We start from the raw sequence: 56258 nt of genomic DNA, 5'->3' as shown, positions 1-56258 counted from the left end.
GATAAGCTTAATGTTTTGCCGATATTGGACAGACCAATCAGTGTTACCAATCAAATACTGGAATACTGCCATCCGTAAAAAATCATCCTTGACAACTGATTCGGGTTTGACCAAATCCTTATCCAGAGAGGCCATTTTAACTCGTTGAGCCATTTGTTCTTCCTCTTCAATGAGGAATCCCAAAAACGGCTCATAACTTTTACCAGAATCAGTTTCATTCAAAACTGTTAGCCTAACCAATCGAACTTTGAAACTATTTGGCGTCAATTGATTGTAAATTTTATAGGTGAGATACTCACGCATCACATATTTTTCACCCCTACATGGCATTACAAGCTTGACTTTGTCCTGGCTTGAAAAAATGGTATTGGCCACGTTTTCTTTTGCAAAATTCAAAAGCAAGGGTGGGTAATCACAGATATTCATTTCCCTCCTGAAATGCCCACGAGTTTTCACCCGCAATGGAATAGAATTCGGATTCCTATAATTATCCGAGTATCCAAGTGTAAAACCAAAATATTCGGCCTCACCTTTAGTATTAGCAAAAAGTGCCCGGACGTCTCCTTTCAAAGTAATTTCCAGAATTTCTTCACTATCAAAAAGTCCTTCTTTTTGGGCAAAGCAATAATTGCCTACCGTGAAGATGACGGCAATTGAAAAAATCACTTTCTTCCAAGTTTTTCCTGGGATCATTTATATAGAAACTTTGTTTTGTCGGAGTAAAGAGCGTTTTTAAAATGGTTTGATAGAAATAAACAGATTAAGAACTGACACATGTCCCTGATAACAATTTAAAGTAATTTAAATTTTTATCTTTAAAAGTCAGTTAGATTAGCCAATTCAAACCTATCTAAACCAAGTAAAAGTTAAATTTGTCATGACTACTCGAAGAAAAGTTATTCAAACCTTAGGCCTGGCGAGTGCTTCGGCCATTTTACCTATACATACAATCGCTTCCATTATGCCAGCACAAAAAATGATTCACCAAGTTTACTTCTGGTTGCACAAAGATTCCGATCTCAATGAATTCAAGAAAGATGCCGCCCCGATGCTAGGACGCTGCAAAGATGTGGCGAATTTTATTTTGGGAGTCCCAGCACCTACTGAAAAGCGCGAGGTGGTAGATCACAGCTTTCACGTGTCCTGTACCTTGTTTTTTGATTCCCTCGAAGCACAAGCTGCATATCAAACTGATCCCCTTCATTTAGAGTTTATATCAAAGTATTCTCATATGTGGAAAACCGTAAAGGTTTACGACATAGCGATTTAATTTAAACCCCAGTAGCAGTTTATTTCGTAAGTGATTAAAGTTAAATTTCAGGTGATTATGAAAAAGTTAAATTGGATTATTGGATTGGTGATTTTGGTAATGTGGGGTTGTAATCCTAAGGACGACCCGGCACCTGTAGTTCCCGGACAGGAAGTCAAAAAAGCGATTTTTGACAGCATGACAGAGTGGTACTTCTGGAATCAGGAATTACCAGCTACAGTAGATTTCTCCAAATTTGATACAAACGAAGCTTTGTTGGATGGAATTATCTTCAAGCCACGAGATCGATTTTCATATTTGACCACACAGCAAGCTTTCAATAATGCTTTCGTGGGGAGAAATGCAGGACACGGATTTGGCTTTGCTTTCACAGCTGATGAAAAACTCTTCATCTCCTTTGTTTTTGATGAAGCACCAGCGGGAAAAGATGGTTGGAAGCGTGGTTGGGAAATCACTCAAATCAACGGAAAACCAATCGCTGATTACAAAACTTCTTCTGGAGGTTATGATTTCAAGCTTGGTGCATCAGACCCTGGGATTTCTAATTCATTTACCTTCAAACTTCCTGACGGAACTACCACTACACGCACTAATATTAAAGCAGAATACCAATCAAACTCAGTTTTGGAACAGAAGGTGTTTGAAGTAGGAGGTAAAAAAGTTGGGTATTGGGCATACCAAAGTTTCAAAGCTACAGCCGGACTTTCCCCCACTAGAAGTGCCGAAGTTACCTCGTCCATGGAGTTCTTTCAAGGTCAGGGGATTCAAGATTTGATAATTGATTTACGATACAATGGTGGAGGTTCGGTAGCTGTAGCAGAGCAAATATCCAATTACCTCATCCAGACCTCAAACTCTGGAAAGTTAATGTACACCAACAAGCTGAATCCATCCAAAACCAGTCAAAATTCTTCTAGAAACTTCTCCAAAATCGGAAGTCTTGCGCTAACACGTGTGATTTTCATCACTTCAAGGAGTTCTGCATCGGCTTCAGAACTTGTGATCAATAACCTTGACCCCTACATGGATGTGGTTTTGATTGGTGATAACACATTTGGCAAACCGGTGGGATCATTTCCCCTTTCTCAGTTTAACAGAGTGCTCAAGGACAACGATGTGGAAGTAGTACCCATCACATTTGCGACTGCAAATTCTGCCGGGAAAGCTGAATTTTTTGACGGATTTCCTGCAAGATTTAAGGTCGGCGATTCTCCTCAGTTTGGTTGGGGGGATCCTAAAGACCTTCGTTTGGCGGCAGCATTGCAGTTTGCGCAAAATGGAAATGTCTCAGGTAGAATGGTTGACACCTACTTCAAACCGAAATGGGAACTAATCGATGCCTTTAAGGGATTGCAGCAGGAATTTCCAGCCTACTAAAACAACAAAGCCCGGTCATTTGATCGGGCTTTGTTATTCTATATAAAATTGAGAGTCCAATCCCATTTCCAATAAAAAAGTTGGTTTTGAATCAAGGGCTTTGATAGGAGATATGTACGTCACACAAAAATTTCATGAAGCTAACTCACTCAAAGGGGTACCAGAAAGTGAAAGCTTAGCGAATTGAAGTGAGGCCAAAATATCCTCTCGCTCTAATTCAGGATGATCTTCCAATATTTCTTCTGTTGTCATACCGGATCCTAGCATATCCAGAATAACTTCGACCGGCCATCTCATTCCTCGGACGCAAGGTTTACCATGGCAAATTTCAGCTTCAATAGTAATTCTTGAGATTAGATCCATAGTTTTTTTATTTTAAAGTTAACCGATCGCCTCAAAAAACAAGTATATCGTCAAATTGATTTCTCGGTAAGTATTATGAAATAGTTCATTTTCTATGCCGCTCAATCAACACTTCCATCACCTCATCCAATTCGTAACCTTTAGCTTCCAGCAGGATCAAGTAGTGAAAAAGTAAATCTGCTGCCTCACCAAGGAAAAGATCTTTGTTGTCATCCTTTGCTTCGATGACTATTTCGACTGCCTCCTCTCCTACTTTCTGAGCGATTTTATTGATTCCTTTGGCAAAAAGGGAAGCAGTGTAGGACTTATCCGTGGGATTTTTTTTACGGTCTTTGATGATAGCCCGTAGATGATCGATGAAAGCTGTTTTAGAAGAATTCTCCTCTGCAAAACAAGTATCTGCACCTGTATGACAAACGGGGCCTCGAGGATTTGCTTTGACCAAAATCGAATCTCCATCACAGTCCACGGACATCGAAACCAACTCCATGAAATTCCCTGAAGTTTCACCCTTAGTCCACAGTCTGTTCTTGCTTCGACTGAAAAAAGTTACCATTCCAGTTTCCTTAGTTTTCACCAACGCCTCTTCGTTCATATAGCCTTGCATCAAGATCTTTCCACTTAAGGCATCTTGGACGATAGCTGGTACGAGGCCGTTCATTTTGTTGAAGTCGATATTCATGTTTATTCTTATTTTCTTTAGGTGAAATACTGTGGAAATACATTTGAAATAGACCCTGACAAGTCAGTGTGAAATATTCTCCAATAACCAATTATCCATTAATTTCAGCCCGATTTATCGGGCTCTATTTCAACAGTATTTCACAAAGTGTATTTCAATCTTATTTCGGGAAGCGTATATCAATTTTATTTCACGAAGTGTATTTCAACAGTATTTCCCGGAGCGTATTTCAATTGTATTTCCTAATTACTTTCTAATACTAATATCTTCCTTAATCAAATATTCTTTCAACTCCGGAATCGGAATCTCTTTGAAGTGGAAAATACTGGCGGCTAATGCTGCATCGGCCTTACCAAAGTTAAACACATCTTTGAAATGCGACATCGTACCTGCCCCCCCTGATGCGATGACAGGAATTGATAAAGCTGATGAAATCTCAGCCAAAATCTCATTGGCAAATCCTGCCTTCGTTCCATCATGATCCATTGAAGTGAGCAAAATCTCACCTGCACCTCGATCAGCTACTTCCTTGGCCCAAGCTTGAGTTCGAAGCAATGTTGCTTTCCGACCACCATGGGTATGGACAAAATCCAATCCGTCCACATTTCGTGTATCGATGGCTACCACGATGCATTGAGAACCAAACTCTCGAGCCATTTCATCCACTATTTTAGGATTGTGAACAGCTGATGAATTAATAGAAATCTTGTCAGCACCAGCATTGAGAAGGACTTTCACGTCCTCTACGGTAGAAATACCTCCTCCCACGGTAAAAGGTATATTGATCGCCTTGGCAACTTTTGTGACCAATTCAGCAAGAGTTTTTCGCTTGTCCACAGTCGCAGTGATATCCAGAAATACCAGTTCGTCAGCTCCCTCGTCAGAGTAGATTTTCGCCAATTCTACCGGATCACCTGCATCCCGAAGTTGGACAAAGTTGACTCCCTTGACCGTGCGTCCGTCTTTGATATCAAGGCAGGGGATTATTCTCTTAGTCAGCATAATTGTTTCTCAAAACTTCTTTATTCATCATCCCAAATTCAGTATTTACGATTTTTGATTTACGACCTCAATTGAACCACAATTCAAAATCCAAAGGTTAAACTTGAGAAAGTTATGATTGAGGTTCTAAACCACATCGTAAATCGTCATTCGTAAATCGTACTTCAGAATATCTTACTTAAACATACCTTGCAAGTTCTTCCAGCGTCACTCTTCCCTCATAATACGCCTTGCCGACAATCGTACCATAAACACCAATTTTCTCTAAGTCTTCCAAATCCTTAACTGATGAAACTCCTCCACTGGCGATCAGCTTCAATTCAGGAATTTCCTGCAAAATCTCCTGATAGAGTTCGACAGAAGGACCTTGTAACAAACCGTCCTTGGCGACATCAGTACAAATCACGTAGCGAATTCCTTTCTCAAAATAGCTTTTGATAAATGGAATCAAATCTTCGGAAGTGGTTTCTTCCCAACCTCCAACAGCTATTTTTTTATTTTTGGCATCAGCACCAAGAATGATTTTTTCAGCTCCATATTTGGTAATCCATTCTTCAAACAAAGTGGGATTTTTCACCGCAATACTTCCTCCAGTTACCTGCTTCGCACCAAGAGCAAAGGCCTTTTCTATTTCTTCATCCGCCTGAATTCCGCCACCAAAATCAACTTGCAGACTCGTTCCCGAGCAAATTCGCTCCAAAACATCTCCATTTATGATCTTTTTGGCTTTCGCACCATCCAAGTCCACCAAGTGAAGGCGCTGAATTCCGACTCCTTCAAATCGCTTGGCCATTTCGAGTGGATCGTCGTGGTATTCTTTTTTGCTGCTGTAGTCGCCCTGACAGAGTCGGACGCATTTGCCTCCGATGAGGTCTATCGCGGGAATTATGTACATTGTAATATTGAAAGATTGGAAAATTGGAAGATTAGGTATGGAATTACGATTTGCGATTTACGATTTACGCCCTTTTCAAGAACCTCAATCCTGAATATTAATAATTTAACTTTTAGAAATAGGCCTGAGGTTCCAATTCACCTCGTAAATCGTACTTCGTAAATCGTAAATATCAGAGTCAAATACTTAGGAAGTTCGCTAATAACCTCTCTCCTACCTCACTACTTTTCTCCGGATGTGCCTGAATGGCCCAGTAATTATCCCGATGCAAGATCGCAGTGAAATCATGAATATAATGCGTAGTTGCAATCGTATAATCGCTTAACTCTGCATAAAAGCTATGGACATAATACACAAAAGGATTAGCGCTTAAATCAGTCAATAACGGGTTTTGAGCCAAGTTTTCGAGTTCATTCCAACCCACATGTGGTACTTTGAATTCCTGAGAATTTCCAGGAATAAAGCGCTTCACTTTCACTGGAAAGATCCCCAGACACTCCGTATCGTTTTCCTCTGAGTGCTCGCAAAGCAGCTGCAAACCCAGACAAACACCCAAAAACGGCTGCTTTAATTCCTTGATCAATTGATCCAGCTTTCTTGCTTTGAGATAAGCCATGGCCGTACTTGCCTCGCCCTGACCGGGAAAAATCACCTTGTCAGCAGCGCGGATTTTCTCCACATCATCCGTGAGTTCAGCTTCCACTCCGAGACGCTCCAAAGCATAAAGGACCGATTGGACGTTTCCGGAGTTGTATTTGATTATTGTGATTTTCATTAATTTATGTCAGATGTTGGATGACCGATGACCGATGCCTTCATCCGACATCGGTCATCTGACACCCGACCCTAGTTTCTTCTCTTGTATCTTGTGTCTAATCTCTTGCTTCTTTTTCAGCCACCATCTCCTCCAACACTTTCTCAATCTCAGGCAAAGACTCAAAAAGCTGCTCGTAGCTTTCGATTACCCAATATTTATCCTGAAAACGATCTTTCCAGTATTCTGTGCTCATGATGTGACGGACGTTGTATGGGAAATGGGTGGGTTCGTCAGAAAGTGAAAACTTCGTTTCTCCAGCCGAACTCAAGATTCCCGCTCCATACACTCTCAACTCACCGTTTTCCCGAATTAAACCAAACTCAATAGTAAACCAGTAAATGCGGCTTAGCAACTGAATCGCCCAAGGATTCTCAATATGCTTCAATGCGATTCCAGAAAGGTTTTCGAGGAAATCAACGTAATGCTGATTTACTAAAAGCGGCATGTGAGCAAAGGCATCGTGGAACATATCCGGCTCCTCGAGGTAATCGAGTTGTTCCATTTTGCGCAGCCAGGTAGAAGATGGGAAACGCTTATTATTCATCAATCCGAAAAACAAATCGTCATCAATCAATCCCGGTACAACCTCTACCTGCCAACCTGTTGTTTTTGCAAGCACCTCGTTTAGTTCCTCAAAATTGGCTATCCGGTCAGCGGTAAACTTCACAGCATCCACTCCCTCCAAATAGGCCTGCGAGGCAGCTTTAGGGAGATTCGGCATCTGCCGCTCGAATAGTATTCTCCAAACCGTAAAATCCTCCTCCGTGTAAGCAGCATAATCCTGCTTCAACTTTTTTAATCTCGGGTCGTCAAAGACCCAGTCTTTAGCTTTATCACTCATATTCTATTTGGGTTTAATACTCACTACTGTTGACTTGCTTCTCCTGAAGCAGGACTTTTTACACGGTTTAGTTGTCCTGCTTCTCCAGAAGCTGGACTATTTTCTGTAGTTCTGCTTCTCCAGAAGCCGAACTGTAATCTATTTGGCAGGTAAATGCTGCTTCTGGAGACACAGCATAACCATAATCGTTGTCCAGCTTCTCCAGAAGCTGGACATTTTAATCGAGCTTCAAAATGCTGCTTCTGGAGAAGCAGCATAACCACTTCATTTATTAAACTAAAAAAGGCCTACACCAGCAATGGAATAGGCCTTTTAATTTCATCTGATTACAATCGACCTTTTATGGCCAGATGGAATCTCGCTTGAGAGATGATAATTCCAAAGGGAATCTCTTTCTTCAAGCTCGATTTCTTCAGCAAAAACCAAAGCATTCCTATTCCCTCAATGAAGGAGACGATAAGAATGATGCACGTAGGTTCTTGGTGTTGGATTCATGGTGTGAATTTACACAGGGTTTTGGCTTAGCACAAACAAATTTTACAGGAGGTCGAAAGATTTCCTATTTAGAAAATATCAAATTCTATTCAGTGGATTCGAATTTGGTTTTGAGAAATCAAAATAATATTTGAATTGTCCGTCTTTATGGTTTCCAAAAACAGTTCTAATTGTGCCATAGGGAATTTCATCATTAGCCAAATACGCTGAACCAACAATTTCCCAATCAACCCCTTCATTTCCATGTCTTTGTGAGATAAAATCCTTCATTAACTTATTCGCCACTGATAAACTATGGCAATCTAACATATAAGGGACCTCAGAGGTCAATCCTAATTGAGGATTAGGTCTGTAGACAATCTTAATGAAATTGCCAATAAACTTCTTTGTTGAGTATAAGTTTTTGCCGCTAAAATGCATCGCAAGACCAATTATGTGGTGTTTTTTATAGCAGTAAGTTTTTATTTCAGAAAGATTTAACCCAAAATCTTGGTACAGCCAAACAAAATATTGTTTTGGGAAAATTTTACAATATTCGAATGGATCAAAATCGTTTGAAATTTGAGTGTCTTTCTCCCATAAGTCATAAAAGAATTTTTCTTCTTTTTTCAAGAAAAGCTTTTGGAAAAAACTTTTTTTCGTAAGTGAATCAAGAAAATGATTTTTAAACTGTGCGTCTAAATGAACATTGAAAGCAAGATTAAGTACTACCAAATTGAAAAAATTAACTAGATCATCTTCCGAAATTGAATACTCTTGTCCCACATACTCTTGAAAAGAATCGTTTATTTGTTTAAAAATCTTGCCACAATCTCCTCTAAATAAAACCTTATTTTTCGAAGCATCATGCCAAATATTTAAGAGAGGTAAAAAGTCAATTGTTTGAAACCTATTTACAAGTTCACTATTGATTTGACTAAATGCCGCTAAAATCTCGTTTTTGTCTTGACTCTTATAATGCTCTTGGATTAATTCTCCAAACTGTGCTCCAGCGAATTGACCAATTAAACTTTCTACCATAAAAATTATAAAACTAATAGTTAGTATAACGAATAAAGCTATTTATTACCAATCGTTTTTTAAAACCTAAAATCTCAAAGAGTAAAAATCTGTATTGAAAACACCTAATAATGGTATCTACAAGCAATAATCAACTGTTCGGAATTCTGAAAGTAATAAACCAGCCGATGTTCCCCGTCCATCCTTCTTGACCAAAAGCCTTGCAAATCATGTTTTAAGGTCTCGGGATTTCCGATTCCCCCTTATTGTCCTGCTTTTCCATAAGCAGGACATTAACCCAAATTTGTTTCGATTTTTTTGAACAACTCGAAAGTTTTTCTTTTTGCGAAAATCTCTTTGATCCAAACGGCTAGTCTCGCACTTTGAGCAAAGTCCAAAGTCTTCTGTCAATTTGAATAAGCTTTTTCCCGAATCTCATGAGATTCATAGATGATTCCTTCCGCACCTGACATCACGGATATAAGGCTTGATTTTGATTCGTTTTTGGTGTATTATTGCATCAAACCAGTCAATTATGGCAAGACAAAGCATCTCTCTCACCCAGCCCAATGACGAATGGCTAAAAGCCCAAGTGGACAACTTGGAATATTCCAGCAAAAGTGAATTGGTAAATGATCTGATCAGGCAAGCCAGAAAACAAGAGGCTGAAATTGATTGGATTAGGACCAAACTCGAAAAGGCTGAGAAAAGCGGGTTTACCTCCCATACCAAAGAACAGATTTTGGCTGAAGCTAAGTCCTTGGTAAATGGCTAACTATAGATTAAGCGAAGAAGCTAAAGAGGACTTGATCCGAATCTACCATTATGGGGTAAAAAGATTTGGAATGACCCAAGCTGACAACTATTTCGATAATTTTTTCAATTACTTTGAGATGATTGCAGAAAGACCATTTTCATTCGAATCTGTGAATCATATCAAGGATGGATATAGGCGTTGTATCTGTGGATCCGACAGCATTTATTTTAGAATTAATCAAGAAAGAGTGGAAATAATGGCGATTGTCGGGAGACAGGATTTGTCTAAAATCTTATGATCTTCAGATTATTTTGCTTCTCCTAAAGCCAAACCTATTTTTCAATCTGATAAAAAGCAGCTATCAGAAAAGCAGCATAACAAAAAAATCGGTTGCCACTGATGCAGCAACCGATACATCTATGTTATTAAAGCAACTCAAAGGATTTCCGCATCGCAAAGCTTTCCCGAATCCAAGCTGTAAGTCTCGCGCTTTGCGCAAAGTCCAAAGTCTGCTGTCCATCAGAATAGGCTTTCTCCGGAATCTCATGAGATTCATAGATAATTCCGTCCGCACCGGACATCACTCCTGCTAAGGCCATCTGAGGCACATACGATCTGATTCCAATACCGTGTGAAGGATCGACGATCACAGGAAGATGAGATTTGGCTTTCAGAATTGGAATAGCATTCAGATCCAGGGTGTTTCTGGAAGCACTTTCATAAGTTCGGATGCCTCGTTCGCAAAGGATCAGTTTTTCATTTCCTCCGGAAAAAACATATTCCGCTGACTGAAGCAATTCCTCAATTGTACCGGAAATCCCCCGCTTAATCATCACGGCTTTATCGACTTTTCCTAGTTCGTCTAAGAGATTGAAGTTCTGGGAATTTCGTGCGCCAACTTGATAAACATCCACATACGGATACATTTCCTCGATTTGTGAGGTTTGCATCACTTCAGTCACGATTTTGATTCCTGCTTTGCTTGCGATATCGTGCCACAATTTCAAGCCTTCCAAACCCAAACCACGAAACGCATAGGGACTACTTCTTGGTTTAAATACTCCTCCACGCATCATTTTGATACCGTTCTCCACGCAGTGGTTCACCACTTTTCGGATTTGCTCCTCTGATTCAATCGAGCAAGGTCCGGTGATCACTGCCATTTCACCGTCTTTGATGAATACTCCGTCACCCAGATCGACTGAAGTTGGCTTGGCTTTCCATTTCTTGGACACCAGTTTATATTCGTCGGAAACAATATGGATGTCTTTGATTCCATCCATTTGACCGATTTTTCGAATGTCAAATTCATTTTTACCAATGCCAATTAGGTAGTCTCCCAATTGGGTTTTGACCTCGGTAGTTTTATAGCCGATTCCTTTGACCTGATCGATCAATTTGTCCTTTTGGACATCGGAAATATCGGGTTGAAGTTGGATAATCATTTTTATTTACGATTTACGATTTTTGATTTACGCCATGGTGAGTAGAGTCAAATCTTTTCCAAAGTATGAAACTTTGGAAAAGTTCTTAACGAATCACAGACTGAATATATTCCTGAATATCAGCACTCAGGTTCTTTGCTTCTTTGACTTTCTTAATAAAAGCCGAACCAATTATTGCTCCATGACTATAATTCGAAGCGGTGGTGAATGTTTCGGAATCTGATATTCCAAAGCCAATTAACCTAGGATTCTTCAAGTTCATCGCCTTGACCCGCTCGAAATAAGCGATTTGTTCTTCGCTGATTCCGATTCGCGCTCCTGTGATACTGTGGGCCGAAACCATATAAATAAAGCCATTGGAGTTTTGATCGATCTCACGGATTCGCTTTTCAGAAGTCTGAGGAGAAATCAGGAAGGTATTGAACAAGCCATACTCTTCAAACAGCTCCTTAAACTCATCCTGATATTGCTGCATAGGAAGGTCAGGAAGGATCAATCCGTCGATGCCAACCTCTTTACATTTCTTACAAAACTCCTCCATTCCATATTGCATAATCGGATTCAAATAACCCATCAAAACGACTGGAATATGGATTTTTGCTCGAAAACCTTTCAACTGATCGAAGAGCTTCTTCAAACTCATCCCATTTTCCAAAGCAATCAAATTACTGTCCTGAATCGTCGGCCCGTCTGCGATCGGATCGGAATAGGGAACTCCAATCTCGATGATGTCCGCTCCTCCAGTTTGTATAGCCTCCATAATCGGAAGCGTATCCTCCAACTCCGGAAAACCAGCCGTGAAGTAGATCGAGAGAACGCGTTCTTTTTTGGTGTTAAATAGGTAGTTTATTCGATTCATTTTAAGTACGAGTTAAGAAATACGATTTACGAGGTGGTGAGAAAAGTTGCAGCCATTTTGAATATCCAAGTCTTAAGAATTTAATTTTAGAAGTACGATTTACGAAATACGATTTACGACGATTATTTGTACCTCAATCCTTCATTCCAAAGAGTAAAGCCTTGGCAAATTCTTTTGAGGTTCTTTTAGGCTTCGTAAATCGTAAATCAAAATTCTGAAATCCGAAATCAGAAATCAGAAATCAATATCCACCCCATTTGATATATGTCTCCAAATCCTTGTCTCCTCTTCCTGACAGGTTGATTACGATCACGTCATCCTTCTTGTATTCAATCATATTCAAAGCGTGAATTGCATGAGCAGTTTCGATAGCTGGAATGATTCCCTCTGTTCTGCTGAGCAAAATTCCGGCTTTCATCGCATCTTCATCTTCCACAGCGACAAACTCCGCTCTTCCGATATCGAACAAATGCGCATGCACAGGGCCGATTCCCGGATAATCCAATCCAGCCGAGATAGAATGCGGTTCTACTACTTGACCATCTTCGGTTTGCATCAAAATGGTCTTAGATCCGTGCAAAATCCCCGGCGTGCCTAGTGCTGTAGTGGCGGCGGACTTTCCTGAATAAACTCCCAATCCTGCCGCTTCGGCAGCAATCAAACGAACCTCTGGTGTATTATAATAATGGTAGAAAGCTCCCGCAGCATTGGATCCACCACCCACACAGGCGATTACCAAATCAGGATTTTCTCTACCTTCTTTTTCTACTAACTGCCACTTGATTTCCTCAGAAATCACCGACTGGAATCTGGCAACCATCTCAGGATAAGGATGCGGACCCACCACCGAACCGATGATGTAATGCGTATCCACAGGATTGTTGATCCATTGACGCATGGCTTCATTCGTGGCATCTTTGAGCGTCTGAGAACCGGAAGTAGCGGGAACTACTTTGGCTCCAAGAATTTTCATCCGTTCCACATTTGGCTTTTGGCGTTCGATGTCTAATGATCCCATGTAAACGGTGCATTCCATGCCCATCAAGGCACAAACTGTGGCAGTTGCGACACCGTGTTGACCTGCCCCAGTTTCAGCAATGATTCGCTTTTTGCCAAGCTTTTTTGCCAAGATGATTTGTCCAACCGTATTGTTTACTTTATGTGCACCAGTATGGCAAAGGTCTTCCCGCTTAAGATAGATTTTGGCTCCAAATTTCTCCGAAAGTCTTGAAGCGAAATACAAGGGTGTTGGGCGCCCTACGAAGTCACGCAGGAGCATCTGAAATTCTTTTTGGTATTCCTCAGTTGCAATGATCGATTGCCAATTCTCCCTCAGCTCTTCAATATTTGGATGAAGCATCTCGGGGATATATGCCCCGCCAAACTTTCCATAAAAGCCCTTTTCATCTACACGTATCATGGGGTATTCGTTAATGGTTAATAGTTTTCAGAGTCTAGCTCCGAAGTCAAATTGAATCTTTATACTTAAGCTAGTCGCTCCTTGAAGCGAATTAACTTTTCAATATTCTTTAGTCCTGGAGCGTCCTCAAATTTCGAGTTCAGATCCACGCCTTGGAGTTGTGGGATTCGCTTGCGCAAAGCCAAAGCTTCATCTGCACTTTTGTCATCCAAACCCCCACTTATTAGAAAGCCTTTGTCGAAAGGATAAGTTTCCAAAATCTTCCAGTCAAATTTTTTACCCGAGCCTCCATGAACCGGTGTCGCTGTATCGAAAAGGAATTTGCTCACAAAAGGCAAGTATCCTTCAAGACTTTTCCAATCGATCTTCTCCCCTACTGAAATCACTTTCCAAAGCTCGAATTCTGTCTTTTCTGAAAGATTTTTAACGAATTCTGATGACTCATTTCCATGAAGCTGAATGGCTGAAAGCCCAAATTTTTCAACTATTCGAAGGATTTCCTCTTCAGTTTCATTTACAAAAACCCCAACTTTTTTTACTGGAATTTCTTTCAGTTCTTCAGCTTTTTCATCCGAGACAAAGCGTGGTGATTTGGGATAAAAGATCAAACCCATCCAGTCGGGTGTCACTTCTGAAACCAGACGATGGATATTCTCCAAATCCCGCATTCCACAGACTTTGATTTCCATTAGGCCTTGGACAATTCTTCTTTTTGTAAGAGATTCCGATATTCTTTGATGAAATTATATGCTGCCTGCTCCGGCCGTGCAGATTTCATGAAGTTTTCCCCGATCAAAAATCCATCGAATCCAACTTTTTTAAGCTGAATGAGTGTTTGAGGATCAGAAATTCCACTTTCAGAGATCTTCACAAATGAGGAAGGAATCTGTTTCACCAATTCCATTGAAGTCTCTAAAGACACTTCAAATGTTTTCAGATTTCTATTGTTTACACCTACCAGGTCAACGTGATCATTCAGGCTTTTTTCCAATTCATCGCCATCGTGAACTTCCAGCAAAACTTCCAGGCCTAGACTCTTTGCAAAAGCTGCCAATGATTTCAGCTTTACAGGTTCCAAAGCTGCTGCAATCAATAAAATGCAATCCGCTCCAATGGATTTGGCTTCGATGATTTGATATTCTTCAACCACAAAATCTTTTCTGAGGATCGGGCAGAAATTGAATTTTCGGACAGTTTTGAGGTCATCATTTGAGCCTCCAAAGTATTCCTTATCTGTGAGGATTGACAAAGCCGAAGCTCCAGCCTGCATGTATCCAATGCTGACTTTCTCTACCGAGGCAGATCCGTTGATCATGCCTTTGGATGGTGACTTTCGCTTGAATTCAGCGATAATGCCAGACTTCTCCGGATTGGTCACGTATTTTTTCATCGAGACCACTTTTCCTTCGAAATAGATGCTTTGCTCTAACAATTTAATCGGCAGCACGCTGCTTTTATCGGCTACTTCTCTAACCTTATCTGCAATGATTTTTTCTAAAATATTCATGTGTTTATAATTATTCTTCACTTGCCACACCTGCCTGTCGGCAGGCAGGTGGAATCTCGCATTTTTTTTAATCATCACAGGGTGAGACTTTTTAATCATGCTTGATTTCATTTGGAATGTTTAAGCTAATGAAACAAGGGTTTTAGGATTGACTAGGCCATTGAAGACTCTGAGTGCTTTACCGCTAAGCAAAACTTCCTCTGCCAAAGCAACTGCATCCGGAAAATTCATGCCTTCTCTTGCTGTCACTAATGCTGCGGCAGCATTGGCTGTAACTACTGCATTTTGACTCTTTGTCCCTTCGCCCTTGAGGATTTTTTCAAATATTTTTGCAGACTCCTGAACTGTGTCTCCTCCAGCAATGCTTTCCGCGGAAATCTTAGTGAGGCCTAAATTTTCAGGATGGAGTAATCTTTCGCCCGAATTGGAAATCATCTTGAATGGTCCAGTCAGGGAAATTTCATCGTATCCATCAATGGCATGGAGAATTGAGAATCTTCCTTCCATTTCTTGATAGAGATAGCCGTACAATCGGGCTAGTTCCATACTAAATACCCCAACCAATTGTTTCTTAGGAAAGCTGGGATTAACCATGGGTCCGAGCATGTTGAAGAAGGTTTTCACGCCAAGTTCTTTTCGGATTGGAGCTACATTTTTCATTGCAGGATGAAAAAGCGGGGCATGCAGAAAGCATAACCCTGCTTCATCCAAAGAACGACGAATTTCACTGATGTCATTGGTGAATTCGTAGCCAAAATAGCTCAACAAATTCGACGAACCACAGATCGATGAAACTCCCGTATTTCCGTGTTTAGCTACATTTTGACCGGCACCAGCTACAATGAAAGAAGACAAAGTCGAGATATTAAAGGTGTCTTTGCCGTCACCACCAGTCCCACAGAGATCCATGGCATCATATTCTTCAATTTCTACCGGAATACATAACTCCAGCATCGCCTCTCGAAAACCTCGCAACTCTTCCACTGTAATGCTCCGCATCAAGTAAACTGTCATAAATGCAGCAATTTGGCTCGAGTTGTACGAACCAGTCGCTAAGTTTTTCAGCACTTCTCTCGCTTGAACCTGTGAGAGCGTTTTATGCTCGATTAGTTGATTAAGAATTTCCTTCATTTGGGTGGGTGATTACTGTTCAAGGTTAGGATTCTAACCAATTTTGCATAATTCTGACTCCGTTTTCAGTTAAGATACTTTCCGGGTGAAACTGAACACCTCTTACGTTGTACTTTTTGTGTCGCACAGCCATAATTTGCTCATCGGGAGTTCGGGCAATAACTTCGAGATCAGGCGAAAGGGTGGATTCATCAATGACCCAGGAGTGATACCTTCCAATACTAAATGTATCGGGGATTTGCTCAAAAAGCAAGTCCTTCTGCACGGTAACCTTGGAGGCCACCCCGTGTAGGACCTCAGAAAGGTTGATTAGACTACCACCAAATGCTTCCCCTATAGCTTGATGTCCGAGACAAACTCCTAAAATAGACTTCGCAGCGGAGTATTTTTTCAGCAATTCAGGCATAATCCCAGCTTCTGAAGGGACACCTGGCCCTGGAGAAAGGATTATTTTGTCGTATTTGTCGACTTCCTCCAAATTGATTTTGTCATTTCGGATAACATCCATTTGCGCACCATATCCCAACTGGCGCACGATGTACACCAAGTTGTATGTGAAGGAGTCGTAATTATCGAGGACGAGGATTTTCATTTTTTTGGATTGTAAAATTGAAATATTTGAAATTTGAAAGATTAGTCAGAGTTTATCGCTCTTCTTCTTTCTGTCTTCAAAGTCATTTAGGTACTTAACAAAACCCTTTAGCTCACTAGAAAAGTCAACCAAATCCAGATAGTTTTCTTGATATATTTCTTCATCTATTTTCCCCCTGAAAGCAAAAGAAAAAGCTGACTTCGCAGTTCACCAGCAGATCCTTTAGCTATTTCCAAATAGCGAATGAATTGTCGATTTCTGTTGTATTCAAATCCTTCCGCAATGTTATTAGAGATCGATATTGCCGAGCCAACCAATTGATCATTTGCTCGATAATCTTTCGCCAGTTTTTCAGATTCGACTAGTTTGTAGATTTTCACTCCAATCCTTATCGCATGCTGCCAGATTGGCAAATCCTCAAACCGCTCATACTTTGCCATAATATTTCAATTCTAAATAGTTCAATAATTCAAACCTAAGGTTTCAAAGAGACGCTAATGTTGAGAAATTTAAATTGAACAAACATGAGCTAGATTCAATGCTATCCCTCTGTGTCCCCAATTTTTCAATTTTTGAATCTTACAATTTTTAAATTAACTCCGCCGCTCTCAGCGCCACCCTCAACGCCTCCAGTTTATTAGCAACTTCCTGCAGTTCTGACGGAATTGAGCTTTTCGCCACCACCCCAGCACCTGCCTGGAATCTGAGTTGATTGTCTTCTGAGACAAAGGATCGAATCAATATGGCATGATTGAAATCTCCATTAAAGCCGAGATAACCGATCGCTCCGCCGTAAAATTGCCGACTGATATTTTCCAATTCATCGATCAATTCCATCGCTCGATATTTTGGGGCGCCGCTGAGAGTTCCAGCAGGGAAAGTGTCCCCTACCAGTTGAAGAGGATTTGCCCCTTCCGGTAAATGGCCTGTGACTTTGGAAACCAAGTGAATCACATGGGAATAGTATTGGATTTCTTTGAATACATCTACTTCGACTCGATCAGAAGATCGTGAAAGGTCATTTCTAGCCAAATCGACCAACATCACGTGTTCCGAGTTTTCCTTTGGATCATCGTATAATTTTACGGCCAACTCCGCATCTTCAGCGTCATTACCTGTTCGGCGGAAAGTCCCGGCAATCGGGAAAATCGTTGCTTTCTGATTTTTGACAACGATCTGAGCTTCCGGTGAACTCCCGAAAACTTTGAATGATCCATAATCAAAGTAGAAGAGGTATGGCGAAGGATTAACAGACCTCAATGCGCGATAAACATTGAATTCATCCCCTTTGAAATCTGTGGTGAATCTGCGGGACAAGACGATTTGAAAGACATCTCCACGAAAGCAGTGCTCGCGACCTTGATTCAGGATTTTGAGGAATTCCTCATCAGTATAGTTGGAAACTTCCTCACCAAGCTTCTTAAATGAATAGGCTGGGATGTTTTTATTGTTGAGCAACGTTTCAATTTCATCGATGTATTCCGGGTTTTCTGCGCCAGCTACCCGGTGTTCAAAAAGGTGAAGCTCATTTTTATAATGATCCACCACGATGATGTTTTGATACATGGAATACTGCATCATCGGAGTTTCGTTTGGCGCAGTATTATGAAGTTTGATATCTTCAAAATAGGCTAATGTATCGTATTGAATATATCCAAAAAGCCCGTTGGTGCTGAATTTGAATTTGTCGGGAGTTGGGTCGAATTTATTTCCAAAAGCTCTTAAACAATCCATCAATCGCTTTTTTTCAGAAACCTCATATTCCAAAACCTCCCTAATTGGAAGTGATTCTTTGACTTTTCCCGCATTGAAACTGAAGGTTGCTAGGGGATTGAAGCAGATGAATGAATAGCTGTTTTCCTGCCCATGGTAATCGGAACTTTCCAGCAAAATTGGATTTGCAAACCGGTCTCTGATCTGCAGATAAATGCTGACAGGAGTTATGGTGTCCGCAAGTCGCTTGCGGTAAGTTGTCAGAATCGGAAATTTAATTTGGCTCATTCGGGGTTGATTTTTTTGCATAAAAAAAGACTTACCGGGAAAATCCAGTAAGCCTTTTACTATAGAGTTGCGCAAATTTTAAGCAACGGCTTTCTGAGCTTTCCCTTGGAAAGATATAGAATGCCACCACCAGTATTTGTTTGCGATTGTCTTCATAACACAGTCGCAAATTTAGAAAGGGATCGGAATAAGCAAAGCATCATTTCAATTATTTCAAAAAAATATTTTAAGATGACAGATTCATAAAAAATGAATCTGATTATCTGCCTCTTTGCCAGTAGATCAAAATGGACTCGTCCCGATAGCCATGGGACGGCCACCGGATTTCAGTTTAATAAAGGGAGAGGATTCGAAGTGAAACTTACTAAAATATGGCTACTTACAGAATTGCGGATATACATTAATATGAAAATCAAATAGATAACCAATGCGCCGAAAAGTACGTTGAAAAAACTAAATTTAACCCAGATAACAATGAAGAAGTTCGCCCTGCTTTTCTCCTTAGTTTTGATTTTAGCAACTGCTAAAGCCCAGGAAAACCAAACTTGGAAGACTCCCATGCATGAGGTAAAATTTATTTCAGGTGAGTCAGAAGAGGCAATATTAAGTATTGATCCAGGCCTTCGTTTTGCAGATTTGCGTCAGAATGAGAGGGTTTTTCGATTATTTTATGACAACAACAACGCAGTAATCAAAAAAGCCCGGATAGTTGACCAGCATTCCAACTTAATGGTGGCTAAAGGCAGAGGAAGTTATTTTTGGGGAACAGCAAGATTTGAGTTTATAGGTGGGGATGTATTTCGAGTAAAATTGAATAGAAACCGAAATGGATACGAAATAATAGGGCCGTATGGAAGGCTATTCGTTGTTGAAAATTTTGGGATATCTCCTGTAAAAACCTTGAATGAGCTGGACTTTCTTGCACAGGCATTCTACGTATTTGATCGCATAAAAACCACACAGAAGCCACCAACTGATGTTATTATCATTACCTCATCGATAAACACTTTAAATCAAAAGAAGTGATTCCTTAAATTTGAATCAAAAAACTATGGTTAAGGCTATTTCACAGTATTTCAAGCGGATTTTCGATGATTATCAAGTATTGGTCATGGTAAATACTACAGACTTTTCAGGAATCGAACTGATTGTTCATCCTGACGGAAAGATCGAGAAAACCGAAATGGAATTTGATGAGGAGATTTTTGAGGACTTGGAAGCTGATGAATTCCAGGCTTGTAGTCCACTAGAGTTTCAACTGAAGCTCGCCGAATCCTGAAATAGTAATCTGGCTTTTTGAGGCAATAAAAATTCCAGCTGATGCCTAGAGCAAAAGCTGGAATTTTAAGCTTAATTTTTAAATGTGGGTTTCGACTACTCCTTTTCCAATTTTCTATTCACAAAGAAGCTCACTACTAACCCAAGGCCTCCGAATATTAAAAATACTGGCCGGGAATGAAACATCTTCATCCATTCCGCTTTGCTTTATCGAATAGTGTACAATGAGTGCTTAGGTCGACTGAAAAAAACTAAACGACAATTTACTTTGGTAAAGGAAATTTTGAATTAATCTGAAGAACCGTCAGACTTTATAGATGGTTTTGAAATCTTGCAGCAGGAGGAGCGGGCGGAATTAGTTAAAAAAGGAATTCTACTATTGAATCCGAATGAAGCTGTTGTTTTGACTTTATTTTATCTGGAAGATCAATCGATAAAAGAAATCTGTAAAATTACCGGAAGTTCTGAATCCAATGTAAAAGTACAACTCTTTAGGGGCAGGAAGAATCTAGCACATGCGTTAAAAAAGTTATCCAACAAGGAATTAATCGGACTCACATGAACAAAGAAGAGCAAAATTCTATAGACTCATTGAAAAATTGGATCAAAGAAGCGGGCACGGACAGTCTCGGATCCGAATTTCATCTATCTGTCTTAAATAAGATCGAGGCACTCCCAAAGACTAGTTCAACTTACGAACCTGTGATTTCACCTTTTGCGTGGAAATTAATTTTCATTTTCATCGCAGGAATTTTTGGAGGATCAATAATATTCTTTCCTTCCTCTGAAAATAACCCCTCGCTATTTGACAAAATCCCTCCAATCAAGTTGCCATCATTCAGCTTAGAGTTGTATAATTTCAGCTTTCCGACAATCAATTTTGCTCCCCCATTTATTATGGGAATAGCAGCCTTTTTCATTTTAGGCTTTATAATGATCGCAGGAACAATCCGAGATAAACAAACTGGTGTATAAACAAAAAAAGACAGCAATTAGCTGTCTTTTTTTGATGGTCTGAATTCAATTAACTTTTCAACCAATTGATAAACGTCTGGTAACCAACACCAATTTCCCTTGCAAAAGCTGCTTTGGTTTTCTTTCCTGCAGCTTCTACTTTTTTCCATTCTTCGACAATTTTGTTTTTTTCTGAATCCGAGAATGATCTTCGCTTACCTCCACCTTTGGATGATCCGCTTCCACTCAAAACATTGATTAGATCAATTAATTCATTCACAAATTTACTGTCAGTCAAAAACAAGCCTGCAGCCTCAAGTTTCTTTATTACCTCGTCCTTAGGGTTCACAGGAGTTACAGCAAGACCTCTAGCTGCGGCCTCGTGAAGGTCTATCTTTTTACCTTCTGCGGTCACGTAGATAAATCCGTCAGTCTTCTTAAGATCGACAATAGCCTCTTTTATTAATTCTCTCATTTTTTTGAAATTTATATGTGTAAGTAAAAATCCCTGCAATATATAAATAGCATTTTAATCCTTAAATACATTTTATAATTATTTACAAAAATAAATTCAAAAAAATATTTTCTCCTTTAATTCATAGAATAAGTACTTATCCAGTTTTCAATCAAATTTTTAGTCTTAAACTCCTTTGCCAAAATACTAAAATATGCTTTTTCAAGTCTTCCATCAACAAATTTGGATTCATAAATACTCAAATCATTTTCTTTTAACAAGTTCATGAGTAATTCATTGAAAGTACTGAAAGTCTGAATGGAATTATCGGTTCCTGATGGCCCGAGTCCCTGATCCGGAGCCAGCTCGAGAAAATCTGAATCAAAAGCATAAGAATAACTCACAATACCTTCTCGATCTAGTTTAAATAAAATAATGGTTTCCTTGTCATTTTTCAATGTTGCTATTTCATCAAATTGTTCATTCAACTGAATATCTTCCAAAATGGATTCAATCAGAAAATGTACAAACCCTTTCCATGATTGAAGATTTTCTTCACTCAATTCGGATTTTTCTTCATCTGGAAGGAAACATTTATATAACTCAAGTTCAAACGAATTTGCCTTACATAATGAAGCAAGTTCAAACCATTCGCTACCAAATTTCTGCTTATGTGGCCAAAAGCAAACCAATCTTTTTTCATTCATTACCATATCTTCAAAAAGTCTTGAATAAATAGTATTGATCACACTGACATCTTCCTCATAACGAGTCCAATCTAACTCAGAAAATAAATTTACCGGATCCAAAAACACAAAATTCTCTTCGTGAAAATTCATTTTCCGAAACCATTCCGAATTAGCATCGATTAGATGGTCTACTAGAATAATACTTCTGTTTCTTGCTTTCATGATTTCAACTGTTTGATGTTAATTATATTTTCCCCCGAGTAAGTCTCCAGATTTATGGTTTTAACTAATAGTCTTTTAGACTTTCACTTTTCTATTTTTAATCCGCTTATTTATCAGCTTTGATAATGCTAAGGTACCTTAAAGAAATATATTGAAATAGTTTTTGACACATATTGTCGCTATTTACTTTTCATTCCTAGTTCTCCGGGAATGGCTAAAATTCCAGAATTGAGAAATTCACCGCCAACATCAGAAGCCAAGTCAGGAAATTTACCTAATTTTGAATCCCATAAGATTCCTAACAAAATCACCGCTATACCATTCTTATGGGCTCATCCACTAAGTACGTTTTCATCACAGGAGGAGTCACCTCATCCCTTGGAAAAGGCATTATAGCCGCATCACTGGGCAAATTGCTTCAATCCAGAGGGTTTAGTGTGACTATTCAAAAATTTGACCCTTACCTCAATATTGACCCGGGGACACTCAATCCCTACGAGCACGGGGAATGCTATGTGACCGATGACGGTGCAGAAACTGACCTGGATCTCGGGCACTACGAGCGATTCCTCAATGTCACTACGTCCCAAAGTAACAACATCACAACCGGGCGTATCTATAATAATGTCATTACCAGAGAACGAAAGGGTGAATTTTTGGGTAAAACAGTTCAGGTAATTCCCCACATCACGGATGAGATCAAAAGCAATTTTTACAAACTGGGTCAAGAGGGAAAGTATGATGTAGTCATAACCGAAATCGGTGGCTGTGTCGGGGATATTGAATCTTTGCCTTTTATCGAGGCGGTTCGTCAAGCAAAGTGGGATCTTGGTCCAAATAATTTTTTAGTAATTCATTTAACATTAATTCCTTTTCTAAAAGCAGCAAAGGAATTAAAAACAAAACCGACTCAACACTCGGTAAAGCAACTATTGGAAGCCGGTATTCAGCCAGACATATTGGTGTGTAGAACAGAATATCACCTTCCCCCGGATGTGAAGAAAAAATTGGCACTATTCTGCAACGTAGAGATTAATAGTGTCATCGAAGCAATGGATGCAGAATCCATTTATGATGTGCCTCTTTTGATGAAAAAAGAAAAGCTTGATGAGCGAGTAATGAGTAAATTAAAACTCTCATCCAAGACTTCTTCAAATCTTGATACGTGGAAAGACTTCCTTGGCAAATTGAAAAACCCAACTCAGGAAGTGACAATTGGATTGATTGGAAAATACGTTTCACTTCCTGATTCATACAAGTCAATTATTGAATCTTTTACGCATGCAGGTGCTTCTGTCGAGTGTAAAGTAAACCTTAAGCTTATCTCATCAGAGGAAATTCAATTGGATAATTTTGAGGCAAGACTAGAGGAACTTGATGGGATCCTTGTTGCTCCAGGCTTTGGAGAAAGAGGTTTTGAAGGTAAAATAGAAACAGTTCGGTATGCCAGAGAAAATAAAATTCCATTTTTCGGAATATGCCTTGGGATGCAAGTGGCAGTTATAGAATTTGGAAGAAATGTATTAGGACTACATGAGGCCAATTCCACAGAAATGGATCCCAACACACCCCATCCAATGATCGCATTAATGGAGGAGCAAAAGAAAATTGATCAAATGGGTGGAACTATGCGATTGGGTTCGTATGCTTGCGACCTCAAAAAAGGAAGCAAGTCAACTATTGCTTATGGCAAGACAAAAATTCATGAACGGCATCGCCACAGATATGAATTTAACAATGCTTACTTAGAACAGGTAGAAAGTAAAGGGATGATAGCAACTGGAAAAAATCCTGAAACAGGACTAGTTGAAATCGTAGAACTTAAAAACCATCCATGGTTTGTAGGTGTTCAATTTCATCCTGAATATAAAAGTACGGTCTTAAATCCACAGCCTCTGTTTGTCAGGTTTATTCAGGCCGCCATCGAAAACAAAAAAGTAAAATAAAAGCAGCTCACCGGTAAATAGGTGGGGAAATAAATAATTATGGATAAAAATCAAGCAACAGGTTTGATCCTTTTTGCAGCGGTAATTTTGATCTACTCCTTATTTTTTGCGAGTGGGCCAGAACTTCCGCCAATCGAAGTAACACCTGAGCAAACTGAAACTCAGATCGCGCCTATTACTCAGGAAACTCCATTTGAAGCACTTCCTGACAGTTTGGTCGATGCGCAACGATTTGCCAAATATGGTTCTTTGGCAATGCTTACAATTGGAGAAGAAGAGGATGTAATCCTTGAAAATGACTTGGTGGTCATCAACATTTCCACAAAGGGAGCTCAAATCAAAGAAGTGATTCTGAAGGAGTACAAAAGCTATAACATGGAGCCCTTAGCGCTTCTTGATGAGCAAAGTTCTACCATGAATTTCTCTCTAGAGACCTCAAAAGGGCCTTTCAACTTATCAGACTTTTTCTTTTCACCAAGTCTCACCGAAGAGGTCGTAGATGGAGTGAGAACACAGATTCTAACTTTCACTGCGAGCACAGAATCAGGACAACTCATTCAGAAGTTTACGCTTTCGGATTTGAGTTATATAGTAAAAAAATCGCTTCAAATCGATCGATACCCAGGTGTTTTCTCTGGAAACGTGGTAAATCTCAACTGGGAAGATCAAGTAAAAGCCCACGAAAAGGATCTGGCAGAATCCAGAAGGCAAACACAGCTTAATTATTTTCTTGCATCTGAATCCTACGACAATCTTGGAGTGGGAAATGATGCGGAAGAGGAGCAAATTGCAGAATCTGTCAAATGGATTGGTTTTAGTCAACGATTTTTCACAGCAGGAATTATAGCAGATTCCATCTTTCAGAACGTAAAAGTCGCACAGTCAACTCCGGCTGATTCTTCTATTGTTCGGATTATGTCGACTTCATTGTCTATTCCTTTTCAAAATGGAAAAGCAGATTTAAGCTTCTATTTTGGTCCGGATAAGTACAAAACTCTCAAGAGAGTAACTGAAGGGTTTGAGAAAAATGTGGACATGGGCTACTTTTTCGTCAGCTGGGTAAACAAATATATTGTCGTTCATTTATTTGAATTCCTAGAAAAGTACTTCGACAATTATGGGATCATCATCATCCTTATTGTACTGATTATTAAACTTGCGCTTTCGCCATTGACCTACAAGTCATATATCGGTATGGCTAAGATGCGGGTGATCAAACCGGAAATCGATGAACTGAAGGAGAAATACGGGGATGATGCCACTAAAATGCAGCAAGAGCAAATGAAGCTCTTCTCTCAATTAGGTGTAAGCCCCATATCAGGTTGTTTGCCACTTATACTGCAAATGCCCTTTTTGTTTGCCATGTTCTTCTTTTTCCCGAATGCGGTTGAACTTCGACAGGAATCCTTTCTTTGGGCAAACGACTTATCGACTTACGATGAATTTATTAAGCTGCCGTTTACGATTCCTTTCTATGGATCTCACGTAAGTTTGTTCACCTTATTGATGACTGTGTCTCAGATCGTCTACACGCATTTTAACAATCAGCTAACGACTGCCACGGGGCCTATGAAAAACTTGGGCTACATCATGCCAGTCATGTTTATGTTTATCCTAAACTCCTACCCTGCCGGGCTTAGTTTCTATTACTTTGTGTCAAATATGGTGACATTTGGACAGCAAGCATTGATTAAACTCTCCGTAGATGACTCCAAAATCCGAGCTAAAGTAGAGGAAAGCAAAGCCAAGAACGTCAATAAAAAGAAATCCAAATTCGCTCAGAGATTGGAAGACGCAATGAAAGCAGCGGATAATAGCCGAAAGAAGTAAAACTAAAAAGGAGCTCTAATCAGCTCCTTTTTTTGTTCAAGTTTTTTCAGGATAAAATGAAAATATTTCTATCTCGATTGAAAATGAGAACATTAACCTTTTTTTGCAAACAACCCAGTTACAAAAAGAGCGTTCATCCACAAGATTCGCTCTTAATTTGATTAATATTGAGTGAAAATACCCTTCAACTAAACTATGGGAAAAATAATTGCTATAGCCAATCAAAAAGGCGGAGTGGGAAAAACCACCACTGCAATGAACCTTGCAGCAAGCTTGGCCGTGTTGGAGTTTAAAACCCTGGTCATTGATGCTGACCCACAGGCAAATACTACTTCAGGCCTAGGCCATGATCCTAAGTCCATTGAAGCCAGTATTTACGAATGCATGGTAGATGGGGTCAACGTTCAAGAAATCATTCGCAAAACTTCCCTTGAAAACCTTGATCTAGTCCCTTCACACATCGACCTAGTCGGTGCAGAAGTAGAAATGATCAATCTGGAAAATAGGGAGGAAAAAATGAAAGAGGTAATCTCTTCACTACGAGAACTCTATGACTTCATTATCATCGACTGCTCCCCTTCCTTGGGTTTAATCACAATTAATGCTCTCACCGCAGCCAATTCGGTTATCATTCCTGTTCAGTGCGAATATTTCGCATTGGAAGGCCTAGGTAAACTTCTCAATACCATTAAAATTATTCAAACCCGACTCAATCCGGATCTTGAAATAGAAGGTATTCTTCTTACGATGTATGATGTTCGTCTTCGACTTTCTAACCAAGTGGTGGAAGAAGTTAGGTTGCATTTCAAAAACATGGTTTTTGATACAATAATCCCGAGAAACGTTCGTCTTTCAGAGTCGCCAAGTTTTGGTTTGCCGGTAATTTCATTTGATGCTGATGGGAAAGGTTCCATTGCATACCTCAATCTTGCCGGGGAAATCGCTAAAAAAAATGGTCACCATAAAGTGGCTGAATAATTATGTCTGAAAATAAGCCCAATCGAAAAAACGCATTAGGAAGAGGCCTTGGGGCACTTTTGGAAGACAGCCCTGCGAAGCACAAACCGACGGAGATTCTTCCCGAATTAGTCAAAACGGGGATTTTTGAAATTCCTCTGACTGAAATTCAGGTAAATCCCTATCAGCCACGTGTTCATTTTGACAAAAACGCACTTCAAGAACTTGCAGAATCCATTCTGGTTCAGGGCATAATTCAACCCATAACTGTACGGAAACTCGCTTCTAACGAATATCAATTAATCTCCGGGGAACGTCGCTTTCAAGCCTCAAAAATAGCTGGATTGACTCAAATCCCGGCCTACGTAAGGACTGCCAATGATCAGCAAATGCTGGAAATGGCTCTGATTGAAAACATTCAGCGTGAAAACTTAAATGCACTCGAAATTGCCAATTCTTACCAAAGACTCTTGGCAGAGTGCAATTTGAAGCAAGAGGAACTCGGCGACCGAGTTGGGAAAAATCGAACCACCGTAAATAATTACCTCAGACTTTTAAAACTGCCTCCTACTATTCAAGCTGCTATTCGCGATCAACAGCTTTCCATGGGTCATGCTAGAGCTTTGATCAACGTTGAAGATGTGGATAAACAATTGGCTATATTCAAAAAGGCTGTTGAGGAAGAACTGAGTGTACGAAATGTAGAAGCCCTCGTCAAATCACTCAATGAGGGAAAGGCTGACAAAACAAATTCTCAAAAAGGCCTCGACCCAGTTCGAAAATATGAGATAAATAAAATCCAACAGCGATTAGCATCACACTTCGGAACCAAGGTTGCCTTGAAATCGGATGAGAAAAATAAGGGCGAAATCAAAATACCTTTCAACTCAGCCACAGATCTTAACAGAATCCTCGAAATCCTCGAAATCATCTGAAATTTGAAGACGATTCACTTTCTTTTTAAAGACAAAAACAAGACCCCATGGATTTCCTTGGGGATTTTGCTTTTTTTATTCCTAGTACCAGTTTCCTCCTATTCACAAACAGAGGCAGAGTCGAAAGAAGTGGAAATTTCGGTAGAGGAAATCAAAGAAAAGCCCGACTACTCGTCTTTGCCAAAAAATCCAAGAAAAGCGACAATTCTTTCAGCGATTCTGCCTGGTGCCGGCCAAGTGTACAATAATAAAGCATGGAAGGCCCCTTTGATTTATGCAGGATTCATGGCTGATATTTATTTTATCAACTTCAATAACAAACGATATCAGACCTTTCGCACAGCACTTTTTGCATTTGACGATGGAGACAGAAGTCAATTTCCATCACTCAATCGAGAAGCCTTAGTCCGCAATGTGGATTATTGGAGACAAAACAGGGATTCTACTATCCTCCTTTTACTTGCTATCTATGCACTGAATCTAGTCGATGCCAATGTGGATGCTCATCTATCAGGCTTTGATATTTCCGATGACATCGCCATGAAAATTGAACCAAATGTCGGTACTTTCGCAGCTTCTGGAACTTCAATGGGGTTAACCCTCAAATTTCAATTCAAATAATGAACATTTTAATTCTCGGATATGGCAAAATGGGAAAAATTATCGGTGAGATCGCCGAATCCCGAGGTCATAGCATTGCCGTAAAAATTAACATCGAGAATCGCAAGGATCTGAATTCCTTGGACCCTTCAAAAATTGATGTGGCAATCGAATTCAGTCAACCTGAAGCAGCAGTAGAAAATATCACTTGGGCAATGACGAGAGGAATTCCGGTGGTTTCCGGGACTACTGGCTGGCTTTCAAGAAAAAAAGAAATAGAGGACCTTACCACAGGTCAAAACGGAGCCTTTTTTTACGCATCCAATTACAGCATAGGTGTTAATATTTTCTTTAAGGTTAATGAATATCTAGCCAAGTTGATGAACGAAACAAGCGGCTATCAGGCATCCTTGGAAGAGATTCATCATACGGAGAAAAAAGACGCTCCATCAGGAACAGCGATCACATTAGCTGAAGGAATTCTCCGAAATATGGACAATTTGAATAAATGGCATCTGAGCGGACAATCGCCCGAAAATGAACAATCTTTACCGATAGCTGCCAAGCGAATTGACCCAGCTCCAGGTACACATATTATTCGCTATAGTTCTGATATAGACCAAATTGAAATCTCCCATACTGCACACAGCAGACAGGGTTTTGCCCTTGGCGCAATTTTGGTTGCTGAGTGGATCAAAGACAAAAAAGGAGTACTTTCAATGGACGATTTTCTATCTTTCTGAAATTAACAAGAGAACATGAGCCAATCTAAAAACAAAAAATCACCCACCCGAGAATGGATAGATGCGTTGGTTTTTGCTGTGGTTGCCGCCAGCTTGATACGTTGGCTTTTGCTGGAGCCTTTTACAATACCCACTGCATCTATGGAGAAATCGCTTTTAGTAGGTGATTTTCTATTTGTCAGTAAAATGCACTACGGTACTAGGGTTCCAAAAACTATCCTTCAAGTCCCACTAACTCATCAAAAAATATGGGGAACGGAGATTCCCTCCTATTCAGATGCAATTCAGCTACCCTATATGCGCCTTCCAGGGTTCAGTGATGTGAAACGAAATGACGTGGTAGTGTTTAATTATCCAGTTGAATTTGAGTATCCGAGTGATCTAAAAACAAATTACATCAAGCGAGCAGTAGGCATTGCGGGAGACATTGTGGAAGTGAAACAAGGTGAACTGATTGTAAATGGAGAATCAGCTCCAAAACCCGAGGAGATGCAATACTCCTATGATTTGATCACTAATAGACCCTTGACGGTAGAATTCTTCGCAGACTACGGGATCAATCCGGAGAGTTTCATGTCCTTTACCAACGGTGCAGGTTACTGGGTTTTCGGTACAGACCAAATGATGGAAAGACTCAAGTCTTCACCGGTTGTTGTATCAATTACCAAACGTATTGAGCCTGCTGGGGTGAATGAAATAAGAATCTTCCCTCCTAACTCGAACTACGGTTGGAATGTCGACAACTTTGGACCACTACAAATACCCGCTAAGGATTGGTCCATTGAATTGACTCCGGATAATGTGCTTCGCTATGGATTTACCATTGAGAACTATGAAGGGCACGAGCAGGTAGTGATAAGGGAAGGTGCACTTTACATAGATGGGCAAAAAGTTGAAAACTACACTTTCAAGCAGAATTATTACTTCATGATGGGCGATAATCGCCATGATTCTCTAGATTCACGATTTTGGGGATTTGTACCGGAAGATCATATTGTAGGCAAGGCATGGTTCCTTTGGCTATCATTGGACAAATACGAATCGATGTTCAATAAGATTCGCTGGAGTAGATTCCTTAAAGGCATTGAATAATTCACTAGAGGCTGTTTCATAACTGCTGTTTGTCACATGGAGCGAAGTCGAAATGCGATTGTATTCACTGCAAATGGCCTTAGCACTGCCCAACTCTCGTTAGTCAGGTGCTCAGGCTGACACCATCAGTCCTTTTGAGACAGCATCTTTCATTTTACCACTGGATCGGTTCAATTTTCTGTTCGATTAAGTATTGGTTGGCTTTGGAGAAATGCCCGCAACCCAGAAATCCCCGATGTGCTGAGAGAGGACTTGGATGTGGAGCTCTCAGAATAAAATGTTTTTCAGAATCAATCAACTCTGCTTTTTTCTGAGCATAAGCACCCCATAGCATGAAGACTACGTTTTCTCGTTGGGAATTAATCACCTTGATCACCTCATCAGTAAAGGCCTCCCAGCCTTGATTTTGATGCGATCCTGCTTGATTTGCTTTGACTGTCAGTGTGGCATTTAATAAAAAAACGCCTTGGTCAGCCCACCTAGTCAAATCTCCATTCGGAGGCATATCGTTACCTAAATCAGCCTTAATTTCTTTAAAAATATTTAGAAGACTTGGAGGAAAAGGTACTCCTGGCTTCACAGAAAAGGAAAGTCCGTGTGCCTGACCCAAGCCATGATACGGATCTTGGCCTAGTATTACTACTTTTACCGATTGAAGAGGGCAATGTTGAAATGCATTGAAAATTTCTTTCCCAGGAGGGAAAACCTGATGGTTCTGATATTCGTCTTTCACGAAGGAAACTAAGCGTTGGAAAAAATCCAATTCAAAGACATCACTTAACGCGATTTTCCAACTATCTTCAATTTTGATTTGCATATTTCTTGACTTGTTTATTAAAAATTGTATATTATATCCTTTTTAATGCATTATCCAATGGTTATCTCTGTTACTGAAGGAATCAAAGTGAGCATTGAAGTCACTTATCAAGCGGAATTCTCCAGCCCTCACCAGCATCATTATGTGTTTACCTATAAGGTGACAATTGAAAATAATAGCCAACATACCTATCAGTTATTAAGGAGGAAATGGGAGGTTTTTGATGCTGCAGAAGATTCCAAAGTAGTAGAAGGTAATGGTGTGGTAGGTCAACAGCCCATTCTTGAACCCGGGGATTCGCATTCTTATGTCTCCGGCTGTAATCTGAAATCAGGATTGGGTAAAATGAAGGGCTCTTATACCATGGAAAAGCTTTTTGATGGTAAACTTATTGAGGTAACGGTTCCGGAATTCCAAATGATTGCTAATATTTTTCACAATTGATTTGAGGCAATTGTTGTTTGCAATTAAGTCCTATTTTTTTTACTGGTTAAAAAAAGAGGATCGATTCAGTCAGCATTCACCTTTCGTTTTCCGAATTTATTCAGATCTAATTAGATTTTTAGAGTCAAATAAAAAAAGGAATTCAGAAATTGAAAAATTTAGAGAAACCCTTTTAAAAGACAGATCGACGATAGAGGTTCTTGACTTTGGTGCGGGATCGAAAAAAGTGCCAGAATCGGTTCGTAAGGTCTCAGACATTACACGCTTTTCGACCAGTGGAATCAAATTCGCTAATCTATATCGATACTTTTGTAGCCTTACCCCAGCAGAAAATGTAATTGAATTGGGCACATGTGTTGGCATTTCGACAAGATATCTTAGCACCAAAACCATCGGTCAACTCTATACCTTGGAGGGGTCTTCCGAATTACAAATGGTGGCTATGCGGGAACCAAAGCCTAGTAATACCGAATTTGTTTTAGGACAAATAAACACGACACTGCCTCAGATACTTGACCAAATTCAGAAATTGGATTTTGCGTTAATCGATGCAAATCACACCTATGAGGGGACAATCTTTGCTTTCAATACCTTACTGAGGACAACGCATTCAAAAACCATTTTTGCCATAGGCGATATCCATTGGAGTCTAGAAATGGAAAAAGCTTGGTCTGAGATAAAGTTACATCCTGAGGTAAAACTTACTTTTGACTTCTACGAGTGTGGGATTGTTTTCTTTGATTATACCGGAGAAAAAACAGATTTAATCCTCGATATCTAGCTTCCTCAGTTTGATAAAAAGTTCCGAGTTCATCCTCTCAGGAATTGAGTTATAGCAGGGCTCAAATTTCTCCAACTCAAAATACGGCTCAAAGTAAGATCGATACTCCCTGCTATTTCCGCCAAAAGGCGGTCCTTCAAAACTAAACTCCCGATCAAATAATACTCCTACTAATCTACCGCCTGGTTTAAGTAACGAGGCCATTTTTTTTGCGTATTCAGGTCGCAACTTTGGATCTAAAGCACAAAAAAATGTCTGTTCTAAGATCAAATCATAACTTCCCTGATGGGCGAAAAAGTCTTGATGAAAAACTTGACCTGCTGGAAAAGAAGGGTTATTTTCTAAGAATTTATTAATGGGGAAAAGCGAAATATCTAATAAATGAATGTTAAAAAGGCCCATATTCCAAGCTGATACAATTTCATAGGCATTTCCCGCTCCCGGAACGAGAATAGAAAGAGTTTTAGTATGAAGTTGGCAAAGATATTGATCAAGTGGGGGTGAAGAGTAGCCAATGTCCCATCCAGTGGCTTCATCTTGGTATCTGGAAGACCAGAAATCTTCATTTAAATTATGCATATCTCAAGCCCTTAACATATTAATATAATCATGGACACAAATTTCGAAAGAGAGCCAGGTCAAAAGAAAGACCAAAATAAGAATATCATCATAATAGTTCTTGTTTTGCTTGTAATTATAAGTGGAATCAAGCTGTACACGGACTATGTAGATCGAACAAAAAAAACTGAAGAGATCCTGTTGCTTTCCACAGAAAATAATGAACTCAACCAAAGATTGGATTCAGTCACTTTCCAACTCAATCTGAGGATTCAGGAAATCGAAAAATTGGGTGGTGATGTTCAAGCATTGGAAGCTGTGAGAGACCAACTGATAGCAGAGCGTAACTCAACACGTCAACGAAGCTCTTCTGAAATTGCAGCGCTAAATGGTAAAATCACAAATCTTAACAGCCTAATTGCCCAGAAAGACCAAGAGATTTTGGAACTGAGAGCCGCCAATCAGCAGCTTTTCGCAGAAAACCAAGATCTAAAAACTACGCAAGCAGAAATTGAAGAAGAGGTAGTCCAGCTAAATATGCAAAAGCAGGATCTTCAGGCAAAAGTAGATGTCGCTTCAATGCTTAAAGCAGAAAATATCACCATCGCTGCGGTCAATTCCCGGGGAAAAGAACGAGTAGAGACCACAAAAGATTTTAGGAATAGACAAATTGAACGACTAAAAGTGAGCTTCAATCTAGCTGACAACAAGGTGGCTGAGAAAGGGCCCAGAAATATTTACATCCAAGTTTTGGATGGCAATTCCCAACCCATCTTTGATGTGGCGAAGGGATCTGGAACATTCATGATAAATGGTGCTGAATTATTTTACACCGTGAAGCAAGACATAATCTTTGATAACACGGAGCAAGAGCTTACTTTTTATTATGAAAAAGGCTCTGCATATACCTCAGGAAATCACCAGGTCAAAATCTTTGTAGACAACTATCAGGTTGGCGCAAAATCATTCGCTGTCAAATAGGAAAACATTTCCCAAACAAAGCCTCCCTAGTTGGAGGCTTTTTTGATTTGCAGTCAAAGTGAATTAGGATAAATATTTGGAATAGAGCATCAATTACTCTACTTTTGCATCCTGTTATTCAAATTCCTTAAACACATTTAAAAATGTTCCAAAGAAATTATGAGACGGTATTCATTTTAACTCCCGTTTTGTCTGATGTTCAGATGAAGGATACTGTCGACAAGTTTGTAAACTTGCTAAAAAAAGAAGAGGGGGCAGATGTTATTAATGTGGAAAACTGGGGTCTTAAGAAAATGGCGTACACCATTGAAAAAAAGACAACAGGATTTTACGTATTGGTTGAGTTCAAGGCCGATCCAACGATCATCCGTAAGTTTGAGATTGAACTTAGACGTGATGAGAAAGTAATGAGATTCTTGACTACTGTACTGGACAAGCATTCAATTGCTTATTCTGACAGAAGAAGAAAAGGAGAATTTAACAAAAAAGCCGAAGTTAAGGAGGAGCCAGCACAATGACACTAGTAAACGAACCAATCAACAGAAACGAAATCCGGAAGAAGTATTGCCGATTTAAGAAGCACGGTATTAAATATATCGACTACAAAGACCCCAATTTCCTTTTAAAATTCGTAAATGAACAAGGTAAAATCCTTCCAAGAAGACTTACCGGAAACTCTGCGAAATATCAGAAAAAAGTAGCTCAGGCTATCAAGAAAGCAAGACATTTGGCTTTGTTACCATTCGTAACCGATGGTTTGAAATAATTCGGTCTTGTATCGTCCAATCACAAAAGATCATTACAAATGGATATCATTCTAAAAACAGACATAAAAGGTCTTGGCTACAAAAATGACCTAGTAGCAGTTAAGCCAGGTTACGGAAGAAACTACCTGATCCCTCAGGGTTTTGCCGTATTGGCTACAGGTTCTAACAAGAAGGTTCTTGCTGAAAACATTAAGCAGGCGGCTCACAAGGCTGAAAAAATCAAGACAGAAGCTGAAAACATCGCAGCAAAACTTGCTGAGATAACTTTGGAGATCAAAGCAAAAATCGGTGACTCCGGAAAAATCTTCGGTAAAGTTACTACGCTACAGATTTCTGATGCCTTGGCAACACAAGGATTCGAAATCGACAGAAAGAAAATCTCAATCGGAGTTCCTGTTGATGGTGCAGGTGAGTTTTCTGCTGACATCGATCTTCACAGAGAAGTTAAAACCAAAGTGAAATTTATTGTCTCCGGAGAATAAATCACATTCAAAAATAAAAAGCTCGCCTCATGGCGAGCTTTTTTTGTTTAGGCCAAAGCCTTTTCCAAATCATCTACAAGTTTTTTAGATACAGCTTTTGCGTTTTTTTCACGCGCTCCTTTGAATGCGGCCAATGCCTGAGAAGCTTTTTCAATTACGCCATCCGGGTTTTGGTCATTTTGATAACTCACCCAGCACCAACTAAGATCAGCAGCCAAATCTGCATGCTTCAACTTGTCTAATTTTTCAATGACTTCAGCAACTAGTTTTTCCATTTTTTCCGCCTTCATAGCACTTCGTAATTTTAGTTTAGTTTTCAAATGTGAAACAAAACAATGCAAATATTTTCTTTCAAACAATATAATTGCCTGAAAATTAATGAAAAGACAAAATTCAATCGATTTCGATCAAATCTATTTTATGGATATAGAGAATTCTGCCACCAAACGAATTATCTCCTTAAAATCGGCTGGAAGCCTGCCTGCGATAGGCAGGACGGAAGACCGAAGACCGGAGAAGGCCTAAAATCCGAATTGAAGCCTGTTTCCGTTGGTTGGATTCATCTACTGGCAAAGAAGCGGATATTTATAATCTCTTTTTAAAAATTCCAGATTTAGATATGGGAGAGTGTCATTTGTTACCTCTCCCTCCAAATTTTATTTTTCTATCTGAAAGCAAGTAAATTACGTGCATTGAATGAAATTCTTTGAGGTCCCATTTGGAAAAAATGACTCAAGAATTTACCTTTGTGAAACTTTAAGAAAAGCGAAAGCTTTCTTCCTGCAAAATTGGCTGATGGTGTAACTGGCAACACGTCTGATTTTGGTTCAGAAGAGTCCAGGTTCGAGCCCTGGTCGGCCAACAATAGCTCTCCGTATTATCGGAGAGCTTTTTTTATTCTATCACTTTCAGCTCGACTTGTCCAAGCCTACCTTCACTCTTTTTTAATAACCTGATCCGATACGAATTCATCGCAAACCTTCCCAAGTGCTCGGTAAGCCGATAATTTGCTAATGCCCCCACTCCTGCGCCGATAATTGGAATTAGTTGAGCAAGCTTTGCCAAATCGATATAATCCCGATAGTCAAGCTGAAACGTCCTCCAATCGAACTCATTCATTTCCTTTGGCAAATCACTTTTGAATTCATCCCAGTTTTCAATCAGGCCAACTAGCTCATTACGGCGCTTTTGATCAGAAAAACTAAGCTGAAAGATGTACAGCAAAAACAAGCGCTCGTGGTAATCTCTCGTGTCCGCCCCATATAAAGCCGCAATGTCAAAAAGCATCTTCATCTTAATCGTCAAAAATGCAGGAAAATCTACAAAGCCCAGAAGAATTCCTCCTGCACCGGTAATTGCTCCTTCCGCGGACGCTGTATTTCGATACCATTTAATCCGCTCCCTTACCCTATTTTCCCGTACCATTGGAATCATAGTTGGATCAGCCTTCGGTACAATCCATGCGGAACCGGTGATCACAGCTTTCACCATATTTTCAATCGCCATAGTGATGGCCTTATGAATCTTTTCTGGAATGATACTATTAATTTTTCCCTGAACCCCATGGGTCAATCGACTAAACAGTCCTGGAGACTTTTTCATCTCAAACAGCCAAAGCCCTACTTCAGCATCTATATAATGTTGATATGAGTCCATATAATTCGCTTTTACCAATTCTCCTTTCGAATTAAGCTTATACGTGGAACTTTTGGTAATGGTCAAGAGAAGAACAACCGACTTGGCAAACAGAAAAGTATTCAATTATCTGCATTAGCCTGTTTGTTTTTTTAAAAAATCACCTAACAACCAATTGGCGTTAGTCTTCACTGTCAAAACCAGGACGGATGAATTTGGGGTAATTAGGAAAAACTTCCAATAAGCCTTTATGCAGTTTTTCCAAGACTGCTAATATCTCAACCAAATGTTCTTCATGGGGAAATATCCTAAAAACCGTGCTCCATGCCTCTCTACTTCGCTCAATCGCAATGGATGCGATTTTGGCTGTACCCAAATCACTGCGCTCCTCATCAGGATATTCCTCCCAAAAATCATCCATTTGATCGTGCAAAGCCCTCTTTATCTTGACAGCAATGAAAAATAAATACCATTGAATCACTTCCATGGCTTCCTCAGCAGTTTTTAGATTTGCCTGTGCTTCAGATATATCCAAAGTACCAAGTTCAACCAGAGACTGCCATTGCTGAAGATTTTCTTGAAGAACAGGGGACTCGATCCATGACCTCCCCTGTTTTAAATACTGATCTGCCAGCTCATTCAGGGGATGTTTATCGATGATGATTTCTTGGGCCTCTTCCACAGCGAGGTAGGACTCTGTCTCTTCTTGCGCCGCCTCTAAATCGATCCCCATTTCTTCCGCCATTTTATGCAGTAAGTCCAAAGTTTCTTTGAAGTTATCAGAGACCACCTCAGCCCAGTCCTTGTCAGGGTCTGTCCTTTTTCGCTCTTCTTCCCGGTCAAATACCCGACATCGGGAAGTCTGGGGGCAGCGCTCACACCATCGATCGCACCAATTGTGAATACCTGAAATAAACCGATCGTCTTCTTTCATTGTGGGAAATATTATAACCCTATGCCATAACAATCATGAATAAATACTTTACAATAAATTTAAAAAAATGATTTTAAAGATTTTTTCATTAAAAGATGGAGTGAATCCGATCCATTTATAAAATATAGCTCGCCACTAGAATTGAAATTTAATGGTTTAAAATCTAACTTTTTTTCAGCTAACTCCCCTTTGTTTAGAATCGACAGCACATATTCTTCTTTTAGAAATTCTACATCCGCAGAATAAACGAGGTGTAGAAACGCAAGTGTATCACCTCTCTGAAAAAGATCCAAACAATAATCTTCTAAATATTCAACTTTTTCTTTTGCAGAAAATTTAGAGTAACCCTTTGGCTTTTCAAGTTTTTTAAACTTCAAGAATTTGGAATTTGGAATTTTTAAAGTTTGAATTTCCATCCCATCAAAATTAAAAACCCTAATAGCAGGTATATATTTTGCCAAAACATAAATTTTTCCGTCAGAAACGATTAAATCAGCAAAGTTTTCAATCTCCGAATTTAAAATTATTCTTTTGGATGAATTCTTTTTTAAATCAGTTAAAAACACTCCTCCAGTTGAAGACTTGTCCTGTAATGAACTCCCCCACCAATGAGATATCATAATTTCTTCCGAAACATGAAGAATCTTAGAGGGGTTTTGAAGATTATTCCCGTTTAATGAATCACTCTCGATATAGAACTCTGGAATATCAAATGAGATAATTTTATTTCTATTTTGAAGGTATTTAAAGCCTGAATTCACAGGAAACACCATACTCACTGGATTGTATCTAAAAACCCCACCACTTACTGTATCTGGCGGATTGGGATAAAACCTACCTAAACTCTTTGTAGTAGTATTTATTACAAAAAAATCTCTGCTTCCAGTAATTTGGAACAAAACAGTTTCTCCTAACTCAAAAACCTTAATTGGACCTCCCCAAAACGGATGTTTAGAAGATTTCATTAATTCAGGATAATATCCAGAAATATCTATCGGGAAATCTAGATTCTTTTTTTCTGTGATAGTAGTAGTACATCCAAATAAAAAACTAAAAACCACTAAAATCAAACACTTCATATTTTACTTGGTTTTCATTAAGATTAATAAAAAAAGGATTTGTTAAAGGTAAAAATAATCCTCTCTCGGCAACAAAAGCCTGATACAGGTTATAGACCCTGCTTGGGAAAATCACTTCCTCAAGTTTTTCAAAGTTCTCATTCATAACAGTAATTGAAAAAGGATTTTTATGAACAGATTTATGATCAATCAATTCATTCGGGTCATAAGCACGTCGTATATGCGCAAATCTGTAATAAAGTTTTCGATAAGAATCGTAAATCAGCCTTGGATAATGGGTTTGTGATATAATCAAGCGATTGGATTCCTCTTTACTTAAAGAATTAGATGTTTTTTCAAAACCATTAGATAGTAAACTTTTCGCTAAATGCTTTGATTTAAAATTGAAATTGAAATCATATACGTAAATAGAATCCGATCCAAACCAAGAAAACACCAAATCATTGACCGAATTAAATGCTTTTGATTGAAATGTAAAGGAAACCGGTAAAGTTTTTCCTCTGAATTCAAGCGGCATTCTCAGATTATTAATTTGTTCAATCGAATCATTTTTAAGATGATATATAAATTCTGGTACATGACTTTCAGAAAAAACGGGGTTTCCTGCGGGATTGCCTAAGGTTAGTTGTGAAAAAAACAGTTTACCATTTAAAAATACAGTTGGTACCGTAGGACTAGACGAATGATTAAGAAGTTGGTCAAGCAAATTGTCGGAGTAAATATTAGGCTTGTAATATGATTTCAATTCTCCTTCCATATTGAACAGGCCAAATCTTGAACGAAGAAATGAAGTGAATACAAAAATTGAATCCTTGTTGTGAAACAATAATCCCTGTATGTCTCTAATTTGAGCAGGTCCATCTTGTTGGATAATAAATCTACTTTCAAGTTCTCCATCCGCTAGATTATAAAAATCAAATGAAGAATTTATCTGATTAAGAACTATGAGTTTCTCCTTTCCTTCAATAATACCTAAATCAAAATAAGTAAAATCATAACTTGATTTCGAATCTAACTGTAAAAAAAGACTATCTTTTAAATAGTTCTTACTTTCATTTGAATTTGAAAAATCAAATTTGGATTTAAAACAGGAAGAAAATAAAAGAAGAAAAAAAAACGGCAGGACCGAAATCCTACCGATTAACTTTTTAGCACGACTAATAACCACCTGCACAATTTGTTGCAGGACCCGCACAGCCTCCCATAGTAGTTGGAGAAGAACAAACGGCAAATATAGTACCATCTTCACCTTCACACGCATACACATCAGCCCCTCCCTCTGGTCCAGCAAGAAGCTGACATGAAGGGTCAAGATATGCTATTGCACCTTCGCAAACTGGCCCTTGGGCATATGCCATAGGGATCATACCAAATGAAATCATTAAAAATGATATCATTAATGTCTTGGTTTTTTTCATAGATGTTAAAAATTTGGTTGTTTAATAATCTCACGAGTAATCTCAACAAATTCAAATTCAAATTCTTTGTGATTTTTTTTTTAAAATCTTATTAATTTTAATTTGATCGATACTAGTTAAGTTTATATTGGACATAGAAACAACTAATTTTATATTTTTTTGGTTAAAAATTTTAAATAATTTAGGACAGAATGAACAACATCTCTTTTCATAAATGTGCAAATATTTTTTTCACTTATACAACCCGTTGAAAAGCATCTTAAATGTTCCATGAGATTGACCTCGGAAAGTAATCTCAGGTCCAAAGGCGTACAGTTTTCCCTTTCCAACCTGAGCTTCAAATGCAGTGACTCCATTTTTCAGGTATTGCTGTCCCCAAGCCCAACCACTTTTCAGTGGTTCTTCTGTCCCAAACCAAGCCAAAGGCTTCACACCTTGCAGCACTGCCCCCGGAGAAAGTTTGAATACCGGACTGTTGCTAAATAATACATTTGCTCTTTCTCCCATGCCGTAATTTGCAGGCGAGGAATTGTCTACATGCATTTCCAACACACTTCCAGGAATATAATATTTATCGCCAGTCAAGGACTTTTCCTTTCCATTTGCAATCTCAACCAATGCATCGCTGACGGGAAGTTTCAAATGATAAGCAAGTGAAGTGGCGGCACCTACTGTGATCACTTGGCCGCCATTTTCCAAAAATGATTTCAGCAGTGGAATGGATTTGTCCATGGACAGTCTTCCGATCATGTGATGAAATTCTGTAGGGATCTCCTCCTTTTTGGGCTGACTACCACTGCCATATCCTCCGGTAGCTCCAGGCATTCCCGGACCGATGAATAAAATCACGTCGTATTTGGCATTGAGATTTCCTCCATCTATTTCCTGAGGGAATACTTGCTGGAAATCAAAATGAAACTGCTCCATCATCCATCGTACCCAACCTGAAGGCATAGAACCCCCATAATAATCATATAGGCCAATTCTGGAAGGCTCAACTTCCTTAGCTCCAGTGGGAATTCCATTTCCTGGAAAGGCTTTGATACCATACTTTTTTGTGATGGACTCAAGTTCTTTTTTGCCGGAGGCGGGAACATAAAACGATCCCGCTGGAAGGCCGTTGCTCAACGCATTGGTGCGATAGACTTTCACTTTGGCCTTTAGCAAATCATTAACCACCATATAGGAATCATTCACACGAGCATCTAGTAAGTAACCTGATGCATTTGGAAGAGAAGTGGGTTCCGGCGAAAGTAACTGCCCGTAAGCAACTTTTTCAAAAGGACCTTCAAATCCTTCCATGATTCGATCCACCGTCACGCCCATCTGATACGCGAGCGTCCATCCGGCTGCATCATAAGGACGAATTGGAGGACCACCTGGATAAAGGAAGTCATTTGGGTGGTCTTGAGCTTCAAACATATCAATCACGTGCGGTCTGAAAGCTTGAGCCGTCTTGACGATATAGGAACCTTTCGGATAATTTTTTCCGGCCACCGAAAAGTTTGCTGTGGCCTTATGAACCGAAATACCGGATTTAATTAGGGCATTCAAAAACTTAATCGCTGTTGAGAAATCTGGCTGATCTGCAGATAAGATATAGCCACGAGGATCTCTTTTCGAGGCGTCTTTGTACACCGAATCATAAAACTGAATCGGCAAACCTGAACGAAAGCCAAAATATGCTTCTTCTGTATCGTCTTCAGATTTCTTCTTTTGCGCAGCATCAAAGGAATTTTGAATCGCTTGTGCATTTTTTGGATATCGTGTCCAAGTATCGGTATTCCCTCGATCGATGGACTTTTTACCCATGAGATAGAAATTGTACAACAACTCATCTCCATGTCTCACGGCATGATTGAGAATCGCGTAATTCAAAGAAACCGAATAGTCAATGGATCTGCGAAATGGCCAAGGACCAGGAGTCACAGGATAAGGGGTGCCGTTATTTGGAATCAAGCGATCCGGAACCAAAGGAATAGAATAAGGTGATGGGCTACCAACGATCTCAGTCAGAATACCGATCATATTATGATAGTATGGGGTGGTTCTCAAGCCACCATTCCACCAAGTGGAAAAAACAGAGCCATCCAATCGGGTGTAGCCGGGCTTATCCTCTACATGTAGTCTGTTGATCATCGCAGCACCGACTGCATCAAGGCTTGTGATGATAAGAGGATCAAACACGTGGTTAAATGGGTCTCGGTAAGGAGGGCCAGCTACCACAGTTCCTGCCGGACCTGATTGGTGATGATTATAGATGATCTGAGGAAGCCACTCTACATATTGTTGTAGGGAAATATTGGTGGACTCAGACATGTTGTTCATGTAGAAGTCACGGTTGTTATCATGACCGACATACTTCTGATAAAGCACAGGAATGTTCTGAGTTCTTTTTGTCTTGTCTTCATTTCTCATGTACCAATCAGACATGATTTCCATCCCATCAGGATTGACATGAACTAAAAGAATGATAACCTCATCCAAGATTTTCAGTGTTTCTTCATCATTACGCGAAGCCAGCTGATAAAGTGTTTCAATCAATTGTTGAGCTCCCACCACCTCGTTGGCATGAAGACCTCCATCAATCCAAACTACAGGTTTACCCTCTTTAACAAGAGCTTTGGCTTCAGCATCGGTGATTTCTGCACGACCTAGTTTTTGGCTGATCTCTTTGTAACGCTCAATTTGAGGGAAGTTTTTAGGCGCAGTGATGATCATCATAGGTTGAGATCTCCCAAACTCTGTTTTGCCAATTTCCATGAGTTTTACCCGATCGCTGGCTGCATCTACTTTTTTGAAGTAAGCTTCGGTTTGGCTAAAATTCGCCAACATGTATTCATCACCGACATCAAATCCGAAGTGGGATTTGGGTGTAGGGATAGTTTGAGAATGCACCAAAAACGGCAGGGTCCCAAGGAGCAAGATTGAGAGTAAAAATTTCTTCATAAAGTCGGGGTTAATTCACGCTAATGGTAAAAATAAACTTTAATGAATGCATTCAGGCTATGATAGACTCCTTTGGACAAAAAAATTACAGGATCGGTTAAGTTCTGAAGAAAATCGAAACCTGATTTTCTATAAATCAGAATTTACATGAGATTATTTAAGAATTATTTGGATGAAAATCTTAGTGTTTAGCCCATCTGTCAAAAATTCTTACTTTTGCCTTTGCTTCATTTTCTTTCTTTCAAAAAACTCCACCATGTCCGAAGTCAAAATATTTGCAGGTACTAACAGCCTGAGTTTGGCCGAAAAAATTGCCAAAAACTATGGAAAAAAACTTGGCGACCTGACCATGTCAAAATTCAGTGACGGAGAAATGTCACCGAGTTTTAATGAATCCATCAGAGGCTGTACAGTTTTTATCATTCAGAGCACAAACCCTCCAAGTGATAATATTATGGAGCTTTGTCTGATGATTGACGCTGCAAAGCGAGCCAGTGCATACAAAGTATGCGCTGTGATACCCTACTTTGGCTATGCCCGACAGGATAGAAAAGACAGACCGAGAGTTTCCATTGCCGCCAAATTAATAGCCAATATGTTAACCTCTGCAGGAGCAGATCGAATCATGGCTTGCGACCTACATGCCGGTCAGATTCAGGGTTTTTTTGACATCCCCTTGGATCATTTGAATGGATCAGCTATTTTTGCACCCTATTTGAGTACGCTTAGGCTTCCGAACATGATTTTCGCGGCGCCTGATGTAGGGGGAGTAGCCCGCGCTAGATCTTTTGCAAAGCATTTTGAAGTAGAAATGGTCGTCTGTGATAAGCACAGAAAAAGAGCCAACGAAATTGCCTCAATGCAAGTGATCGGAGATGTAGAAGGAAAAGATGTAATTCTCGTGGATGATTTGGTGGATACCGCTGGTACACTTTGCAAAGCTGCTCAAATCATTACTGAGAAAGGAGCTACTTCTGTAAGAGCAATTGTCACACATGGAGTTCTATCAGGAAACGCTTACGAAAACATTGCAAATTCGGTGTTAGAGGAATTAGTCATCACAGATACGATAACATTGAAGAATGAATCTTCAAAAATTAGAGTACTGACTGTAGCCGATTTGTTTGCAAAAGCAATTCATGCCGTCACAGGGAACACATCGATCAGTTCTCTATTTATTTAAAAAACCAATTTTAAAAACAAATAAATTCTTATGAAAACACTTGAGATTATAGGGTTTAAAAGAGCAAATCTCGACAGTGCCGCTTTGACAGAAATCAGAGAATCAGGCAATGTTCCCTGCGTAGTTTACGGACCTGGTATCCCTGAGCAAATTCATTTTTACTCCCCAATCATCCTTTTCCGCGATTTGATTTACACTCCTGAAGTTCACTTGGTTGAGTTGAACATCGAAGGCACCATAGTAAAAGCTGTATTGAAGGAAGCACAATTCCATCCGGTAAGTGAAGTATTGCTTCATGCTGACTTCATGGCTTATACTGAAGACAAGCCAATCAAATTTGAAATCCCTGTAAGAGTGACAGGTAGCTCTCCAGGTATCGCAAAAGGAGGTAAACTTGAGTTCAAAACAAGGAAATTGAAAGTCAAAGGTACTGCAAGCAGTTTCCCTGATTTCATCACTGTTGACATTTCTAACCTTGACTTAGGAAAATCATTTAAAGTAAATGAGTTGGAAGCTCAAGGTTTTGAAATCCTTACTTCTCCAAATGTTTCTATCGTGACTGTGGGTATCCCAAGAGCACTAAGAGGCAAAAAAGCTGAATAATTCAATTAGCTTTAAAAATCTAATCCTGCTCCAAACCGAGCAGGATTTTTTATTTTCAGAAATGGAAAGACCTACCAGGTTTTCAAAACCTGGTAGGTCTATATTTGCTTAAAATTAACGGTCAAAATGAAATTCTTAATCGTCGGAATGGGCAATATTGGCCCAGAGTACGAACTCACCCGTCATAACATTGGCTTTTTGACAGTCGACAGACTTGCTGATAAAGAAGGTGTCACTTGGAAAAGTGATCGATTGGCTTTCAAAACTGAAATCAAGTTCAAAGGAAGGACCCTTCATCTGATCAAGCCAACCACTTACATGAACCTGAGCGGGAAAGCGGTAAACTACTGGATGAAGGAATTGGGAATTACAAAAGAGAACGTGCTTGTAATCGTAGATGATGTCGCCATTCCTTTTGGCAAACTACGAATGCGAGTGAAAGGAAGTGCTGCAGGACACAATGGTCTAAAAAACATTGAAGAACTCACTGGTGGCCAAGACTATCCCAGACTTCGAATGGGAATCGGAGATGACTTTCCTAAAGGCAGGCAAGTGGATTACGTGTTAGGCAGATTTACCCAACCAGAATTTGATGAGCTACCAATTATCATGGACAAAGCGATTGATATGATTTTTGGTTTTTGCACCATCGGGATAGCGCAAACCATGACACAATTCAACGATTGATTTCAAAGTAGATTTGGATATGACCAAATCTACCATTTTCTTTGCAGCACATCAGGTGACTGATTTATAAAGAAGAGGCGAGAGAATAGGCTCGATGACCCTCTGGCAACCATCCCTAAACAGGAGAACGGTGCCAAATCCTACCCTCAGCGGGAACTATAAATTGGCGTAATCACTACTGCCTCAATTCTGGTTCGAATTCTGTCTTTGGGAAAATTCTTTTTCAGTCCCAAGAAGTTTTATCAGTACTCAAACCGAACAGACCATGTCGCATTTCGAAACTGATTCGATCCGAATCCAGCAGCGTTCCAACCAAAAGGAACATTCCTCCCCAATTTACCTGACTTCAAGTTTCACTTTTGATTCAGCGGAAGAGGCAAGAGCGATGTTTGCAGATGAAATCATGGGAAATATTTACTCTCGCTACGCAAATCCCAATTCCTCAGACTTGATCGAGAAAGTCTGCGCCGCTGAAGGCACTGAAGATGGAATTGCTACCGCTTCAGGAATGGCTGCTATGTTCGGTAGCATCGCTTCTCTGCTTCAGCAAGGTGATCATATTATAGCTTCCAGATCTTTGTTTGGTTCTACGCATCAATTATTGACACGCGTATTTCCAAAATGGGGAATCAGCTCAACCTATGGAGATATTTCGGATTATCTAAACTGGGAAAAACTAGTTCAGCCAAATACCAAGATGCTTTTTATCGAGACACCTTCCAATCCCGGATTGGAAATCATCGATTTGGAGTGGGCAGGGAAATTTGCTGTCGCTCACAATTTAATCTTAGTGGTGGACAATTGTTTTGCTACACCCTATCTCCAGCAACCTGCGAAATGGGGCGCACACATCGTCACACATAGCGCCACCAAATACATAGATGGACAAGGACGTGTCTTGGGAGGACTGATACTTGGCTCGAAGGAAATGATGAAGGAAGTGCAGTTTTTTGCAAGGCATACCGGGCCATCGATATCACCATTCAATGCCTGGATTTTGGCAAAAAGTATGGAAACCCTAGCCGTCCGTATGGATCGTCACTGCGAAAATGCGCTGAAAGTAGCGGAATATTTTGAAAGAAATTCAGAACTGGAAGCTGTGAAATACCCTTTTCTTAAGTCCCATCCTCAGCACAATCTTGCCTTTAAACAAATGAAAGCCGGAGGAGGGATCATCACCTTAACGCTCAAAGGAGGCGTGGCTCGAGCGCAGCGGTTCATTGATCAACTTCATATGATTTCAGTCACAGCCAACCTGGGCGATAGTCGCAGCATCATCACACATCCTGCTTCCACAACTCATAGCAAACTTTCCGCTGAAGAAAGAGCTCAAGTGGGAATCGCTGATGGTCTGATTAGACTTTCAGTGGGTTTGGAGCATTACGAAGATGTAATAAAAGATGTGGAGCGAGCTATTGAAAAGTCGAAGTAAGAGTTTGTTTTTTACCAAGTCGTATGTTTAAGTTTTGGAAAAGCTCGAATCACATCACTCAAACTTAATTGCCCAACCAAATGTCCATCTTTCAAGACAGGAAAGCGTCGGATTTTATGTTCCAGAAATTTCTGTGCAGCATCAAAAAGTGACATGCCCGGATCCAATGAAATCACATTTCTACTCATGTGTTCTTTTACTTTGGCAGGGAATCTGACTGTATTACTGTATTTACCCTTTATGATTTCGGCAAGGCAATCTACCTCGGAAATTATTCCAACTAGTGCGCCTGACTCATCCAGAACAGGCGCTCCGGAAATTTTCCGCTTGGCTAGACCGTCCAAAACCTGATCTATTGTATCCTCTTCTCGAAAAGTCACCAAGTTGGTACTCATGTGGTCTTTGACCAAAATCTGCTGAATTGGGGCTTTGGGTTCGACCTCGCGTACCCCCTGAAAACTTTTTACCATAGCTTATTGATTTAAGGAAGATCAATAAGATACTGATTTATATGTAAATAAGAAATTTAAAAAGGCCTATAATTCATATTACAGACTTTTATTTCTATTTAAATCAAAATACAATCAATTATTTCCTTGTATTCCTGAGAATAACAAAAGGACTCCAATTAGATGTAGGAGCTTTGTACAATTCATCAAAAGCAAAAGTACCGACCACCACATCCTGATCTCCATCTCCATCCAGATCACCCTGAGTGATCGTCAACCAATTAAAATTTGGAATATTTTCGAAAACGAATGGCTCAAAACTTCCATTTTTTCCTTGCCTAAAATAAATCAAGTCTTGCTTCGGTACTTCTTTTCTGTCAGGAAAAAATGAGATCACGAACAAGTCCATATCTCCATCCTGATCAAAATCTCCTACCTCCAATCCACTTGCCCCATGCATAGGATAGAACCATTTTTCAGTAAACTTTCCTTTCCCGTCATTCTCAAAAATCCGAACTCCATGGTAATATTTCAAAATCTGAGATTGATCAGCATTGTCTCCATTAACTAAAATCAAATCCGGAAAACCGTCCCCATTCATGTCCTCATAGCGAAAATCACTTGACCCAAATGCGGGTTGAAAACCTAACAACACTTTTTCTCTGAATACACCCGAACCCTGATTTTCAAAAAGAACAATTGACTCCTTTGCTTGAGTCATCAGGGCCAAAATGTCCATGTCACCATCCTGGTCAAAATCGACTGCAATAGTTCTTCTCGCACCGGGATCTTTTTTCAGAATGATTTCCTCAAAACCAGCTGAAGTGGAAAGGTAAAGGCTCAATTTGCCTAAGTGATTTCCAAAATGAGAAATTACCTGATCTTCTATTCCATCTCCATTAAAGTCGGAAAACGAGACATGAACAGGACGCATTAACTGGTTATGTATAGTTGTGAATTGCCAAGTACTGGACGTCTGAGAATATCGATCTAAAGATCCAATCGAATCATTTGCCGGATCCATCAATCCCATAGAAAGAAGGTCGAATGAATTATCAGATCTCCAAGCAATCTCGACCGGCGCAACTGGAGTTGGAATTGAATCTAGTTGGCTAAACCCATTTTTCGGATCTAAGACAAAAAGTGATCGAAACCGATGTCCCAGCCAGAGATTTCCTGTTTCTGGATTCACCCGAACCATCGTGGTGAGACTTGGTCTAAAGAAAGGAAACTCGGGAATTTCTAATTCAAAACCTGGAATTCCATTTTTTGGTGTAAGCTTATCTGCTTGGGGAAGTGACTTTTCCGGAGCATTTTCTACATAATAAGCCAAAAGTTTATTCCAGTTTTCCCGAGTAATTAGTTGCGCTTTGGAATAAATACCCTCCGGAACCCCCTCATCTTCGGGAAGAGCCGTCCCAAAATCTTCCTCCAAATACAAACCCATACGCTTACGCATGTCAGGCATGACTTTGGTTTCCCAGGTTACTTTATCTAGAATATTCGGTTCAGGTTTGATGTGGCATGCTGCACAGTATCCATTAGCCAATTGCTCTCCTGTCAGGTTTAAATCCGATTGTGCCAACTGATTCAAACTAGGAGGTGGCTGCTTTCGCTCAGATATCGGCCCACAACTCCAACAAATCAACCCAACAACCCAAAGGAACTTCTGCATTTTTTACCTATAAAACTGACTTAAACTCATTGACTACCCCCGGATCAACTCCAAAATGCTGTGTAAAATCCAAAGGTATTGATGAAAAAGATAACCCCTTATTAACAAACTCATTGGCTGAGGGTTTGGCGACTTTGCAGGAAGCATGAACTTCCTTCAGATATCCGCTTTGTTTTAGGATCGGTACATGTTCAGGCTTAGTTCCCCCTCCCGGCATGATGATGATTTGATCCTTCGCTTTTTCCAAGAGTTGTAAAATAACCGGAAGTCCCTCAGTCAGGGTGTTTTTTCCACCTGAAGTCAGGATACGCTGAAATCCGAGTTGAATGATTTTTTTCAAAGAATCATCCAAATCTGCAGACCCATCAAAAGCACGGTGAAACGTGCAGGGTTTATCACCTGCTGCTCGAAGAAGCATTTCACATGCCGCTTCATTCACTTTTCCTTTCTCATCCAAAACACCAAATACAAAACCATCCGCTCCAAATTCAGTCAACAGCCGAATATCTTGCTTCATCACAATTAGTTCTTTTTGAGAGTACACAAAATCCCCTCCTCGCGGCCTAATCATGACAAAAACGGGGATATCAACCTCGCTTTTTAAAAATCGAAGCATTCCCACACTCGGAGTTTCTCCCCCCTCCGGAAAATTGGAACAGAGTTCCAATCGATCTATACCAAACTGTGCTGCTTCCAAAGCACCTTGCAAATTGAAAACTGGGGCTTCAAGTAATATTCGTTGCATAGATTAAAAGTGGCTTATAGAATCAATCAACACATTGCCAGAAGCAGTGGCTTTGGCAAAATTAAAACCCGGATGAACTGCAAAAGCTCCTGTCTCCCCATCCTTGTTAATAGCTAAAAAACCAGCTTGGATGTCATGGATATTCTTGCTTTTGGTGACCAATCGTCTCACAGCCTCTTCACAAGCTTCCTGCGGGGACCTTCCCTGACGCATCAATTCCACGATCAAAAAGCTTCCACAAATCCGAATAATGGTCTCGCCCAATCCTGTGGCAGTTGCTGCCCCGACTTCATCGTCCACATACAGCCCAGCTCCGATAATTGGGCTGTCTCCTACCCGTCCGTGCATTTTATATGCAAGTCCACTCGTAGTACAACTTCCCGCTAACTTCCCATTGGTATCGATCCCAATCATCCCGATGGTATCGTGGTTTTCAATATTGATGATCGGCTTATATTGACTGGTAACTTTCCATTTGTCATATTCTATTTGTGCTTTTGGGCTAAGCACTTCTTCCTCCAAAGGAAATCCCTGAGCGATCGCAAACTGTCTTGCACCTTCTCCGGCAAGCATGACATGTGGTGTTTTTTCCATCACTGCTCTTGCCAGCGAAATCGGATGCTTAATTTGCCGAACAAAAGCCACCGATCCACAAGCTCCATCTCCTGTCATAATCGAGGCATCCAAAGTGGTGATTCCCTCTCTGTCAGGCAAGCCCTGAAGTCCTACTGATAAATTATCCATGTCGAGTTCTGTAACTCGCACTCCTGCTTCTACAGCATCCAAGATGCTGTCAGTCTCTTTAAGTTTATCCCAAGCAGCTGCATTGGCCGGGATACCATGATTCCAAGTGGATAAAATGAGCGGTTTCTCTCCATTTGGAGCAGATTTTTCATTGGGTTGAGCACAACCTACCGACATACCCGGCAAAAATAAAGCGGAGCCTAAAAGGGATTGCTTTATAAACTTTCTTCTTTGGGACATTGAGAGTATTTTAGGAACTGAAATTGAAATTATCAATTTTGCCCCAAATCCTCCAGCCATCTGTCTAAATACTGAAAAACAAATCCCATGCGACCCTATATCCTGAAAGAAGCAACTTGGAAAGACCTAAAAACATTTCGCTATGACTTGGCGATTTTGCCTTGGGGAGCGACAGAAGCACATAATTATCACATGCCTTATGGGACGGATATTTATGAAGCGGACGCCATGAGCGCCGAGGGAGCTAGAAAAGCATGGGAAAAAGGATCAAAAGTCGTGGTTCTTCCAACCATTCCTTTTGGCGTCAACACGGGTCAAAGCGATATCTATTTGGACATTAATATTTACCCGAGCACTCAACTGATTATCTTGACAGATATTATTGAGGTGCTGAATCGACAAGGGATCAAAAAAATGCTGATCCTAAATAGTCATGGCGGAAACAATTTTCAACCCTTGCTAAGAGAACTAGGATTGAGATTCCCGGAAATGATGCTTTTTACTGCCAATTGGTTCCAAGCATTAGATAAGTCAAAATACTTCGAAGAAGCCGGAGACCATGCGGATGAAATGGAGACTGCACTGATTCAATTCTTGCATCCTGAATTGATCCTACCCCTCGAAGAAGCGGGAGATGGTGGGGAGCGGAAATCAGTCATCAAAGGAATCAGAGAAAAGTGGGCTTGGGCAGAGCGAAAATGGTCTCAAGTCACCGAAGACACCGGAATTGGGAATCCTAAAAAAGCCTCCCCGGAGAAGGGGAAGCGATACTTTGAGGATATTACAGACAAAATCGCAGAACTGATAGCAGATATTTGCGAGGCAAAAGAAGGAGAACTCTACAAGTGATCAATTCATAGTGAAGATCCCCATCGGAGTCATTTCCCCTTTGTAATTAATCATTACTGCAGATTTGGTTCCTCTTGGAAGGATGACTTCTCGTGAGGATTGAGATCCAAAGCCTGAACCGTGATTCAACTCATAGCGCTGACGCTTTCCACTCTCCAATTCCAAAATTAAAGCCATGGCATCTTGGCCGAAGGAGACCGTTTTGGCTTCTTCAATTCCAGATTTGAATGCCAGTAATTTTCCACGATTCTGGGATGCAAAATAAAGTGGTGCGCCTGAAGCAGGACTAAGCTTTACCAAAGCCTTGGCATCACCCGGGACCACAAACCCACTTTTTCTTGGACTTACAGCTTCAAAACCGCCATTTCCGTCACCAAGAAGAAGAAGTCCAACAGATGCGTCTAATCTCCCGATAAAGATTTCATTTCCATAATCATTTCCAACCATCAGGATATCGGTAAATCCGTCGCCATTGATATCATCTGTGATGATGCCATTTGTTGGGGCGATCTGAGCCATGATTGGCAATTCGTGAACTTTGAATTTTCCATTACCAAGATTCTCCACCCATACCGATTTGTCGTAGTTGCCCGTCAAAATTAAAACATCTTGCTTTTCCTCTTCGGTGAAAAATGATTCCTCCGTGCTCAAAGCGAAATACTTATATCGATCAAATTTCCTGCGAAACATTGGACTTTGGCCTATTAGATCATCCCAAAAATGGCTTGGAAAGGAATTGTAAGTTCCGCCTTGCTTGCCTTTGTAATAAGCAAAGGTTACCGGGTCCACACTTCCGTTATTGTCAAAATCTTTAGCATAGATTTTAAGAGGTCGCTCAAAACTCGGATGATGGGCATTGTTTGCTCCTAGATTTCCTACTACAAAATCTGTATCCCCATCTTGGTCAAAATCCGCTGTCGAAATAGAATTCCACCAACCTAGATAATTCTCCAGTCCAGTATCTTTTAGCTTTTCAAATTTTCCATCCTGGTTAATAAAAATGGTAATGGGCATCAATTCTCCGACTACAATCAAATCAACTTTCCCATCCCCATTCACATCAGCCCAAACAGCATCTGTGACCATTCCTACCGATCGAAGTTCCGGTGCGATTTGATCTGTAACATCGGTCAGTTGTCCATTGACATTTTTGAGCAGGTAACTTTTTTCCGGTAAAGGAAATTTTCCAATTGGTGTTCTTCCTCCTACGAATAAATCCATGAACCCATCTCCATCAAAGTCAGCGCCTCGGACTGTACTTCCATTAGCTTTGACAGCGGAGAAATTCTTATCCAAAGTGAAATTCCCTTTTCCATCATTTAGAAAAACCCGGTCCAAATATTCGGCAGATTCAGGCAAAAACTCAGGACTTCCGCTGACCAGATACAAATCAAGATCTCCATCTTTATCAATATCAATGAGGAGAATTCCCGTCTCTTCATAAATTGTGTTTTCACCCGGAAAAAGTTCTTTTTGAACAAATTTTCCATCCTCTTGCTGTGCATACCAGATTGGAGAAAAGCCTGATGAAGAACCGACTATCAAATCTTCGAGGCCATTGCCATCAAGATCTCCAACTGCTAATGCTGGCCCAAATTGGGTCAACTTATGAGGAATAGTTCGCTGAACATTAAAATCATTTCTATCCTCTTCCTGGTGTATGAATGAAACTCCGAGTTGCTCGGAAACTTCAGATACCAGTTGTTGGGTTGAGCCTAGATCAAGTATCGCCACGTTATTTTTTCCAACTTGGGCCGATGAATGATCAATCACAAGAGTTTGATTGGCTTGTATGTTTGAAAGTTTGGATTCCTTCCCATCCGGCCAGAAAACCGTGAGTTCTCCGATGGTATCAATCGAATCCAAACCGAAATGGAGGATATCTTCGATAGAGGACATATACCCTCGGGCAACTTGCATCTCTTGGTATAGGAGACTTTCTTGAGTTGGCTTCAAAAGAACTTTAGCACCTAATCCCTGCGAATTTCCATTTGGACCTTTTAGCTTAATGCGGAGAAAGTTTGGAGAAGTTTTGCTGTCATTGAGTTTGTTTTCGAAAATGAAAGCAGGATCATTGATATTGTTCACCACATAATCCAAATCACCATCACCATCCAAATCAACCAAAGCAGCACCATTTGAGAAGGAAGGTTTATTCAAGCCCCAATTCTCTCCGCTATCTTCAAATCCAAGATTTCCCGTATTTCGGTAAGCGTAATTGGGGATTTTTACGATAGGGATTGAATCCAAAAGCTGTCTAGTCGAAGCGATATTTCCCACATCTGCCCGATAGTTTGCAAAATCCTTATCCGTGATATCCCGTGGAAAACCATTGGTTATCAAAAGATCTCTTTGACCATCATTGTCCACGTCTCCAAAAAGCGGGGCCCAACTCCAGTCGGTTTGGTAAACTCCAGCCATCAAGCCGATTTCTGAAAATGGAATACCTGGCCCATTATTCAGATGGAGCATATTTCGAACGTATTGGTATTCATAGCCGAATTGCTCATTGTTGAGATAGGTTTGATAGACGTTTTTACCGATAGTGGTCTTCTTTCGGTAATTATCCTCGCCTAGCATATCGATTGTAATCAGGTCTGGCAATCCATCATTATTGAAATCAGCTATATCAGCACCCATCGAAAACTGGCTTTGATGCCTCAAGTTCTCTTTGGTCATATTTGAAAAAGTTCCATCCTGATTATTGATGTAAAGAATATCATTGGTCACATAATCGTTGCTGACGTGAATATCAGGCCAGCCGTCATTGTTGACATCTGCAATCAACAATCCCAATCCAAAACCTTCAAAAGTAATCCCGGCTTCGATTGTGACATTTGTAAAAGTTCCGTCTCCATTATTTCGATAGAAGCTATCATTATTGACGGCCGTCCCATCAGTTACTTTGGGTCTAAAGTTGGTCGGTTTGGCCGTCAGTTGCTCATTGTTCAGTACATAAAGATCCAAGTCTCCATCAAGATCATAATCTATAAAAGCAGCTCCCATACTGTTACCGGGATCAGCAATACCATATTGGGCCGCCATTTCTTTGAAAGTGACGTTTCCTGAAGCATCCTTTCCTTGATTGACAAAAAGTAAATTATTGCGTTCGCCCGGACCTTTCATCATTGCTGCTGCGACATAGATATCCGGCCAGCCATCATTATTAATATCCACTATTACGCTACCAGTACACCATTTTTCAGCAGCCATGATTTCTGCACTTTCGGAGATATCTCTGAATTTGAATTCACCTTCATTCAGGTATAATCGGTTAGGAACTTGATTACCTGTGAAAAATAAGTCGGGTAGTCCATTTTGATCAAAATCAGCAACTGCCACTCCGCCTCCATTGAAAATGTATTCGTCTGTAAGGATGTTGAAGGAATCAGATTCGATAATCACATTGTTGAAATCAATTCCTGTCTGTTCTGGAGATTTTAGTACAAATAAAGTTGAATCTTTTTTGCAGGAAGACAGGAGAAAGACAAAAACAACTAGTGCTAAACTTAAGAAAGATTTCATAATGATTAATAGGATGATGCAAGCAGACTTGAAATTAGCATTTTCCGCTCTGGGGAAAAAAGGAGTTGAAATATTTGATCATAAAAAAAGGGAGGTAAAAGCATTTCTTCATATGCTTACCAATTGCAATTGGATTGATGCTATATCCAGCCCGATGATTAAATTCCAAATTTGTGCTTATATAAGGTATAGGTATCCTCGTATAGCTATCTGGACTATACCAAATACATTTATATGTATATACGGAACTTTGCCAGTAGAATTGGTATAGACTTAAAATTACCTGAAAACGGCAAATGTTAGGCTTCATCGAACTTCGGACACCCGACATCCGGCCCAATTGAGTTATTAAATATGTTAACTGGCAGAAGAGCGTATAATCAGATTTACTCATCACCATAATGGCCGTATGCACCTAATATCGTTACAACGACCTTTGTTCCATCAATCAAGTATACAAGCCTGTGTTTTCTATCTATCCTTCTTGACCAAGTGTTTTGCTGGTAGTGTTTGAGTTTTTCCGGTTTTCCAGTGCCTGTTTCAGGATGTTGTTTTAGTTCCTGAACTAAAGAGAAAATCTTCTTAAAAACCCCCTTGTTGCCGGTTTTCTTTAGCTTCTCAATGTCTTCCAGTGCCTCAGCGGTAAAATCAATCTCAAACTTCATATACCGAGGAGATCCTTCAATTGATCATCAGACAAATTCACCGTTTTACCCTCGTTGTAAGACTGAATACTTTTGGCCAATCGCTCCTGAACTAAAGGATCGTCAAAGAAACGGTCATTTTTTACATCGCTTGAAATTTCATAAACTTTGTCTTTACCTCTCTGAATGATAACTCGCTCATTCTTATCGATCAGATCTAAATATTTTTTGAGATTTTGTCGAAACTCTCTTGTGCTTATTACTAACATAACGCCAAATTTTGTGTACACAATATGGTACACAAAATTAAATGAAAAAGTTCAGATGTTCACCTTGGTCAGTCTCATTTTTGGTGGCTTCATAAAGGAATTAAATTTTAGTAATATGGATATACGGAATTCTGCCAGTAGCCATATTCTATTTAGTTTCACCTCGACTTCGCTCGGTGTCCGTTAGTTTTGTTTTAGGGAGGGGAGGAATATGC

64 protein-coding genes, 1 tRNA gene and 1 riboswitch (1 of these 66 running past the window's edge) are annotated in these 56258 nt (G+C 39.9%); of the genes, 28 read left to right on the top strand and 37 right to left on the bottom strand.

From position 1 onward, the window contains the following. Positions 1-693, bottom strand: partial view of a hypothetical protein gene (locus tag ACK4HU_RS20040; RefSeq protein WP_409809507.1) — the 5' portion only. The gene continues 375 nt to the left of window position 1, outside the view; only the first 693 of its 1068 coding nucleotides appear in the window; the start codon lies at positions 691-693; the stop codon falls past the left edge of the window. 184 nt (positions 694-877) lie between these two features. Between ACK4HU_RS20040 and ACK4HU_RS20035 the strand changes: the two genes are divergently transcribed. Together ACK4HU_RS20035 and ACK4HU_RS20030 are read left to right on the top strand one after the other, a co-directional pair. Then, complete coding sequence (locus tag ACK4HU_RS20035; protein ID WP_409809506.1) at positions 878-1270, top strand: Dabb family protein; 393 nt, start codon at positions 878-880, stop codon at positions 1268-1270. Positions 1271-1327: 57 nt separating this feature from the next. Next, on the top strand, positions 1328-2647 hold the full coding sequence (locus ACK4HU_RS20030; RefSeq protein WP_409809505.1) for a S41 family peptidase: 1320 nt from the start codon (positions 1328-1330) through the stop codon (positions 2645-2647). Between the two features lie 132 nt (positions 2648-2779). Here ACK4HU_RS20030 and ACK4HU_RS20025 read toward each other — a convergent pair whose 3' ends face one another. The 9 genes from ACK4HU_RS20025 to ACK4HU_RS19985 all read right to left on the bottom strand — a co-directional run bounded on the left by ACK4HU_RS20025 (position 2780) and on the right by ACK4HU_RS19985 (position 8998). Next, positions 2780-3010, bottom strand: a complete 231-nt coding sequence (locus ACK4HU_RS20025; protein WP_409809504.1) for a DUF433 domain-containing protein — start codon at positions 3008-3010, stop codon at positions 2780-2782. A gap of 85 nt (positions 3011-3095) precedes the next feature. Then, positions 3096-3698, bottom strand: coding sequence for a bifunctional phosphoribosyl-AMP cyclohydrolase/phosphoribosyl-ATP diphosphatase HisIE (gene hisIE / locus ACK4HU_RS20020; RefSeq protein WP_409809510.1), 603 nt, complete (start codon positions 3696-3698; stop codon positions 3096-3098). Between the two features lie 240 nt (positions 3699-3938). Next, positions 3939-4694, bottom strand: coding sequence for an imidazole glycerol phosphate synthase subunit HisF (hisF, locus tag ACK4HU_RS20015; protein WP_409809503.1), 756 nt, complete (start codon positions 4692-4694; stop codon positions 3939-3941). Between the two features lie 178 nt (positions 4695-4872). Further along, the gene (gene hisA, locus ACK4HU_RS20010) at positions 4873-5589 is read right to left on the bottom strand and encodes a 1-(5-phosphoribosyl)-5-[(5-phosphoribosylamino)methylideneamino]imidazole-4-carboxamide isomerase (RefSeq protein WP_409809502.1); all 717 of its coding nucleotides are present in this window, start codon (positions 5587-5589) and stop codon (positions 4873-4875) included. A 178-nt stretch (positions 5590-5767) separates the two neighbouring features. Continuing rightward, positions 5768-6364 (bottom strand): imidazole glycerol phosphate synthase subunit HisH, encoded by a 597-nt coding sequence (hisH, locus tag ACK4HU_RS20005; protein ID WP_409809501.1) that lies wholly within the window; start codon positions 6362-6364, stop codon positions 5768-5770. A 97-nt stretch (positions 6365-6461) separates the two neighbouring features. Next, positions 6462-7247 carry a phenylalanine 4-monooxygenase gene (locus ACK4HU_RS20000; RefSeq protein ID WP_409809500.1) on the bottom strand — a complete coding sequence of 262 codons (786 nt, stop codon included), beginning with the start codon at positions 7245-7247 and terminating at the stop codon, positions 6462-6464. A 23-nt stretch (positions 7248-7270) separates the two neighbouring features. Continuing rightward, positions 7271-7504 (bottom strand): hypothetical protein, encoded by a 234-nt coding sequence (locus tag ACK4HU_RS19995; protein ID WP_409809499.1) that lies wholly within the window; start codon positions 7502-7504, stop codon positions 7271-7273. A gap of 316 nt (positions 7505-7820) precedes the next feature. Further along, positions 7821-8762 (bottom strand): hypothetical protein, encoded by a 942-nt coding sequence (locus tag ACK4HU_RS19990; protein WP_409809498.1) that lies wholly within the window; start codon positions 8760-8762, stop codon positions 7821-7823. A 104-nt stretch (positions 8763-8866) separates the two neighbouring features. After that, positions 8867-8998 (bottom strand): Txe/YoeB family addiction module toxin, encoded by a 132-nt coding sequence (locus tag ACK4HU_RS19985; RefSeq protein ID WP_409809509.1) that lies wholly within the window; start codon positions 8996-8998, stop codon positions 8867-8869. A gap of 278 nt (positions 8999-9276) precedes the next feature. On the opposite strand from ACK4HU_RS19985, the gene ACK4HU_RS19980 reads away from it, so the two are divergent. Together ACK4HU_RS19980 and ACK4HU_RS19975 are read left to right on the top strand one after the other, a co-directional pair. Beyond that, the gene (locus ACK4HU_RS19980) at positions 9277-9516 is read left to right on the top strand and encodes a type II toxin-antitoxin system ParD family antitoxin (RefSeq protein ID WP_409809497.1); all 240 of its coding nucleotides are present in this window, start codon (positions 9277-9279) and stop codon (positions 9514-9516) included. Continuing rightward, complete coding sequence (locus ACK4HU_RS19975; RefSeq protein ID WP_409809496.1) at positions 9509-9796, top strand: type II toxin-antitoxin system RelE/ParE family toxin; 288 nt, start codon at positions 9509-9511, stop codon at positions 9794-9796. Before ACK4HU_RS19980 ends, ACK4HU_RS19975 begins: the two co-directional genes overlap by 8 nt. A 127-nt stretch (positions 9797-9923) precedes the next feature. Here the strand turns inward: ACK4HU_RS19975 and aroF are convergent, their stop codons facing one another. The 9 genes from aroF to ACK4HU_RS19930 all read right to left on the bottom strand — a co-directional run bounded on the left by aroF (position 9924) and on the right by ACK4HU_RS19930 (position 18453). After that, positions 9924-10943, bottom strand: coding sequence for a 3-deoxy-7-phosphoheptulonate synthase (gene aroF / locus ACK4HU_RS19970; RefSeq protein WP_409809495.1), 1020 nt, complete (start codon positions 10941-10943; stop codon positions 9924-9926). Between the two features lie 85 nt (positions 10944-11028). Next, a complete protein-coding gene (gene trpA, locus ACK4HU_RS19965; protein ID WP_409809494.1) occupies positions 11029-11802 on the bottom strand; it encodes a tryptophan synthase subunit alpha in 774 nt (257 codons plus the stop codon). 241 nt (positions 11803-12043) lie between these two features. Continuing rightward, on the bottom strand, positions 12044-13222 hold the full coding sequence (gene trpB, locus ACK4HU_RS19960; RefSeq protein WP_409809493.1) for a tryptophan synthase subunit beta: 1179 nt from the start codon (positions 13220-13222) through the stop codon (positions 12044-12046). Positions 13223-13287: 65 nt separating this feature from the next. Beyond that, complete coding sequence (locus tag ACK4HU_RS19955; RefSeq protein ID WP_409809492.1) at positions 13288-13911, bottom strand: phosphoribosylanthranilate isomerase; 624 nt, start codon at positions 13909-13911, stop codon at positions 13288-13290. Then, the gene (gene trpC / locus ACK4HU_RS19950; protein ID WP_409809491.1) at positions 13911-14729 is read right to left on the bottom strand and encodes an indole-3-glycerol phosphate synthase TrpC; all 819 of its coding nucleotides are present in this window, start codon (positions 14727-14729) and stop codon (positions 13911-13913) included. The genes ACK4HU_RS19955 and trpC overlap by 1 nt, the downstream gene beginning before the upstream one ends. Before the next feature lie 120 nt (positions 14730-14849). Next, the gene (gene trpD / locus ACK4HU_RS19945; protein ID WP_409809490.1) at positions 14850-15860 is read right to left on the bottom strand and encodes an anthranilate phosphoribosyltransferase; all 1011 of its coding nucleotides are present in this window, start codon (positions 15858-15860) and stop codon (positions 14850-14852) included. Between the two features lie 25 nt (positions 15861-15885). Further along, complete coding sequence (locus ACK4HU_RS19940; protein WP_409809489.1) at positions 15886-16452, bottom strand: anthranilate synthase component II; 567 nt, start codon at positions 16450-16452, stop codon at positions 15886-15888. A 164-nt stretch (positions 16453-16616) separates the two neighbouring features. Then, a complete protein-coding gene (locus ACK4HU_RS19935; protein WP_409809488.1) occupies positions 16617-16892 on the bottom strand; it encodes a four helix bundle protein in 276 nt (91 codons plus the stop codon). A 148-nt stretch (positions 16893-17040) separates the two neighbouring features. Next, a complete protein-coding gene (locus tag ACK4HU_RS19930) occupies positions 17041-18453 on the bottom strand; it encodes an anthranilate synthase component I family protein (RefSeq protein ID WP_409809487.1) in 1413 nt (470 codons plus the stop codon). Positions 18454-18927: 474 nt separating this feature from the next. On the opposite strand from ACK4HU_RS19930, the gene ACK4HU_RS19925 reads away from it, so the two are divergent. The 4 genes from ACK4HU_RS19925 (at position 18928) to ACK4HU_RS19910 (ending at position 20706) form a co-directional block, all read left to right on the top strand. After that, positions 18928-19479 (top strand): hypothetical protein, encoded by a 552-nt coding sequence (locus ACK4HU_RS19925; protein ID WP_409809486.1) that lies wholly within the window; start codon positions 18928-18930, stop codon positions 19477-19479. 25 nt (positions 19480-19504) lie between these two features. Further along, on the top strand, positions 19505-19732 hold the full coding sequence (locus tag ACK4HU_RS19920; protein ID WP_409809485.1) for a hypothetical protein: 228 nt from the start codon (positions 19505-19507) through the stop codon (positions 19730-19732). Positions 19733-20062: 330 nt separating this feature from the next. Beyond that, positions 20063-20293, top strand: a complete 231-nt coding sequence (locus ACK4HU_RS19915) for an RNA polymerase sigma factor (RefSeq protein ID WP_409809484.1) — start codon at positions 20063-20065, stop codon at positions 20291-20293. Continuing rightward, complete coding sequence (locus ACK4HU_RS19910) at positions 20290-20706, top strand: hypothetical protein (protein ID WP_409809483.1); 417 nt, start codon at positions 20290-20292, stop codon at positions 20704-20706. The genes ACK4HU_RS19915 and ACK4HU_RS19910 overlap by 4 nt, the downstream gene beginning before the upstream one ends. A 49-nt stretch (positions 20707-20755) precedes the next feature. On the opposite strand, the gene ACK4HU_RS19905 is transcribed toward ACK4HU_RS19910, so the two are convergent. Continuing rightward, a complete protein-coding gene (locus ACK4HU_RS19905) occupies positions 20756-21160 on the bottom strand; it encodes a hypothetical protein (protein ID WP_409809482.1) in 405 nt (134 codons plus the stop codon). A 116-nt stretch (positions 21161-21276) separates the two neighbouring features. Continuing rightward, positions 21277-22050: a hypothetical protein gene (locus ACK4HU_RS19900; RefSeq protein WP_409809481.1), complete on the bottom strand. Its 774-nt coding sequence runs from the start codon at positions 22048-22050 to the stop codon at positions 21277-21279. Between the two features lie 326 nt (positions 22051-22376). Between ACK4HU_RS19900 and ACK4HU_RS19895 the strand changes: the two genes are divergently transcribed. From ACK4HU_RS19895 to lepB, 7 genes are all read left to right on the top strand, one after another. Next, positions 22377-23996, top strand: coding sequence for a CTP synthase (locus ACK4HU_RS19895; RefSeq protein ID WP_409809480.1), 1620 nt, complete (start codon positions 22377-22379; stop codon positions 23994-23996). Between the two features lie 39 nt (positions 23997-24035). Further along, positions 24036-25826 (top strand): membrane protein insertase YidC, encoded by a 1791-nt coding sequence (yidC, locus tag ACK4HU_RS19890; RefSeq protein ID WP_409809479.1) that lies wholly within the window; start codon positions 24036-24038, stop codon positions 25824-25826. A 195-nt stretch (positions 25827-26021) separates the two neighbouring features. Then, positions 26022-26804 carry a ParA family protein gene (locus ACK4HU_RS19885; protein ID WP_409809478.1) on the top strand — a complete coding sequence of 261 codons (783 nt, stop codon included), beginning with the start codon at positions 26022-26024 and terminating at the stop codon, positions 26802-26804. Between the two features lie 2 nt (positions 26805-26806). Further along, positions 26807-27718, top strand: a complete 912-nt coding sequence (locus ACK4HU_RS19880) for a ParB/RepB/Spo0J family partition protein (protein ID WP_409809477.1) — start codon at positions 26807-26809, stop codon at positions 27716-27718. 3 nt (positions 27719-27721) lie between these two features. Then, positions 27722-28339 (top strand): DUF5683 domain-containing protein, encoded by a 618-nt coding sequence (locus ACK4HU_RS19875; protein ID WP_409809476.1) that lies wholly within the window; start codon positions 27722-27724, stop codon positions 28337-28339. Beyond that, positions 28339-29061 (top strand): 4-hydroxy-tetrahydrodipicolinate reductase, encoded by a 723-nt coding sequence (gene dapB / locus ACK4HU_RS19870; protein WP_409809475.1) that lies wholly within the window; start codon positions 28339-28341, stop codon positions 29059-29061. The genes ACK4HU_RS19875 and dapB overlap by 1 nt, the downstream gene beginning before the upstream one ends. Positions 29062-29076: 15 nt before the next feature. After that, positions 29077-30153, top strand: coding sequence for a signal peptidase I (lepB, locus tag ACK4HU_RS19865; RefSeq protein ID WP_409809474.1), 1077 nt, complete (start codon positions 29077-29079; stop codon positions 30151-30153). A 154-nt stretch (positions 30154-30307) separates the two neighbouring features. Here the strand turns inward: lepB and ung are convergent, their stop codons facing one another. Then, a complete protein-coding gene (gene ung / locus ACK4HU_RS19860; protein WP_409809473.1) occupies positions 30308-30970 on the bottom strand; it encodes a uracil-DNA glycosylase in 663 nt (220 codons plus the stop codon). A 57-nt stretch (positions 30971-31027) separates the two neighbouring features. Between ung and apaG the strand changes: the two genes are divergently transcribed. Together apaG and ACK4HU_RS19850 are read left to right on the top strand one after the other, a co-directional pair. Beyond that, positions 31028-31414 (top strand): Co2+/Mg2+ efflux protein ApaG, encoded by a 387-nt coding sequence (gene apaG, locus ACK4HU_RS19855; RefSeq protein WP_409809508.1) that lies wholly within the window; start codon positions 31028-31030, stop codon positions 31412-31414. A 226-nt stretch (positions 31415-31640) separates the two neighbouring features. Beyond that, positions 31641-32195, top strand: a complete 555-nt coding sequence (locus ACK4HU_RS19850; protein WP_409809472.1) for a class I SAM-dependent methyltransferase — start codon at positions 31641-31643, stop codon at positions 32193-32195. On the opposite strand, the gene ACK4HU_RS19845 is transcribed toward ACK4HU_RS19850, so the two are convergent. Beyond that, positions 32178-32774 (bottom strand): SAM-dependent methyltransferase, encoded by a 597-nt coding sequence (locus ACK4HU_RS19845; RefSeq protein WP_409809471.1) that lies wholly within the window; start codon positions 32772-32774, stop codon positions 32178-32180. The two genes, ACK4HU_RS19850 and ACK4HU_RS19845, sit on opposite strands and share 18 nt — an antisense overlap. A 30-nt stretch (positions 32775-32804) precedes the next feature. On the opposite strand from ACK4HU_RS19845, the gene ACK4HU_RS19840 reads away from it, so the two are divergent. The 4 genes from ACK4HU_RS19840 to rplI all read left to right on the top strand — a co-directional run bounded on the left by ACK4HU_RS19840 (position 32805) and on the right by rplI (position 34983). After that, positions 32805-33734: a hypothetical protein gene (locus ACK4HU_RS19840; protein WP_409809470.1), complete on the top strand. Its 930-nt coding sequence runs from the start codon at positions 32805-32807 to the stop codon at positions 33732-33734. A gap of 143 nt (positions 33735-33877) precedes the next feature. Beyond that, positions 33878-34252 (top strand): 30S ribosomal protein S6, encoded by a 375-nt coding sequence (rpsF, locus tag ACK4HU_RS19835; RefSeq protein WP_409809469.1) that lies wholly within the window; start codon positions 33878-33880, stop codon positions 34250-34252. After that, positions 34249-34500, top strand: coding sequence for a 30S ribosomal protein S18 (rpsR, locus tag ACK4HU_RS19830; RefSeq protein WP_409809468.1), 252 nt, complete (start codon positions 34249-34251; stop codon positions 34498-34500). The genes rpsF and rpsR overlap by 4 nt, the downstream gene beginning before the upstream one ends. 39 nt (positions 34501-34539) lie before the next feature. Beyond that, the gene (gene rplI / locus ACK4HU_RS19825) at positions 34540-34983 is read left to right on the top strand and encodes a 50S ribosomal protein L9 (RefSeq protein ID WP_409809467.1); all 444 of its coding nucleotides are present in this window, start codon (positions 34540-34542) and stop codon (positions 34981-34983) included. A gap of 47 nt (positions 34984-35030) precedes the next feature. On the opposite strand, the gene ACK4HU_RS19820 is transcribed toward rplI, so the two are convergent. After that, positions 35031-35273: a hypothetical protein gene (locus ACK4HU_RS19820; protein ID WP_409809466.1), complete on the bottom strand. Its 243-nt coding sequence runs from the start codon at positions 35271-35273 to the stop codon at positions 35031-35033. Positions 35274-35361: 88 nt separating this feature from the next. Here ACK4HU_RS19820 and ACK4HU_RS19815 point away from each other — a divergent pair, with 88 nt between their 5' ends. Both ACK4HU_RS19815 and ACK4HU_RS19810 read left to right on the top strand, forming a co-directional pair. Continuing rightward, positions 35362-35508: a hypothetical protein gene (locus ACK4HU_RS19815; protein ID WP_409809465.1), complete on the top strand. Its 147-nt coding sequence runs from the start codon at positions 35362-35364 to the stop codon at positions 35506-35508. Between the two features lie 264 nt (positions 35509-35772). Continuing rightward, a tRNA-Gln gene (locus ACK4HU_RS19810) sits at positions 35773-35845 on the top strand. Positions 35846-35877: 32 nt separating this feature from the next. Here ACK4HU_RS19810 and ACK4HU_RS19805 read toward each other — a convergent pair. The 6 genes from ACK4HU_RS19805 to ACK4HU_RS19780 all read right to left on the bottom strand — a co-directional run bounded on the left by ACK4HU_RS19805 (position 35878) and on the right by ACK4HU_RS19780 (position 42998). Next, entirely contained in the window at positions 35878-36639 is a 762-nt protein-coding gene (locus tag ACK4HU_RS19805; protein ID WP_409809464.1) for an EcsC family protein, read from the bottom strand. A 160-nt stretch (positions 36640-36799) separates the two neighbouring features. After that, positions 36800-37552: a hypothetical protein gene (locus ACK4HU_RS19800; RefSeq protein WP_409809463.1), complete on the bottom strand. Its 753-nt coding sequence runs from the start codon at positions 37550-37552 to the stop codon at positions 36800-36802. Positions 37553-37611: 59 nt separating this feature from the next. Then, positions 37612-38631 (bottom strand): hypothetical protein, encoded by a 1020-nt coding sequence (locus ACK4HU_RS19795; RefSeq protein WP_409809462.1) that lies wholly within the window; start codon positions 38629-38631, stop codon positions 37612-37614. Next, positions 38603-39805, bottom strand: coding sequence for a DUF4221 family protein (locus ACK4HU_RS19790; RefSeq protein ID WP_409809461.1), 1203 nt, complete (start codon positions 39803-39805; stop codon positions 38603-38605). The genes ACK4HU_RS19795 and ACK4HU_RS19790 overlap by 29 nt, the downstream gene beginning before the upstream one ends. Continuing rightward, positions 39789-40028, bottom strand: a complete 240-nt coding sequence (locus tag ACK4HU_RS19785) for a hypothetical protein (RefSeq protein ID WP_409809460.1) — start codon at positions 40026-40028, stop codon at positions 39789-39791. The genes ACK4HU_RS19790 and ACK4HU_RS19785 overlap by 17 nt, the downstream gene beginning before the upstream one ends. Positions 40029-40280: 252 nt before the next feature. Beyond that, positions 40281-42998, bottom strand: coding sequence for a M14 metallopeptidase family protein (locus ACK4HU_RS19780; protein WP_409809459.1), 2718 nt, complete (start codon positions 42996-42998; stop codon positions 40281-40283). A gap of 256 nt (positions 42999-43254) precedes the next feature. On the opposite strand from ACK4HU_RS19780, the gene ACK4HU_RS19775 reads away from it, so the two are divergent. From ACK4HU_RS19775 to ACK4HU_RS19760, 4 genes are all read left to right on the top strand, one after another. Then, positions 43255-44181, top strand: coding sequence for a ribose-phosphate pyrophosphokinase (locus ACK4HU_RS19775; protein WP_409809458.1), 927 nt, complete (start codon positions 43255-43257; stop codon positions 44179-44181). A 30-nt stretch (positions 44182-44211) separates the two neighbouring features. Further along, positions 44212-44784 carry a 50S ribosomal protein L25/general stress protein Ctc gene (locus ACK4HU_RS19770; RefSeq protein WP_409809457.1) on the top strand — a complete coding sequence of 191 codons (573 nt, stop codon included), beginning with the start codon at positions 44212-44214 and terminating at the stop codon, positions 44782-44784. 126 nt (positions 44785-44910) lie between these two features. Further along, positions 44911-45471: an aminoacyl-tRNA hydrolase gene (gene pth / locus ACK4HU_RS19765; protein ID WP_409809456.1), complete on the top strand. Its 561-nt coding sequence runs from the start codon at positions 44911-44913 to the stop codon at positions 45469-45471. 61 nt (positions 45472-45532) lie between these two features. Next, positions 45533-45636, top strand: a riboswitch (SAM riboswitch). A 100-nt stretch (positions 45637-45736) separates the two neighbouring features. Then, positions 45737-46903, top strand: coding sequence for a trans-sulfuration enzyme family protein (locus ACK4HU_RS19760; protein ID WP_409809455.1), 1167 nt, complete (start codon positions 45737-45739; stop codon positions 46901-46903). An 11-nt stretch (positions 46904-46914) separates the two neighbouring features. Here the strand turns inward: ACK4HU_RS19760 and ACK4HU_RS19755 are convergent, their stop codons facing one another. The 4 genes from ACK4HU_RS19755 to ACK4HU_RS19740 all read right to left on the bottom strand — a co-directional run bounded on the left by ACK4HU_RS19755 (position 46915) and on the right by ACK4HU_RS19740 (position 50756). Then, on the bottom strand, positions 46915-47373 hold the full coding sequence (locus tag ACK4HU_RS19755) for a CBS domain-containing protein (protein WP_409809454.1): 459 nt from the start codon (positions 47371-47373) through the stop codon (positions 46915-46917). A 118-nt stretch (positions 47374-47491) separates the two neighbouring features. After that, entirely contained in the window at positions 47492-49027 is a 1536-nt protein-coding gene (locus ACK4HU_RS19750; protein ID WP_409809453.1) for an FG-GAP repeat domain-containing protein, read from the bottom strand. Positions 49028-49034: 7 nt separating this feature from the next. Then, the gene (locus ACK4HU_RS19745) at positions 49035-49772 is read right to left on the bottom strand and encodes a copper homeostasis protein CutC (RefSeq protein WP_409809452.1); all 738 of its coding nucleotides are present in this window, start codon (positions 49770-49772) and stop codon (positions 49035-49037) included. 3 nt (positions 49773-49775) lie between these two features. Continuing rightward, positions 49776-50756, bottom strand: a complete 981-nt coding sequence (locus tag ACK4HU_RS19740; protein WP_409809451.1) for an isoaspartyl peptidase/L-asparaginase family protein — start codon at positions 50754-50756, stop codon at positions 49776-49778. Positions 50757-50843: 87 nt separating this feature from the next. Here ACK4HU_RS19740 and ACK4HU_RS19735 point away from each other — a divergent pair, with 87 nt between their 5' ends. Continuing rightward, the gene (locus ACK4HU_RS19735; RefSeq protein WP_409809450.1) at positions 50844-51605 is read left to right on the top strand and encodes a creatininase family protein; all 762 of its coding nucleotides are present in this window, start codon (positions 50844-50846) and stop codon (positions 51603-51605) included. Here ACK4HU_RS19735 and ACK4HU_RS19730 read toward each other — a convergent pair whose 3' ends face one another. From ACK4HU_RS19730 to ACK4HU_RS19720, 3 genes are all read right to left on the bottom strand, one after another. Beyond that, on the bottom strand, positions 51606-55130 hold the full coding sequence (locus ACK4HU_RS19730; protein WP_409809449.1) for a VCBS repeat-containing protein: 3525 nt from the start codon (positions 55128-55130) through the stop codon (positions 51606-51608). It lies immediately after the preceding gene. 386 nt (positions 55131-55516) lie between these two features. After that, a complete protein-coding gene (locus ACK4HU_RS19725) occupies positions 55517-55795 on the bottom strand; it encodes a Txe/YoeB family addiction module toxin (protein WP_409809448.1) in 279 nt (92 codons plus the stop codon). Next, positions 55792-56043, bottom strand: coding sequence for a type II toxin-antitoxin system Phd/YefM family antitoxin (locus ACK4HU_RS19720; RefSeq protein WP_409809447.1), 252 nt, complete (start codon positions 56041-56043; stop codon positions 55792-55794). The genes ACK4HU_RS19725 and ACK4HU_RS19720 overlap by 4 nt, the downstream gene beginning before the upstream one ends. Between the last annotated feature and the right edge of the window lie 215 nt (positions 56044-56258).

The organism is Algoriphagus sp. (genome assembly GCF_046296635.1).
Classification (GTDB): domain Bacteria; phylum Bacteroidota; class Bacteroidia; order Cytophagales; family Cyclobacteriaceae; genus Algoriphagus.
This window is presented reverse-complemented; position numbering and strand designations above follow the sequence as displayed.

Excerpts from the sequence above, each read along its gene's own strand:
- ACK4HU_RS20035 (WP_409809506.1), top strand. The coding sequence starts at position 878 with ATGACTACTCGAAGAAAAGTTATTCAAACCTTAGGCCTGGCGAGTGCT.
- ACK4HU_RS20030 (WP_409809505.1), top strand. The coding sequence starts at position 1,328 with ATGAAAAAGTTAAATTGGATTATTGGATTGGTGATTTTGGTAATGTGG.
- ACK4HU_RS20025 (WP_409809504.1), bottom strand. The coding sequence starts at position 3,010 with ATGGATCTAATCTCAAGAATTACTATTGAAGCTGAAATTTGCCATGGT.
- hisF (WP_409809503.1), bottom strand. The coding sequence starts at position 4,694 with ATGCTGACTAAGAGAATAATCCCCTGCCTTGATATCAAAGACGGACGC.
- hisA (WP_409809502.1), bottom strand. The coding sequence starts at position 5,589 with ATGTACATAATTCCCGCGATAGACCTCATCGGAGGCAAATGCGTCCGA.
- hisH (WP_409809501.1), bottom strand. The coding sequence starts at position 6,364 with ATGAAAATCACAATAATCAAATACAACTCCGGAAACGTCCAATCGGTC.
- ACK4HU_RS20000 (WP_409809500.1), bottom strand. The coding sequence starts at position 7,247 with ATGAGTGATAAAGCTAAAGACTGGGTCTTTGACGACCCGAGATTAAAA.
- ACK4HU_RS19995 (WP_409809499.1), bottom strand. The coding sequence starts at position 7,504 with ATGCTGCTTCTCCAGAAGCAGCATTTTGAAGCTCGATTAAAATGTCCA.
- ACK4HU_RS19990 (WP_409809498.1), bottom strand. The coding sequence starts at position 8,762 with ATGGTAGAAAGTTTAATTGGTCAATTCGCTGGAGCACAGTTTGGAGAA.
- ACK4HU_RS19980 (WP_409809497.1), top strand. The coding sequence starts at position 9,277 with ATGGCAAGACAAAGCATCTCTCTCACCCAGCCCAATGACGAATGGCTA.
- ACK4HU_RS19975 (WP_409809496.1), top strand. The coding sequence starts at position 9,509 with ATGGCTAACTATAGATTAAGCGAAGAAGCTAAAGAGGACTTGATCCGA.
- aroF (WP_409809495.1), bottom strand. The coding sequence starts at position 10,943 with ATGATTATCCAACTTCAACCCGATATTTCCGATGTCCAAAAGGACAAA.
- trpA (WP_409809494.1), bottom strand. The coding sequence starts at position 11,802 with ATGAATCGAATAAACTACCTATTTAACACCAAAAAAGAACGCGTTCTC.
- trpB (WP_409809493.1), bottom strand. The coding sequence starts at position 13,222 with ATGATACGTGTAGATGAAAAGGGCTTTTATGGAAAGTTTGGCGGGGCA.
- ACK4HU_RS19955 (WP_409809492.1), bottom strand. The coding sequence starts at position 13,911 with ATGGAAATCAAAGTCTGTGGAATGCGGGATTTGGAGAATATCCATCGT.
- trpC (WP_409809491.1), bottom strand. The coding sequence starts at position 14,729 with ATGAATATTTTAGAAAAAATCATTGCAGATAAGGTTAGAGAAGTAGCC.
- trpD (WP_409809490.1), bottom strand. The coding sequence starts at position 15,860 with ATGAAGGAAATTCTTAATCAACTAATCGAGCATAAAACGCTCTCACAG.
- ACK4HU_RS19940 (WP_409809489.1), bottom strand. The coding sequence starts at position 16,452 with ATGAAAATCCTCGTCCTCGATAATTACGACTCCTTCACATACAACTTG.
- ACK4HU_RS19935 (WP_409809488.1), bottom strand. The coding sequence starts at position 16,892 with ATGGCAAAGTATGAGCGGTTTGAGGATTTGCCAATCTGGCAGCATGCG.
- ACK4HU_RS19930 (WP_409809487.1), bottom strand. The coding sequence starts at position 18,453 with ATGAGCCAAATTAAATTTCCGATTCTGACAACTTACCGCAAGCGACTT.
- ACK4HU_RS19925 (WP_409809486.1), top strand. The coding sequence starts at position 18,928 with ATGAAGAAGTTCGCCCTGCTTTTCTCCTTAGTTTTGATTTTAGCAACT.
- ACK4HU_RS19920 (WP_409809485.1), top strand. The coding sequence starts at position 19,505 with ATGGTTAAGGCTATTTCACAGTATTTCAAGCGGATTTTCGATGATTAT.
- ACK4HU_RS19910 (WP_409809483.1), top strand. The coding sequence starts at position 20,290 with ATGAACAAAGAAGAGCAAAATTCTATAGACTCATTGAAAAATTGGATC.
- ACK4HU_RS19905 (WP_409809482.1), bottom strand. The coding sequence starts at position 21,160 with ATGAGAGAATTAATAAAAGAGGCTATTGTCGATCTTAAGAAGACTGAC.
- ACK4HU_RS19900 (WP_409809481.1), bottom strand. The coding sequence starts at position 22,050 with ATGAAAGCAAGAAACAGAAGTATTATTCTAGTAGACCATCTAATCGAT.
- ACK4HU_RS19895 (WP_409809480.1), top strand. The coding sequence starts at position 22,377 with ATGGGCTCATCCACTAAGTACGTTTTCATCACAGGAGGAGTCACCTCA.
- yidC (WP_409809479.1), top strand. The coding sequence starts at position 24,036 with ATGGATAAAAATCAAGCAACAGGTTTGATCCTTTTTGCAGCGGTAATT.
- ACK4HU_RS19885 (WP_409809478.1), top strand. The coding sequence starts at position 26,022 with ATGGGAAAAATAATTGCTATAGCCAATCAAAAAGGCGGAGTGGGAAAA.
- ACK4HU_RS19880 (WP_409809477.1), top strand. The coding sequence starts at position 26,807 with ATGTCTGAAAATAAGCCCAATCGAAAAAACGCATTAGGAAGAGGCCTT.
- dapB (WP_409809475.1), top strand. The coding sequence starts at position 28,339 with ATGAACATTTTAATTCTCGGATATGGCAAAATGGGAAAAATTATCGGT.
- lepB (WP_409809474.1), top strand. The coding sequence starts at position 29,077 with ATGAGCCAATCTAAAAACAAAAAATCACCCACCCGAGAATGGATAGAT.
- ung (WP_409809473.1), bottom strand. The coding sequence starts at position 30,970 with ATGCAAATCAAAATTGAAGATAGTTGGAAAATCGCGTTAAGTGATGTC.
- apaG (WP_409809508.1), top strand. The coding sequence starts at position 31,028 with ATGGTTATCTCTGTTACTGAAGGAATCAAAGTGAGCATTGAAGTCACT.
- ACK4HU_RS19845 (WP_409809471.1), bottom strand. The coding sequence starts at position 32,774 with ATGCATAATTTAAATGAAGATTTCTGGTCTTCCAGATACCAAGATGAA.
- ACK4HU_RS19840 (WP_409809470.1), top strand. The coding sequence starts at position 32,805 with ATGGACACAAATTTCGAAAGAGAGCCAGGTCAAAAGAAAGACCAAAAT.
- rpsF (WP_409809469.1), top strand. The coding sequence starts at position 33,878 with ATGTTCCAAAGAAATTATGAGACGGTATTCATTTTAACTCCCGTTTTG.
- rpsR (WP_409809468.1), top strand. The coding sequence starts at position 34,249 with ATGACACTAGTAAACGAACCAATCAACAGAAACGAAATCCGGAAGAAG.
- rplI (WP_409809467.1), top strand. The coding sequence starts at position 34,540 with ATGGATATCATTCTAAAAACAGACATAAAAGGTCTTGGCTACAAAAAT.
- ACK4HU_RS19820 (WP_409809466.1), bottom strand. The coding sequence starts at position 35,273 with ATGAAGGCGGAAAAAATGGAAAAACTAGTTGCTGAAGTCATTGAAAAA.
- ACK4HU_RS19815 (WP_409809465.1), top strand. The coding sequence starts at position 35,362 with ATGAAAAGACAAAATTCAATCGATTTCGATCAAATCTATTTTATGGAT.
- ACK4HU_RS19805 (WP_409809464.1), bottom strand. The coding sequence starts at position 36,639 with ATGGACTCATATCAACATTATATAGATGCTGAAGTAGGGCTTTGGCTG.
- ACK4HU_RS19800 (WP_409809463.1), bottom strand. The coding sequence starts at position 37,552 with ATGAAAGAAGACGATCGGTTTATTTCAGGTATTCACAATTGGTGCGAT.
- ACK4HU_RS19795 (WP_409809462.1), bottom strand. The coding sequence starts at position 38,631 with ATGAAGTGTTTGATTTTAGTGGTTTTTAGTTTTTTATTTGGATGTACT.
- ACK4HU_RS19785 (WP_409809460.1), bottom strand. The coding sequence starts at position 40,028 with ATGATATCATTTTTAATGATTTCATTTGGTATGATCCCTATGGCATAT.
- ACK4HU_RS19780 (WP_409809459.1), bottom strand. The coding sequence starts at position 42,998 with ATGAAGAAATTTTTACTCTCAATCTTGCTCCTTGGGACCCTGCCGTTT.
- ACK4HU_RS19775 (WP_409809458.1), top strand. The coding sequence starts at position 43,255 with ATGTCCGAAGTCAAAATATTTGCAGGTACTAACAGCCTGAGTTTGGCC.
- ACK4HU_RS19770 (WP_409809457.1), top strand. The coding sequence starts at position 44,212 with ATGAAAACACTTGAGATTATAGGGTTTAAAAGAGCAAATCTCGACAGT.
- pth (WP_409809456.1), top strand. The coding sequence starts at position 44,911 with ATGAAATTCTTAATCGTCGGAATGGGCAATATTGGCCCAGAGTACGAA.
- ACK4HU_RS19760 (WP_409809455.1), top strand. The coding sequence starts at position 45,737 with ATGTCGCATTTCGAAACTGATTCGATCCGAATCCAGCAGCGTTCCAAC.
- ACK4HU_RS19755 (WP_409809454.1), bottom strand. The coding sequence starts at position 47,373 with ATGGTAAAAAGTTTTCAGGGGGTACGCGAGGTCGAACCCAAAGCCCCA.
- ACK4HU_RS19750 (WP_409809453.1), bottom strand. The coding sequence starts at position 49,027 with ATGCAGAAGTTCCTTTGGGTTGTTGGGTTGATTTGTTGGAGTTGTGGG.
- ACK4HU_RS19745 (WP_409809452.1), bottom strand. The coding sequence starts at position 49,772 with ATGCAACGAATATTACTTGAAGCCCCAGTTTTCAATTTGCAAGGTGCT.
- ACK4HU_RS19740 (WP_409809451.1), bottom strand. The coding sequence starts at position 50,756 with ATGTCCCAAAGAAGAAAGTTTATAAAGCAATCCCTTTTAGGCTCCGCT.
- ACK4HU_RS19735 (WP_409809450.1), top strand. The coding sequence starts at position 50,844 with ATGCGACCCTATATCCTGAAAGAAGCAACTTGGAAAGACCTAAAAACA.
- ACK4HU_RS19730 (WP_409809449.1), bottom strand. The coding sequence starts at position 55,130 with ATGAAATCTTTCTTAAGTTTAGCACTAGTTGTTTTTGTCTTTCTCCTG.
- ACK4HU_RS19725 (WP_409809448.1), bottom strand. The coding sequence starts at position 55,795 with ATGAAGTTTGAGATTGATTTTACCGCTGAGGCACTGGAAGACATTGAG.
- ACK4HU_RS19720 (WP_409809447.1), bottom strand. The coding sequence starts at position 56,043 with ATGTTAGTAATAAGCACAAGAGAGTTTCGACAAAATCTCAAAAAATAT.